The 57671-nt window shown below is 66.8% G+C and carries 23 protein-coding genes (1 of these 23 running past the window's edge); 12 read left to right on the top strand and 11 right to left on the bottom strand.

Translation table 11 applies throughout. The features are described 5' to 3' along the window. The 3 genes from H7X47_RS25270 to H7X47_RS25260 all read left to right on the top strand — a co-directional run. Positions 1–10169, top strand: partial view of a type I secretion C-terminal target domain-containing protein gene (locus H7X47_RS25270; RefSeq protein ID WP_193371565.1) — the 3' portion only. The gene continues 1618 nt to the left of window position 1, outside the view; the window shows 10169 of its 11787 coding nt (coding positions 1619–11787); its start codon lies off the left edge, out of view; the stop codon is at positions 10167–10169. 539 nt (positions 10170–10708) lie between these two features. Next, positions 10709–27253, top strand: a complete 16545-nt coding sequence (locus H7X47_RS25265) for a hypothetical protein (protein ID WP_193371564.1) — start codon at positions 10709–10711, stop codon at positions 27251–27253. Between the two features lie 495 nt (positions 27254–27748). Next, positions 27749–31537 carry a calcium-binding protein gene (locus H7X47_RS25260; protein ID WP_193371563.1) on the top strand — a complete coding sequence of 1263 codons (3789 nt, stop codon included), beginning with the start codon at positions 27749–27751 and terminating at the stop codon, positions 31535–31537. Positions 31538–31609: 72 nt separating this feature from the next. Here H7X47_RS25260 and H7X47_RS25255 read toward each other — a convergent pair whose 3' ends face one another. The 9 genes from H7X47_RS25255 to H7X47_RS25215 form a co-directional block, all read right to left on the bottom strand. After that, on the bottom strand, positions 31610–32821 hold the full coding sequence (locus H7X47_RS25255; RefSeq protein ID WP_193371562.1) for a glycosyltransferase: 1212 nt from the start codon (positions 32819–32821) through the stop codon (positions 31610–31612). Between the two features lie 31 nt (positions 32822–32852). Next, entirely contained in the window at positions 32853–34031 is a 1179-nt protein-coding gene (locus H7X47_RS25250) for a glycosyltransferase (RefSeq protein WP_193371561.1), read from the bottom strand. A gap of 189 nt (positions 34032–34220) precedes the next feature. Next, positions 34221–35630 (bottom strand): glycosyltransferase family 4 protein, encoded by a 1410-nt coding sequence (locus H7X47_RS25245; protein ID WP_193371560.1) that lies wholly within the window; start codon positions 35628–35630, stop codon positions 34221–34223. Positions 35631–35806: 176 nt separating this feature from the next. Further along, entirely contained in the window at positions 35807–36082 is a 276-nt protein-coding gene (locus H7X47_RS25240; protein ID WP_193371559.1) for a hypothetical protein, read from the bottom strand. 149 nt (positions 36083–36231) lie between these two features. Then, positions 36232–37305, bottom strand: coding sequence for a trypsin-like serine peptidase (locus H7X47_RS25235; protein WP_193371558.1), 1074 nt, complete (start codon positions 37303–37305; stop codon positions 36232–36234). Further along, positions 37292–39385: an HD-GYP domain-containing protein gene (locus tag H7X47_RS25230; RefSeq protein WP_193371557.1), complete on the bottom strand. Its 2094-nt coding sequence runs from the start codon at positions 39383–39385 to the stop codon at positions 37292–37294. Before H7X47_RS25230 ends, H7X47_RS25235 begins: the two co-directional genes overlap by 14 nt. Positions 39386–39420: 35 nt before the next feature. Further along, entirely contained in the window at positions 39421–40146 is a 726-nt protein-coding gene (locus tag H7X47_RS25225; protein ID WP_193371556.1) for a transglutaminase-like cysteine peptidase, read from the bottom strand. Positions 40147–40405: 259 nt separating this feature from the next. Continuing rightward, on the bottom strand, positions 40406–41740 hold the full coding sequence (locus H7X47_RS25220; RefSeq protein WP_193371555.1) for an HlyD family type I secretion periplasmic adaptor subunit: 1335 nt from the start codon (positions 41738–41740) through the stop codon (positions 40406–40408). Between the two features lie 65 nt (positions 41741–41805). Continuing rightward, the gene (locus H7X47_RS25215; protein WP_227010806.1) at positions 41806–44211 is read right to left on the bottom strand and encodes a type I secretion system permease/ATPase; all 2406 of its coding nucleotides are present in this window, start codon (positions 44209–44211) and stop codon (positions 41806–41808) included. Between the two features lie 1171 nt (positions 44212–45382). Here H7X47_RS25215 and H7X47_RS25210 point away from each other — a divergent pair. Both H7X47_RS25210 and H7X47_RS25205 read left to right on the top strand, forming a co-directional pair. Further along, positions 45383–46666 carry a TolC family outer membrane protein gene (locus H7X47_RS25210; RefSeq protein WP_193371554.1) on the top strand — a complete coding sequence of 428 codons (1284 nt, stop codon included), beginning with the start codon at positions 45383–45385 and terminating at the stop codon, positions 46664–46666. A 300-nt stretch (positions 46667–46966) separates the two neighbouring features. Next, entirely contained in the window at positions 46967–47371 is a 405-nt protein-coding gene (locus H7X47_RS25205) for a hypothetical protein (protein ID WP_193371553.1), read from the top strand. A gap of 66 nt (positions 47372–47437) precedes the next feature. On the opposite strand, the gene H7X47_RS25200 is transcribed toward H7X47_RS25205, so the two are convergent. Together H7X47_RS25200 and H7X47_RS25195 are read right to left on the bottom strand one after the other, a co-directional pair. After that, positions 47438–48100 carry a ribbon-helix-helix domain-containing protein gene (locus H7X47_RS25200; RefSeq protein ID WP_193371552.1) on the bottom strand — a complete coding sequence of 221 codons (663 nt, stop codon included), beginning with the start codon at positions 48098–48100 and terminating at the stop codon, positions 47438–47440. A 103-nt stretch (positions 48101–48203) separates the two neighbouring features. Next, positions 48204–48548 carry a hypothetical protein gene (locus tag H7X47_RS25195; protein WP_193371551.1) on the bottom strand — a complete coding sequence of 115 codons (345 nt, stop codon included), beginning with the start codon at positions 48546–48548 and terminating at the stop codon, positions 48204–48206. 199 nt (positions 48549–48747) lie between these two features. On the opposite strand from H7X47_RS25195, the gene H7X47_RS25190 reads away from it, so the two are divergent. The 7 genes from H7X47_RS25190 (at position 48748) to H7X47_RS25160 (ending at position 57299) form a co-directional block, all read left to right on the top strand. Further along, positions 48748–50355, top strand: a complete 1608-nt coding sequence (locus H7X47_RS25190) for a carboxyl transferase domain-containing protein (RefSeq protein WP_193371550.1) — start codon at positions 48748–48750, stop codon at positions 50353–50355. Positions 50356–50358: 3 nt separating this feature from the next. Continuing rightward, positions 50359–51150, top strand: coding sequence for an enoyl-CoA hydratase/isomerase family protein (locus H7X47_RS25185; RefSeq protein WP_193371549.1), 792 nt, complete (start codon positions 50359–50361; stop codon positions 51148–51150). A 6-nt stretch (positions 51151–51156) separates the two neighbouring features. Beyond that, on the top strand, positions 51157–52089 hold the full coding sequence (locus H7X47_RS25180) for a potassium channel family protein (protein ID WP_193371548.1): 933 nt from the start codon (positions 51157–51159) through the stop codon (positions 52087–52089). A gap of 12 nt (positions 52090–52101) precedes the next feature. Next, complete coding sequence (locus H7X47_RS25175) at positions 52102–53829, top strand: monovalent cation:proton antiporter-2 (CPA2) family protein (RefSeq protein WP_193371547.1); 1728 nt, start codon at positions 52102–52104, stop codon at positions 53827–53829. Positions 53830–53839: 10 nt separating this feature from the next. Then, positions 53840–55834, top strand: coding sequence for an acetyl/propionyl/methylcrotonyl-CoA carboxylase subunit alpha (locus H7X47_RS25170; RefSeq protein ID WP_193371546.1), 1995 nt, complete (start codon positions 53840–53842; stop codon positions 55832–55834). Positions 55835–55934: 100 nt separating this feature from the next. Continuing rightward, positions 55935–56840, top strand: coding sequence for a hydroxymethylglutaryl-CoA lyase (locus tag H7X47_RS25165; RefSeq protein WP_193371545.1), 906 nt, complete (start codon positions 55935–55937; stop codon positions 56838–56840). A gap of 39 nt (positions 56841–56879) precedes the next feature. Next, positions 56880–57299 carry a DUF1489 family protein gene (locus tag H7X47_RS25160; RefSeq protein WP_193371544.1) on the top strand — a complete coding sequence of 140 codons (420 nt, stop codon included), beginning with the start codon at positions 56880–56882 and terminating at the stop codon, positions 57297–57299. The last annotated feature ends 372 nt before the right edge of the window (positions 57300–57671 follow it).

Below are 57671 nucleotides of genomic sequence, written 5' to 3'. Positions count from 1 at the left end.
AAGACATGCCGGGCGCGCCGACCCAGGGTCTCCTGGTCGCCTCCGGTCCCTTCGATACTGCGGGCTGCGGCTGCGAGATCATCACGTCCTACCTTGCCTACAACGAAGACAACGCCGGGCAGCCGGGCGGTGAGGAACCCTACCCAGGTCCGGTGAGCCTGCAGCAAGTGGACGACAGCCAGGGCGGCGGCGACTATGGCGACGACTGCCCCGTAGACCAGGAGCCGATCTTCGGCGCCGGCTTCGTCGCCGCGGTGACCGACATCGACGGCTCGGAGAGCCTGACCAAGATCGTCATCTCGACCTATGCCGAGGCGGAGCCCGGCGGCGTCGATCCCTACGGCCTGGAGGCCCCGCTGTCGGACGTGGACGATCCGACGGCCACCAACTTCATGGTCGGCGACCAGGTGCTGGTCAACGGCGAGACCGTCGAGGTGGCAGCCACCTTTGCCGACGGCTCCACCGGTCTGGCCACGGCGACCATCGAAATCGTCGATGGCGTGATGACTCTGGTCTTCGACGCCGCCGACCGTGTGCAGTCGATTGACCTCTCCGGCAATTCCGACACGCCCTTCCAGGTGCGCCTGCCGCAGCACAGCGACGATGATTTCCAGCTGAACCTGGAGGTCACGGCCACCGAGTTCGACATCGACGGTGAACTGACCCTCGACAACAACGAAGCGACGCACCAGGCGGTGCTGAACGTCGAGGTCCAGGCCGTGGCCGACGGTGCCGGCCTGAACGTCGAGGGCGCTTCGGCTGACTTCGTCGAGGACGGTCAGATCGATCCGGCGCTGCACGGCGAGGGCTCCGGCGAGAGCAACCTGATTATTCCGCTCGACATGCTGCAAGCCGGTCTGATCGACCAGGACGGCTCCGAGGCCATCACCCAGCTGAAGATCGATCTGCAGGGCGCCGACGCCGGGGCCATGTTCGTCGACGCCGGGGGCGATCCCCTGGGCGACGAGCTGGAGGTTCCGGTCGAGGGCGGCACGGTGATCGCCCAGGTGCAGGTCTTCGGCGACTGCCTGATCCTGACCTTCGACGGTGAGGACACCGTCGGCCTGGATATCGACATCTCCGGCCTGATCGGCGTCAAGCTGCCGATCGACGACAGCAACGACTTCACGGTCGGTTTCAAGGCGACCACCACCGAAGTGCGTCCGGAAGGTGACGTCTCCTGTGAATCCAAGACTACGGAGACCAGCTACGACGTGCATGTCGGCGGCGTTGCCGGCCCGGCGGCGATTACCTTCGGCTCCTACGACAATTTCCCCGGCTGCGATGAGCCGCAGGTCGACGGCAACACCCTGACCCTGTCCCTTTTCGAGGACGGCGAGTCCGCGGTTGAAGATCAGGGCGGCGAGGGCGGCGATGCCGGTCCGCAGATCGTGCCGATTTTCTTTTCCGCGGCGACCCAGGATTCCGACGGTTCCGAGAAGATCACGCGCGTTGAAATCAATCTCGATGGCGCGCCGGAAGGCACGATCTTCGTTTCCGGCGGCCTGCTGCTGGAAGCCAACGACGAGGTTGCCGGCGGTACGGTTTCCTTCGACGGCGACACCTTGGTGCTGACCTTCGTCGAGCCCGGCCTGGACTCCGTCGATCTTTCGGCCATCGGCGTCGAGGTGCCGCAGCACTCCGACGACGATTTCTCGATCCAGATCAAGACCACAACCACTGAGTACGACGACGACGGCGTCGATCCGGCGGTCGCGACCTACGAAACCGATGCCACCATCAACGTGAAGATCGACGCGGTCGCCGACCCGGTGACGGTCTCGATCGATGCGGTGAGCAGCAACGGCGGCGACGAGGCCTTCGCGCCGGGCGAAGCCGGCACGGTGACGGTCGATGCGACCTTCAGCGACTTCGAGGACGGTTCCGAGGTCCACACGGTGACCGTGGAAATCCCCGAGGGCTTCACGGTGACCGATCTGGCCGGTGGTACGCAAGACGGTGACACGGTCTCCTGGACCGTGACCGGCGGCAGCTTTCAGGCTGTGCTCGGCGTTCAGGCCAACGAAGGCCTGACTGAAGACGAGACGGTGATCTGGGAGGCCGAGGCCAAGGCCGTCGAGCAGAACGAAAACACCGGCGGCGGTGAAGGCGACGCGGAGTGCACCACCGAGAACAACGTGGCCACGGCGACCGCCGAGGATGACGTGACGCTTGATCCGGCGCTGCCGCCCGAGGTTTCGGTGAGCCTGCAGGGCGAGCCGCTGTGCATCAAGGAGGACGGCGAGGGCGAGTTCACCGTGACGGTGACGGCCCAGGGCGACGACTTCGTGAGCGAGATCCTGGTTGAGAACCTGCCGGGCGCGGCTGACGGCTGGACGACTTCGGTTGTCGGCAACGACGGCGGCTCGTTCAACCCGGTGACGGGGATCTACACGACCTCCGGGCAGCCGGGCGCGGTGATCCTGACGGTTTCGCTGACGCCGCCGGCGGACAGCGACCTGGACGTCGAGACGGAGATGGGCGCCGACATCAGCTTCACGGCGACGGCGGAGGACCCGGACAGCGGCGACACGGCGGATGCCGCGCCGGTGACGGCGGACGTCGACGTCGACGCGGTGGCCGATGTGGTGACGGTGGACATCGACGCGGTGAGCACCAGCGGCGACGAGGCCTTCGCGCCGGGCGAGACGGGCACGGTGACGGTGGATGCGACCTTCGGGGACTCCACGGACGGCTCCGAGGTTCACACGGTGACGGTGACGGTGCCGGCGGGCTTCACGGTGACGGACCTGGACGGCGGCACGCTGAACGGTGCGGAGATCAGCTGGACGACGACGGACCCGAACTTCCAGGCGGTGCTGCAGGTCGAGGCGGACGATCCGCTGCCGGGCGAGCAGCCGGCGGACTGGCAGGCCGAGGCCAAGGCGGTTGAGCAGAACACCAACACCGACCCGGCGCAGGGCGATGTGGAGTGCACGACCGACGACAACGAGGAGAGCGACCAGGCCTCCGACCGGGTGACGCTTGACCCGGCGCTGCCGCCCGAGGTTTCGGTGAGCCTGCAGGGCGAGCCGCTGTGCATCAAGGAGGACGGCGAGGGCGAGTTCACGGTTACGGTGACGGCCCAGGGCGACGACTTCGTGAGCGAGATCCTGGTTGAGAACCTGCCGGGCGCGGCTGACGGCTGGACGACTTCGGTTGTCGGCAACGACGGCGGCTCGTTCAACCCGGTGACGGGGATCTACACGACCTCCGGGCAGCCGGGCGCGGTGATCCTGACGGTTTCGCTGACGCCGCCGGCGGACAGCGACCTGGACGTCGAGACGGAGATGGGCGCCGACATCAGCTTCACGGCGACGGCGGAGGACCCGGACAGCGGCGACACGGCGGATGCCGCGCCGGTGACGGCGGACGTCGACGTCGACGCGGTGGCCGATGTGGTGACGGTGGACATCGACGCGGTGAGCACCAGCGGCGACGAGGCCTTCGCGCCGGGCGAGACGGGCACGGTGACGGTGGATGCGACCTTCGGGGACTCCACGGACGGCTCCGAGGTTCACACGGTGACGGTGACGGTGCCGGCGGGCTTCACGGTGACGGACCTGGACGGCGGCACGCTGAACGGTGCGGAGATCAGCTGGACGACGACGGACCCGAACTTCCAGGCGGTGCTGCAGGTCGAGGCGGACGATCCGCTGCCGGGCGAGCAGCCGGCGGACTGGCAGGCCGAGGCCAAGGCGGTTGAGCAGAACACCAACACCGACCCGGCGCAGGGCGATGTGGAGTGCACGACCGACGACAACGAGGAGAGCGACCAGGCCTCCGACCGGGTGACGCTTGACCCGGCGCTGCCGCCGTCGATCGACGTCGACCTGGAGGGCAACGAGGCCTGCATTAAGGAAGACGGCTCGCTCGAGTTCGACATCACGGTGTCCGCCGAGGCGGGCAGCGACGACGTGCTGGATGAGGTGACCTTTGGCCAGTTCCAGGCCCTGGAGTCCGCAGGCTGGACCGTGGACGTGGACGACAACGGTGCCGGCGGCAGCTTTGCCCCCGACTTCACTTACACCCCGGACGGCACCGATCAGTCGGTCGTCTTCACGGTGACCCTGACGCCGCCGGCCGACAGTGACGCCGACGTGTTCAACGAGCTGGCCGCGGACCTCTCGGTTTCCGCGACGGTTGCCGACCCGGACAGCGGCGATACCGCCTCCAGCGGTCCGGTGACTATCGACGTGAATGTCGACGCGGTGGTGGACGGCTCCGAGGTGACGCAGACGGCGGCGGCCTCGGGCAACGAGGACACGGAGATCGACCTGAACCTGGCGATCGCGCTGGGCGGCGACAGTACGACGGGCCCGGGCGAGTCGCAGGGCGGCACGGACACGGACGGCTCGGAGTCGGTCACCGAGGTTGTGGTGACGCTGTCGACGGGCGAGTTGGGCTGGACCCTGGCGGGAACCATCGGCGCGCCGGTTGAGAACCCGGCGGGGACCTGGACCTTCGACACGGCGGGCGAGAGCCTGGCGGACGTGCAGTCCCTGGTGGACAGCCTGACGGTGACGCCGCCGGCCGGTTTCGACGGCACGGTCGATGTGACGGTGGTGACGACGACGGCGGAGGCGGCGACCGAGGCGGGCCCGAACGGGGGCTCCGGGGTCGAGTGCGACGACGACGACAACGTCGACGTCGACACCTACACCTTCGAGGTGACGGTGGACCCGACGGTGACGCCGCCGACGGTTGACGTTGACCTGGAGGGCAACGAGGCCTGCATCAAGGAGGACGGCTCGGTCGAGTTCGACGTGACGGTGACCTCGCAGGACGACGACGTCATCGACGAGGTGACCTTCAGCCAGTTCAAGGCGCTGGCCGACGCGGGCTGGACGGTGAACATCGTCGACAACTCGGCGGGCGGCAGCTTCGATGCCAACTTCACCTACACGGCGGACGGCGCCGACCAGTCGGTGATCTTCACGGTGACCCTGACGCCGCCGGCCGACAGCGACGTGGACGTCCTGGGCACGCTGGTGAGTGACCTCTCGGTCTCGGCGACCGCGAAGGACGGCGTCCTGGTGTCGACGCCGAGCACGCCGGTCGTCATCGATGTGAACGTCGATGCGGTGGTGGACGGTTCCGAGATGACGCAGACGGCGGCGGCCACGGGCGACGAGGACACGGAGATCGACCTGAACCTGGCGATTGCGCTGGGCGGCGACAGCACCACGGGTGTTGGCGACCTTGACCAGCCGGCCAACCAGGGCGGCACGGACACGGACGGCTCGGAGTCGGTCACCGAGGTTGTGGTGACGCTGTCGACGGGCGAGTTGGGCTGGACCCTGGCGGGAACCATCGGCGCGCCGGTTGAGAACCCGGCGGGGACCTGGACCTTCGACACGGCGGGCGAGAGCCTGGCGGACGTGCAGTCCCTGGTGGACAGCCTGACGGTGACGCCGCCGGCCGGTTTCGACGGCACGGTCGATGTGACGGTGGTGACGACGACGGCGGAGGCGGCGACCGAGGCGGGCCCGAACGGGGGCTCCGGGGTCGAGTGCGACGACGACGACAACGTCGACGTCGACACCTACACCTTCGAGGTGACGGTGGACCCGACGGTGACGCCGCCGACGGTTGACGTTGACCTGGAGGGCAACGAGGCCTGCATCAAGGAGGACGGCTCGGTCGAGTTCGACGTGACGGTGACCTCGCAGGACGACGACGTCATCGACGAGGTGACCTTCAGCCAGTTCAAGGCGCTGGCCGACGCGGGCTGGACGGTGAACATCGTCGACAACTCGGCGGGCGGCAGCTTCGATGCCAACTTCACCTACACGGCGGATGGCGTCGACCAGGCGGTGACCTTCACGGTGACCCTGACGCCGCCGGCTGACAGTGACGAAGACGTCTTCACTGAACTGGGTAGCGACCTCTCAGTCTCGGCGACCGCGAAGGACGGCGTCCTGGTGTCGGCGCCGAGCACGCCGGTCGTCATCGACATCGACGTCGACGCGGTTGCCGACGGGGAAAGCGATGGCCTGTCGGTGTCGATCGAGGTCAACGACGGCGCCGACGCAGATACCGAGTTCAACGCCGGTGAAACCGGCACCGTGAAGGTTTCCGCGACCTTCGGCGACTACACCGACGGCTCGGAGACCCACACGGTCTTGGTGGACATCCCCGACGACTTCTCGGTGGTCCTGCCGCTGCCGGCGACGCCGCCGGGCGTTTCGGCCTCGGTGAACCTGGACGGCGACGTCGAGTTCACGGTGGCTGACGGGACCTCGGGCTTCACCGACTACATCTTCGAGGTGACGGCCTCCGGCGCCATTACGGACCCGGATACCTACATTTTCTCGGCGACAGCCAAGGCGGTCGAGGAGAACACCAACACCGATCCCAACGCGGGTGACGTGGAGTGCGACGACGGCGACAACGAGGCGATTTCGGTTGCCTTCGACGACGCCGACGTCCAGCCGATCGAATCCCTGCTGGGCAAGATCGTCATCAACGAGGTGGGCCTGGGTGTCAGCAAAGAGCAGACCGTGGACTTCTCGGGTCCCAACGACTTCCACGTCGATGCCGGCCTGAACTACATCGAGATCCGCAACATCGCCAACAACGCTGCCGGCGTGAACGGCCAGGCGATCGAGCAGCTCGACATCGAGATCGTCGGTCCCGACGGCACGGTGGTGACGATCGACCTTTCGACCCTCTCAGGGTCGGTCGGCAGCCACGGCCTGGCCGCAAAGGAGTACCTGGTGCTCTACGAGGACGGCACCTGGGCCATCTATGACGCCGGTGGCGACGTGAAGAACTCCAGCAGCTTTGGCACCTACACGGCCAATTCGCCCTGGGGCTTCGGCGACAACACCAGCGACGAGCTGGCGGTGAACCTGATGCAGGAGGTCACGACCGGGACTTTCGTCCATGTCGACGGCCTGCTCGCCAACGGCGCCGAGACCGGTGGCCTGTCCCACACGGCCAACGACATCTGGGACAGCGCCTTCGACGGTTCCACCGCGGCCGCCGCTCTGCTGGGCGACGTGGTCAACAACCAGCAGTTCAACGGCCTGATCGGCGACCAGTGGGCGCTCCTCAACGCCATCTTGGACTCGGGTCAGTCGGTGCTGCTGGACGCCGAGGCGCTGAACGAGGCCGTCAACGACGGCGTCGACGACGCGACCAAGGTCTTCTCCCGTGTCTACTCCGACAATGTGCCGGGGCAGGCGCACATCCCGGGTGATACCGTCAACGGCGGCGACCCGGACATCGACACCAACCAGGAGCTGGACTGGACAACCAGCAATCAGTCGACCCAGGGCGCCATCAACCAGGCGGCCGACGACTTCAACCCGCAGGACAACTCCGGCGACATGGATCCGGCCCAGGGTGTCGGCACCAACGACGAGGTCGCGGGCCAGACTGTCATCGACGTCAGCGAAGGCGGTGAGGCCGACACGGTGAACGAGGCCGACGACAACCTGCTCGAAGGCGGGCGTGGTCAGGACTTCCTGTTCGGCGACAACGACGCCAACACCCTGCTGGGCGGCGACCACAACGACTTCCTCTTCGGCGACCAGGGCGACGACCGCCTGGAAGGCGAGAAGGGGGCGGACCTGCTGGTCGACGTGGACGGCGAAGACGTCCTGATCGGCGGCGCCGGCGACGACGTGCTGATCGGCGGCGAGGAGCGGCTGGACGGCGACGTAGCTGTTTCCGACGCCTCCGGCGACCTGCTGGTCGGCGACAACATCATCGAGGGCGAGGTCCCGACCTTCAACGTGGTCTACGTGATGGATGTCTCCGGCTCCATGGGCTGGGACTTCGCCGGCAACGAGCCCGGCGATCCGGGCTTTACTCCGCCGACCCGTCTGGATCTGGCCAAGGACGCCTTCCTGACGCTGAACCAGCAGATCATCGATGCCGGCTTCGCCGGGGTCGTGAACATCAAGGTTGTGCCCTTCAGCAGCTCGGGCACGGATCTCAACACCCTGGAGTTCACCCGTGCCGACGACCCCAACCTGGCGTCGCAGATCAACGCCCTGACGGCAGGCGGCGGCACCCAGTACGAGAGCCCGCTGCAGATCGCGGCCGACTGGCTGACCGAGGACATCGGCGGTGGAACCGAGCGTCACGAGGGTTCGGAGAACTTCATTTTCTTCCTCAGTGACGGCGGCGACAACGACGGCTACAGTCCCTCCGCCGGTCTGCAGGCGGACCTCTACGCCGGCGGCATCACCAACCTGACCATCGAGGCCTTCGGTTTCGGTGCCCCGGGCGGCACGGACTTCGTGCCGGACGAGCTCGACATGGTCGAGACCGGCACCACGGGGCCGACCACGGGCGCCGACTATGCGACGATTGTCGATAATGTCGACGACATCCAGACGATCTTCTCCGGCATCTCGCTGACCGACGAGAACTTCGGCGAGGACGTGATCCTGGGCGGCAGCGGCAATGACATGATCTTCGGCGACACCCTGGTGGTGGATCCGGACTTCGTGGGCAGCGATGCGGCCTATGCCCAGATGGTCTTCAACGACGTCGAGGGACCGGCCCTGCGCCTGCCGCTCGACACCATCGGCCTGTCCGACTGGATCGAAGGCGGCGCCGGCAATGACAGCGTCATGGGCCAGGCCGGCGACGACACCATCACCGGTCAGGAAGGTGACGACGTCATCTACGGCGGCGACGGCGACGACCTGGTGGTCCACACGCTCTCCGAGGAGACGACGGGGGCGGCCGGCAACCACTACGACGGCGGCCACGGCACCGACAAGCTGGTGCTGAACCTCACGGCGGCCGAGGCGGCCAACGCCACCATCGCCCAGGCGGTGCAGGACCTGGCGGCCTTCATCGGGGCCAACAGCGATCCTTCCTCGATCAGCGGCAGCGGCGCCCTGGGCGCTTTCACCACCCTCGGCCTCGAGGTGCGCAACTTCGAGGACCTGGAGGTTCTGGTCGACGGCGTGCCGATTTCGCCGAACGCGGATGCCTTCACGCTGGTGACCAACCAGTCGACGCCCTTCGACGTAGACGAGAGCTACATCGCCCACTTCGGCGACGACGGCATCGGCGGCCCGGTGAGCCTGAACAGCGTGTCCGGCTCGGCCAGCTACAGCGCGCCGGACGTGACCGTGAACGGCAACTTCAGCTACGTGGTCGAGAACGACAACGCAGACCTGAGCGCGCCGGGTGCGGTGACCCTGGTCGACGACAGCGACGACAACACCCTGACGGGCACGGCCGGCCGCGACCTGATCATCGGCGAGGCCAACACTCCGGCAGACAACGTCACCATCACCGGTGCGGTGACCGCGGGTTCGACCCTGAACACCGGTGACGACCAGTTCAGCTTCACGCTGTCAACCGCAGTGGCGGGGCTCTCCATCACCCAAATCGTCATCGACCTGGGCGACGCTGGAAACTTCGATATTTCTGGTTCCTTCAGCAACGACTTTACGGTCGGTGGCGGCAGCACGGTTGGTGGGGTGAGTTCCGCTGTGACGGATGGGGACTCGACCCTGACGATCACTATCCCGGCGGGTAATTTCGCCGACGGTGATACCCTGACCTTCGGCATCGACACCGACGACGGTACGGCCGAGTTCGACAACGGAGGCAACTTCGGCGACGAGGGCATTCCGGTCACCATCACCCTCAGCGATGGAACCGTCCTCAACGGCAACTATGCCGACGATGGTTCTGCTTCCTCGCTGACCATCACCGGCGTTGCGGACTCGACGACGGGCCTTCTCCTTGAAGGCCTGGGCGGCGACGACGTGCTGCTCGGCAGCGATGAGGCGGACACCCTGGACGGCGGGGCCGGCGACGACCTGCTGAACGGCGGGGCCGGGGACGATGTCCTGACCGGCGGGGCCGATGCCGACACCTTCGCCTTCTCCTACGGCGGCAGCTTCGAGGAGGATACCGTCACCGACTTCAGCCTGGGCGAGGACGACGTCCTGGATCTCTCCGACCTGCTGGGCGGCGGGCTGTCCAGCGATCCGGATGGGGCGGAGCTGGATGCCTACCTGAACATCAGCACCTCCGGCGGCGATACCATCATCGACGTCGAGACGGATGGGTTCGGCTCCTTCGACGACTTCCGGATCGTCCTGGAGGGCGTGAGCCTGGATGCCAACAACTCCATCAGCGACGAGGATGTCATCAACGCGCTGCTCAACAGCGGCAACCTGGTGGTCTGAAGCTGACCCAGACCCGGCGGTTCCGGCCGCCGGGAAGTAACAACGGAAAACGGGCCTCTCTCTTCGAGGGAGGCCCTTTTTTCGTGCCGATTCAGAGGCTTGCGTGGGGGTGGCGCCGTTCCGAGGGGCGCCCGCCGGTCAGGCTAGCGTAATCCGCAAGATCAAGCTCCAGAAAGTGCGGACGCATTACCTGGATCGCGTCATTGGTTCAAGTAACCACAGTTAACCAAGGTTCTTATTCCCGTCTTAACTGTGATCTTTAACAAACGTAAACAAAATCAGCGGCAATTTTTACTAAGAGTAGATCAACCTCCGGATGGAACGTTAACCTTTGGAGGTATATTCCTTAACCCTTTTTGTGATTTTTGCCTGAATGTTTCAGGAAACTCATACAAGGCACTATAGTTTTTAACGGAAGTTTCCTTGCTATTACCACAGGCTTTGCACAAACTGCGACCAATTGGATTAAGCGGGACCGGGGTGCCGGCCTAGCGCATTGCGCGTTTTGGCACCCAGCCTGGTCATAACGGAGGAAGAAAATGACGGACGATCTCACCCGCGGTTACGAGGGTCAGGACGACAACGTAACCGAGTCCGCCGAGGCGACTACTTCTGAGACTGGTACCGAGAGCAGCGTGGCCGTGGTCGGCCAGGCTGGCGAAGCCGTTGTCGTAAGCCGACCGGCTCCGGGCCAGACCGTTGAGATTCAGGCTGCCGCGGGGCAGACCTACGTGCTGGACTTCGCCCCGGGCGAGGCGCAGGTCCAGGTCCAGGGTGACAACTTCATCCTGGCCTTCGATGACGATGGCGACGGCACGCCGGACAGTCAGGTCGTCTTCAACGGCCTGGTGAACGTGGTCGATGCGGGTGAGGCACCGACCTTCCAGGTTGCGGGCGTTAACATCGATTCCTCGATCCTCCTGAACCAGGCTCTGGCGCTTGCGGGCGAAGAGGTCGACCTGACCGATGTCGCTGCCGGTCCGGGTGCGACCGGCGGTGGCGGTTCCACCTACGACGATAATCTGGGCGACCTTCTCGACCTCCTGGCGGCACAGGGTGTGATCCCGCCGGTTGAGCTCCAGTTTGGCCTGATCAATCTCGAGCCGGATCCGATCCTGCTGGCTCCGGACTTCCCGCCGCCGCCGCTTCTCATCAACGAGATCGGCGTGCGCGTGCCTCTGGAAATCCCGACTCTGCCGGGCGCCGCGCCGACCAATGGCGACTACGGCGAGCAGGCCGAGGCACAGGCGGCTCTGTATTACGACGACTGCGAGGAAGAGCTCGACGAGTACAACTTCATCGAGCTGCTGAACAATTTCGGCGGCGTCACCACGACCGAAGATCTGGTTGTGGAGATTCTCGATCAGGACGGCAATGTCGTGACCTTCGCGGTGCCGAACGGCATCGACATTCCTGCCAACGGTTTTGTGGTCTTCTACCAGTTGGCCGACGATGCCGGCGACGACGGCTCCGAGGACATCGTCTTCCGCGTTTTCGATTCCGCAGGCAACGTCGTCGGCGGCGATACCCTGACGGCTGAGGGCTTCTGGAACTTCGGCGACGACACCACCGATCCCATCGCGGTGAACATCGTTTACCGTCCGGGCGAAGACATCGACGGCGACCAGTCCGTCGACACCTTCGCGGCCAACATCACGCAGGACCAGCTCGACGCGCTGACCAACCCGGACTTCAACGGTACGCCGAACCTGAACGGCGTTCCCGCGGGCTTCGGCTCGCCGCTGCTGGACCTGAACTTCGAGACCTTCAACGGCCAGTTCACCGGCAACCACCACATCTTCTCGCGGGTCAACACCACCGACACCGACAGCCAGAACGACTGGACCACCAACAACACGCCGACCGACGGCGCACTGAACGATGTCGACCTGACGCAGACCATCGGCTACGTCGCTGGCGACGGCGAACTGTACAAGGTCAATCTCGAAACCGGCGACTACGAGTATGTCGGCGAGATCAACGGCGAGATCGACGGCGACTTCGAGACTCACCTCGACGTCGAGGGTCTGACCTTCGGTCAGGGTCCCGTGAATTCCTACTTCCTCTTCGGCTATGTCGATTCCGAGAATCTGGTCGTCAAGATCGATCCGGCGACCGGTAATGTCGTCGACTACTGGATGGCCGATGGCGGCCTCAACAATCCGGGCCTGACTTTCGCCGCCGACGGTACGCTCTACGTCATCGGCGACGACAACGAGGTCTATGAGGCCACGCTCGGCGCTGGCAACGCCCTGAGTCTGACTCTGGTTGCGACCGGTGCGGAAGACTTCCGTCTGACCGGCATGGCGGCGGATCCGACCAACCCGAACATCCTCTACGCGATCGGTCACGACGAGGAAGGCACCGTCAAGCTCTTCGTCGTTAATATCGCCGGCGGCACCATTACCGAACTGCCCGGCACGATCGGCGAAGATGTCGGCTCCTTCTACGGGGTCGACTTCGGTCTTTCCTTCGACGCTCAGGGCAACCTCTGGGCGGTCGACGAGGACAACACCCGCGCTTTCCAGGTCGATCCGGCGACCGGCGCCGAGATCGCGGGCACCTCGGTCCCGCTCTACATCTACGCGCTCGAGTCCCTGGCCATCGCGCCGCAGGTGGTGGACGCGAACCCCTGGGATCCGCTGAACGACGACCTCGATCCCAACCAGGACAATCCCGATCCGCTGGCCGGGCAGAACTTCCTGCAGGCCGCGGCCGGCGGCGACCTGGTCGAGGGCCGCGGCGGCCCGGACTTCCTGCTGGGCGCCGGCGGCAACGATTCGCTCTACGGCGGCTCCGAGGAGATGTATTTGCTGCAGCGCGAGAAGGTGCTGCAGCAGGCTGAGGAGCTGTTCGGCGGCGACGGCGCCGAGGGCGGCGCCATTACCGCGACTCAGAATCCGTTCTTCAGCGACCACAACGATTTCCTCTTCGGCGATGCCGGGGACGACGAGATCTACGGCGGCTCCGGCGGCGACTACATGATCGGCGGCGTGGGCGACGATTCCATGGACGGCGGCACCGGTGACGATCAGATCTACGGTGACGGCTCCGACGAGATCGGCGGCCTGCCGGACGGCGACCCCAACCATGCCGGCGACGACGTGATCGCCGGCGACGCGCTCAACAACGTCGAATTCTCCTACGGCGGCGACTACGGCGAGTACGGCGATATCCGTGAGGCGGCCGACACGCCGTACTACTACGGCGACGTGAACGGCGCCGTGGCCATCATGGGCGGCAACGACACCATCATGGCCGGCAATGGCGACGACAAGGTGGGCGGCGATGCCCTGGCCACCGGTGAGTACGGCGCGATCGCCTATTCCTACACGGACAACAGCTACCTGCGTCCGGAAGACGGCCTGGGCCGCGAGGATTCGGGCTTCGGCAACGACACCATCAACGGCGAGGAAGGCGACGACTCCATCGGTGGTGACGCCGCAGCGATCGTCGAGTCCGGCGGCGAGTCCTCCAACGAGTTTGCCGCGGCCGAAGGTTTCAACATGGCGATCTACGGCGACGAGTCCGAGGCGCCGGTCGGCAGTGACTCCATCGAGGGCGGCAAAGGCGACGATGTCATCGGCGGTGACGTGCTGGCCGCCGTGATCGACGGCAACTATTCCCATGCCCTGGCCTCCTCCCGCAATGCAGCCTTCGAAGACGGCTATATGGTCGAAGGCTGCGAAGGATATGCCGACAGCGCCCAGGCCTCCGCGGGCGGAGATTTCATCGTCGGCGACGTCATTCAGGAAGGCGACGTGGTCAGCAGCGATTACGGCCACGACGTAATCGGCGGCGATGCCGCGGCATCTGACAACGGCAACAACGGCGATGCCCAGGCCTACAGCGAAAACCTCGCAATCGTCTACAATGAGCGGTATGGCAGCACCGCCTCCACCTATGCCGGCGGCGACTCGATTATCGGTGACGTGGACGGCAGCGAAGGCTATGGCGCCGAGGGTAATGTCATCGGCGGCAACGACACCATCGGCGGCGACGCCGTGGCGAGGGCCGATGGCTATGAGGGCGAAGCCAATGCCGTCTCGCACAATCATGGCGAGAGCGACAACGCGTACTACACGTCCGGCAACAGCTCCTACAGCTATGCCGGTAACGACTACATTGTCGGTGACAGCAAGTTCTACGGCCTGCAGGGAGACATCGACGGCGGTGATGATCTCATCGGCGGCGACGCCGCGGCCTCGGCCCAGGGCACCCGCGGCGATGCCTACGGCGGCAGCGCGAACCATGCCTACGCCGGCAGCAGCTACGGCTCCAACCAGGTCTATGCGGGCAACGACTACATCATCGGCGACAACATTGTCGGCGGTGCCGAGGGCTACAGCGAAGCCGGCAACGACACCATCGGCGGCGATGCCGCGGCCGCGGCCGACGGCTATGAGGGCGTTGCCAGCGCTTATGGCGAAAACACGGCGTCTGCCGATACTTACGAAGGCTACGCCTATGCCGGCGCCGGCAACGACCGTATCTACGGCGACAATCAAGGTTACGCCTATAGCGGCCAGTCCAACGGCCACGACCTGATCGGTGGCGACGCTGCGGCCTCGGCCACGGGCGACTACGGCTTTGCCGATGCCAATGCCTACAACTATGCCGAAGGCAATGCCACAGCCGGCAACGACAGCATCTACGCCGACAACGGCAATCCGGGCGAGTATGGCGAGGCGGGCAACGACTCCGTCGGCGGCGACGCCGCGGCCAGGGGCTACGATGCCGAGGCCGACGCCTACAACAATGCCTGGGCCGGCGCCTCGGCCGGCGCCGACGACATCTTCACCTACGCGGGTGACGACGTGGTCGGCGGCGATGCCCTTTCGGTGAAGCTCGGCGACGATCTCGACGAAGGAACGGCGACGACCTACAACACCGATCATGGCAACGGTCTTGCCGGCACCGACTACATCGACTCCGGAATCGGCAACGACCTGGTCGGCGGCGATTCGACCGAGTTGGCGGAGATCGGCTACGCCGACGCGCAGACCTACAACACCTCCTACAGCTACAGCGACTACGGCAAGGCCGGCGACGACATCATCTACTCCGGCAGCGGCGACGACTCCGTCGGTGGCGGGTCGACGGCCAAGGGTGTCTTAGCGGACGCCCTTACCGTGAACGAAGCCCACTACGGCGGTTCGGCGGGCAACGACGAGATCGACACCGGTATCGGCGAGGACAAGTTCGCTGGCGATTCGCTGTCGATCGAGACTGGCGGCGAGAAGCCCAAGCTGCCCATCGACACCACGGCGGTCACCTACAACTCCGAGTACGGCGAAGGCGGCACGGCGGGCAGCGACCTGATCTACGGCGGTCAAGGCAACGACATCGGTGCCGGCGACTCGGCGGAGTTCGCGACCGGCGACTACGGCTTCGCGAATGCCTACACCTACAACTCTTCTGAGAGCGACGGCGGCCAGGCCGGCGATGACCTCATCTACGGCGGCGCCAGCAGTGACGTGGCTTCCGGCGACGACACCGTGGCCGGCGGTTCGCTGGCCAAGGGCTTCAGTGCCTTCGCCTACACCCAGAACGATGCCTCGGATTACGGCTCGGCGGGCAACGACACGATCTACCTCGACGCGCCTGGCGATTATGGCGCGGACGTCTTCTCGGGCGACTCCCTGTCGATCAAGACCGGCGACCTCGAGGAGCCGGCGACGGCGGCCACCGTGAACACGGACTACGGTACCGGTACGGCCGGCAGCGACCTGATCGATGCCGGCTACGGCAACGACATCGGCGCCGGCGACGCGGCGGAGTTCGCCGAGATCGGCACCGCCCGTGCCTTCAGCTACAACACTTCCTACGGTGAAGGCGGCTCGGCCGGCAACGACACCATCTCCGGCGACCTCGGCAACGACACCGTGGCCGGCGGTTCCCTGGCGAAGGGCCTCTACGCTCTCGCCGTGACGGACAACGAGGCGTACGACTACGGTTCGGCGGGCAACGACTTCATCGACACCGGCGACGGTGACGAAGGCGACGACGTGTTCTCCGGCGACTCCCTGGCGATCGAGTCCGGCAGCGCGCTGGTCAGCTCGGCCTATGCCTACAACACGGAGTACGGCGGCATTGCCGGCAGCGACAGCATCCTCACGGGCGACGGCAACGACCTTGGCGCCGGCGACGCGGCGGAGATCGCCACCGGCGACTACGGCTATGCTGATGCCTACACCGTGAACCACGCAAATACGGCTAGCGGCCAGGCCGGTGACGACGAGATCGATACCGGCGACGGCGACGACTCCGTCTCCGGCGGCTCGCTGACGAAGGGCTACTACTCCAAGGCCGATACCGAGAACCAGGCCTACGGCGGTGGTTCGGCCGGCAGCGACGACATGGATGCCGGCGACGGCGCCAATCTGGTGGCTGGCGAGTCTCTGGCCCTCGGCGAGTACGCCGGGGCCTACGGCGACAACGACGCCTACGGCTACGGCTCCGAGGCGGGCGACGACGACATCGTCTCCGGCAATGGCTCGGACAGCATTTCCGGCGGCGCCCTGGCGTCGGCGACTTATAGCGCCTACGCCTTGCAGACCAACGACGCCGAATACGGCGGCTCGGCCGGCAACGACGACATCGATGCCGAGACGTCGGGCGGCTTGGCCGACGACGTGGCGGGCGACGCCATGGCCATCTCCGCCTTCGGCGATGCCGATGCCAACGCCTACAACACCGCGACCGACTACGGCAGCGCGGCGGGCAACGACACCATCACGGCGGGTGACGGCGCCAACAACCTGGCGGGCGACGCCATGGCGGTCGGCGTCTACGGCGCCGCTACGGCGGATGCCTATGGCAACAACACGGCCACCAACTACGGTTCGGCCGGCGACGACTCGATCGTTGGCGGCGCCGATGGGGACGTGATCTCCGGCGGCTCGCAGGCGCGTTCGGGCGGCGAGGCAGAGGCTGATCAGGTCAACACGGCGGACGACAACAGCTCGGCGGGCAATGACTCCATCGCGGCCGGCGACGGCAACAACCGCGTGGCCGGCGATGTCCAGGCGGTCGGTGGCACGGCCTCGGCCTACGGCATCAACTATTCCGCCCAGACCGGCGCTTCCGGCGACGACGACATCACGACCGGCAGTGGTGACGACACCGTCTCCGGCGGTTCGTCGGCGATAGGCACATCTTCGGCCTATGCCCTTCAAAACAACATTTCTCTCAATGACTCCGGCAGTTCCGGCAACGACACCATCGCGGCCGGCGACGGCAGCAACGTGGTGGCCGGCGACGTCCAGGCGATCGCCAGCGCCGGCACGGCGACGGCTATCGGCATCAACGGCGGCTACGGCGACGGCGGCAGCCGGGCCGGCAACGACGAGATCACCGTCGGCATCGGCAGTGACGTCGTCTCCGGCGACGCCCAGGCAAGGGCTACCTCCGGCACGGCTTATGCCAACCAGCAGAACGCGGTCGGCAACGGCGGCACGGCGGGCAGCGACTCGATCGCGGCCGGTGCCGGCGAGAACCTGGTGGCGGGCGATGCCCAGGCCACCAGCGTCGGCAGCGATGCCACCGCCATCTCGTTGAACGTTGCCTTCGGTGCCGGCGGCTCCGCGGGCGATGACACCATCACCGCGGGCGACGATAACGACACCATCTCCGGCGGGGCCCAGGCCCAGGCGACCGGTCTGGCGACGGCGCACAACACCAATGTGGCCGGTGTCGGTGCCACCGCGGGCCTCGACGACATCACCGCCGACGGCTTCAACAGCGGCGACGACGTCGTCGCCGGCGACGCCCAGGCGCTGAGCACCAGCGGCCATGCCCTGGCGACGGCGATCAACGGTGATGCCACCGTCGGCGGTGGCGATTCCGGCAACGACACCATCTGGACCGGCGGCTACAGCGAGTACGGCGACCTGGTGGCCGGTGACTCCATGGCCACCAGCGGCAACTCCGCCACGGCCTACGGCGACAACATCGCTTACGGTTCTGCGACGTCGGGCAACGACGAGATCACCTCCGACGAGGGGCACGACACGATCTCCGGCGGCGCCCTGGCCTCGGCTTACGGCACTGCCAAGGCCGAGCAGACGAACGAGGCAGGCGAAGGCGGTGACGCCGGCAACGACGTGATCTCGGCCGACGACGGTGACCTGGCCTTCGACGACGTGGTGGCGGGCGATGCCCTGGCACAGTCGGTGGCCGGCCTGGCCGATGCCGATGCGCTCAACACGGCGCTCGACCAGGGCAGCACGGCGGGCAACGACCAGATCGACGCCGCCGAGGGTGAGAACACCCTGGCCGGTGATGCGCTGGCCTCCAGCGACTACGGCACGGCCGACGCCTACGGCAACAACGTTGCCTCGGAGGGCGGCAGCGCCGGCGACGACATCATCTACGGCGGCTCCGACAGCGACACCATCTCCGGTGGCGTCCTGGCGGCCAGCGCCGGGGCCATTGCGTCCATCTGGAACAAGGCCACCTCGACGCTGAGCCTGTTCACCACGGCCGGTGACGACGTCATCGACGCCGAAGAGGGCGACGACGACGTGGCCGGTGACGCCCTTGCCATCGGCGACGACGCCACGGCCGAGAGCTGGAACGACAGCACCGCGGACGGCGACGGATCCGTCGCCCAGGCCGGTGACGACCTGATCTACGGCGGCGACGGCAACGACGAGATCGCCGGTGACGCGCTTAGCTTCGGCGGCGACGCCACGGCGACCAACGACGCCTTTGCCGACGAGTTGGGCATCGCCAGCTCGGGCAGCGACAACATCTTCAGCGACGACAACACCCCCGGTGACGGCAACGACACCGTGGCCGGCGACGCCATGGTGGTCGGTGCCGACGACGCGGCCAAGGCGGCGAACACCGCCGAGGCCGAAGACGGCGGCGAAGCCTATGCCGGCGACGACGGCATCTACGTCTACAATGGTGCCGACAAGGTGGCCGGCGACGCCCTGGCCAACGGCACGGGCTCGACCGCCGCGGCGGTCAATTCCGCCGAGGCGACCATCGGCTCGAACAGCACGGCCTCGGCGGGCAGCGACGGCATCTTTGCCGACGGGGACAACGTCGGCGACGTGATCGCCGGTGACGCGGCCAGCATCACCAGCGACGGCGGCAATGCCACGGTGACCAACGACGCGACCGTGAACGGTTCGGGCAACTCCGCCACGGCGGGCGGGGACTTCATCCTCTCCGGCGACGGCGACGATCAGATCTCCGGCGGCTCGCTTGCCGCGGGTGCCGGGGCCACGGCCCAGACCGACAACACCGCCACCGATTACGGCAGCGGCACGGCTTCGGCCGGTGACGACGCGGTCAACTTCAACGGCGGCATCGTCAGCAGCGGCGGGCAGGACACCATCGCCGGTGACGCCCTGGCTACGGGTGCCGGCGGTGCGGCGGTCGTCAACAACGACGCGGCCTCCGCGGGCGGCACTTCGACCTCCGGTGACGACACCATCGCTTCGGCCGAGATCGGTATCGGCCTCAACGGCGACGTGGTCGCCGGTGACGGCGCGGCCCTGGACGGCAATGCCACGGTGATTAACACCGCCTACGGCACCGCCATCGGTTCCGCTTCGGCAGGTTCCGACAACATTATGGTGTTCGACGGCAACGACCAGATCTCCGGCGGCGCCCTGGCCGGCGGCACCGGTCACACGGCCTCGACCACCAACGACGCCACCGCCGAATACGGCGCCACGGCGGCCGCGGGCGACGACTCCATCTACGGCGGCTTCGGCGACGACACCGTGGCCGGCGACGCCCTGGCGACCGGCGAGGCCGGTGTGGCTACAGTCGACAACGACGCCACGGCGACGGAAGGCAGCAACGCCACCGCGTCGGCCGGCAGTGACAGGATCGGCCTGCTGGATACCGACTCCGACGGCGACGTGATCGCCGGCGATGCCGCCAGCAGCAGCACCAGCGGCGGCAACGCCACGGTGACCAACGATGCGGAAGCCGCCGGGATAGACAACTTTGCCGGTGCCGGCAACGACGACATCTTCACGGGTGAGGGCAACGACACCATTTCCGGCGGCGCTCTGGCGGCCGGTGTGGCCGCGGCCATGGCCGGTGCGGTGATGGCGGACACCGACAACACGGCGACGGCGAGCGGTAACGCCACGGCGGAGGCTTCCGCCGGCGACGACACCATCGAGGCCGGTGACGGCGCCAATGTGGTGGCCGGTGACGCCTTGACGACGGGCGACTACGGCATCGCCGACTCCGACAACGATGCGACGGCGACCGACGGGGCCACGGCCACTGCCGGCGACGACGTCATGTCGGCCAACGACGGTGACGACACCATGTCCGGTGACGCCCTGGCGACCGGTGACCACGGCTCGGTCGTGGTGTCAAACACCTCCTCGGCCAGCTCCTACGCTTCGGCGGGCAGCGACACCATCACGGCCGGTGAGGGCAACAACGTCCTGGCCGGTGACGCCGCGGCGACGGGCGTCGGCGGGACCATCTCGATCCTCAACGAGGCCACGGCGGTGGCCGGTGAGTCTCACTCGGGCGACGATGAGATCACCGCCGGCGACGGCAGCAACGTGATCGCGGGTGAAGGCGGAGCCCAGGGCAACGCCGAGGCGACCAACAGGGCCGCTTCCCATGGCCTGACCGGTACTGCCAATTCCGGCAACGACACCATCACGGCCGGTGACGGCGGGAACGTGGTGTCCGGCGGCGTGGGCAGCCTCTACGGCAACGCCACCCTGAACAACGAGGCCGAGGTCTCCAACTTCGGCAACGCGGCCAATGCCGGCAACGACGAGATCCGCACCGGCACGGGCAACGACGCCATCGCCGGCGAGGCGCTGGTCTTCGACACCAGCCTGGGCGGCGACGCGCAGGCCAACAACACGGCGACGGTGACCGAAGGCGGCGGCGAGTACGGCATCCGCCTGGCCATGGCCGGCAACGACCTTCTGGTGGCCGACAAGGGCGACGAGTTCGACGACTTCGGCGACGACACCGTCTCCGGTGACGCGGCGGCCGGCCCGGGCTCCCGGGGCAACGCCACGGCCAACAATGCGGCCGAGGCGACGCAGGGCTACAGCGGCGTCAGCCTGGCTCTGGCGGGCAACGACGACATCACGCTCGGCTACGGCGACGACCTGGCCGCGGGCGATGCCCTGACCCTGAGCGACTACGGCACCGCCTTGGGCGACAACGACGCCACCGTCGATGCCGACGGCATCGAGGGCGCGGCTGTGGCCCTGGCCGGCAACGACATCATCGATGCCGGTGAAGGCTCCGATCTCGTCGGCGGCGACGCCGTGGCGACCGGTGAGGCGGGCCACGCGCACGCCGACAGCGACGCCACGGTCGGCAACGAGTACGGCGGCGCCTTCGGGGCGGCCCTGGCCGGCAACGACGTCATCCTCGCGGAAGACGGCCGTGACGTCCTGGCCGGCGACGCGCTTGCCACCGGCGACTACGGGACGGCCCTGGCGGAGAACACGGCGGCTGTCGTGGGCACCGCGGTGGGTGACGCCAACATCCTGGGCGCCATCGGCGGTGAGTTCGGTGAGTTCGTCGCAGAGGTGCTGAACGAGATCCAGCCCTCCGCGGCGCTGGCCGGCAACGACATCATCTACGGCGGCTCCTTCGACGAAGGCGATGTGATCGTCGGTGACGCCCTGGCGCTGGGCCTGAACAGCGGCAGCGCGCAGGCCGACAACGAGGCCTCGGTCACCAATGGCGACTACGGCGTGGGCCTGGCCCTGGCCGGCAACGACGTCATCCTGGCCGGCGGGGGCGCCGACATCATCTCCGGTGATGCGGGCTCCGAGGCTTCCGACGCCACGGCAAACAACCTGGCCTCGGTGGTCGGCGGCGAGGGCGACTCCTACGCCTCCTTGGCCCTGGCGGGCAACGACCTGATCCTCAGCGGCGGCGTTGCCGGCGGCGAGGAAGGTGAGCTGGTTGCCGGCGACGCCCTGAGCGGCGGCGACGACATGACGGCCTATGCCAACAACGACGCCACGGTGACCGACAGCGGCGACACCTACGTCAACGCGGCCATCGCCGGCAGCGACCTGATCGTGACCGGCGAGTACGGCGACACCGTTTCCGGCGGCTCCCTGGCCACCGGCAACGGCGCTACGGCCGACACCGACAACGACGCCGGTGTCACCGTCGACGGTGGTCTGGGTCTCGACCTGGCCATGGCCGGCGACGACATCATCGACGCGGGTGAAGGCGACAACCTGGTGGCCGGCGACGCGCTGGCGACCGGCGACTACGGCTCGATCCCGACGGCCACGGCGGACAACACCGCGACCACGGTCTACCACTCCACGGAAGGTGCCGAAGGTGCGGCGATCTCCTCTGCCGGCGACGACGGCATCGGTTCGCCCTTCGCGGGCCTGCTGGGCTACCACACCACGGACCGCGGCTATACGCTGGCCGAGGTTGCGGCTGCCCTTGGGGCCGACTACTCCGACGCCATGAATGCGGTCGGCGGCATCTCCGCCATCGCGGATGCGCTGATCAACGGCGGCGACGGCAACGACACCATCTCCGGTGACGCCCTGGCCTCCGGCGAGTACGGCGTGGCCACGTCCACCAACACGGCGGACGTTCAGGCGACGATCACGGGTGGCGAGGACTCCGGTGGGGAAGTCGCGGTCGCTTCGGCCGGCAACGACGCCATCGATGCGGGTGACGGCAACAACCTGGTCGCCGGCGACGCCATGACGTCGAACGCCTACGGCGGCGATGCCACGTCCAACAACGCGGCGACCGCCTATGGCGACGGCTCCGGTGACACGCCCCTCGGCTACCCGCTGGCACTGGCGGAAGCCGGCAGCGACTACATCAGCACCGGTGAAGGTGACGACGCCATCTCCGGTGGTGCCCTGGCCGCCAGCGATTACGGCACGGCGACCGCCAACAACACGGCGGAGACCACCGGCATCCTGACCGGCTACGGCAGCCAGCTCGACATCATCTCGGGTGCCGGCAACGACACCATCTACGCCGACGGCGGCGAGGGCTTCGGAGACTACGATAGCAACGACACCGTTGCCGGCGACGCCCTGGCCATCGGCGACTACGGCACGTCGGAGGCCAACAACTCGGCGTCGGTCGATGTCACGGCCGAGTATGGTGGCGCCGGCTCGTACTTCCGCGCCTTTGCCGGCAACGACTACATCGACGGCGGCGAGGGCTTCAACATCCTCTCCGGCGACGCGGCCTCGACCGCCTACTACGGCGGCGACGCCACGGCCAACAACGATGCCGAGGTCGACGGCGCCGAGGGTTGGGCCGCTGCCGGCAACGACACCATCGTGGCCTACGGCGACTACCAGTCCTACGGTTCCGACACCGTGGCGGGCGATGCGTTCTCCCGCGGTCTGGGAACCACGGCTCAAGCCAACAACACGGCCGATGCCGACGGTTACGAGGGCTTTGCCGAGGCAGGCAACGACGACATCGGCCTCTTCGGCACGTCGTACGACAAGGTTGCCGGTGACGCCCTGGCCACGGGTGCCGGAAACCTGGCGGAGACCAACAACACGGCGACCGCTACGGGCACCTATGCCGAAGCCGCGGCCGGTGAGGACTACATCTACCTCAGCAACGCCTACGCCAGCACCGTGGCCGGTGACTCCGCCGTGGTCGGTGGCAGCAACAGCACCGCCGACGTGGAGAACACGGCGACGGCGACGGACCAGGGCGGTGCCCATGCCGGCGGCGACGACATCTACACCGGGGACGGGGCCGACACGGTTTCCGGCGGTGCGCTGGCCACGGGCGGCTCCAGCGAGGCGGTCATCGTCAACACGGCGACGGCTTCGGACGACAGCCATGCCCGTGCCGGTGACGACTACATCTCCACGGGCGGCGGCAACGACATCGTCGCGGGCGACGCGCTGGCTTCCGGCTCCAACAGCACGGCGACCTCGACCAACGATGCCACGGCCAACGGCAACGGCGATGCCAATGCCGGCGGCGATGACATCGGGGCGGGCTCCGGCAACGACCGGATCTCCGGCGACGCCATGACCTCCCACGTGGGTGGCTTGGACGCCACGGCCAACAACACGGCCACGGCGAACGACGCCGGAAGCTATTCCGAGGCCGGCAACGACCTGATCTACGGGGGCAACTTCGGCCAGACGGAGGGTCTTGCCGGTAATGACACCATCGCCGGTGACGCCCTGACCGTGGCGGCCGGGACCAATGCCGAGGCCCGCAACACCGCGGTGAACAACGATGTGGAAGGCACGGCCAATGCCGGTGACGACGACATCTTCGCGGCCGACGGCACCCACTGGGTCGGCGGCGACGCCGTCACCCTGGGTGAATACGGCGTCGCGGAGGCCATCAACCAGGCTTCCGGTGCCGGGGCTTCCGCGGGCAACGACTACATCCAGGTCGGTGACAACCCGCAGAACATCAACATCGGCGGCGACGGCGGCGAAGGCCTCTGCGAAACCGGTGCGCCGAACTCCTACATCGCCGGTGATGCGCTGGCGGTCGGGGACTACGGCGAGGCCTTTGCCACCAACACGGCGGTGCTGGTGGGCGGCAACGAGAACGGCGACCACGAGGCCGGCAACGACACGATCTCTGCCGGTGACGGCGGTCACGTCATCGCCGGTGACGCCCTCTCGACCGGTTATCGGGGCTTGGCTTCGGTCAACAACAACTCCGGCAACCTCAACGCCGCGGCTCTGGCCATCGTCGGCAGCGACCTGATCAACTCGGGCAGCGGCGACGACCTGATCTCCGGTGACGCCCTGGCGCTCGACGGCGGCACGGCGGCGCTGACCAGCGACGGTGACTCCGCGCCCTTCGGCTCCAGTGTCAGCAACGACACGATCAACGGCGGCGGCGGCGACGACAGCATCGCCGGTGACGCCCTGGCGGTCGGTGCCGGCGGCCTGGCCTTCATCAACGGGGCCGGCGACGATGTCATCGACGGCGGGGCCGGCAACGACCTCATCGCCGGTGACGCCCTGGGCCTCTGCGATGCGGATACCGAGGTCAACGACGACGAGGATGTCGGCGACGACACCCTCTACGGCGGCAGCGGCAACGACACCATCTTCGGTGACGTGAACGATGTGTCGGAGAGCCTGGGTGGCGACGACCTCATCTACGGCGGTGGCGACAACGACCTGGTCTACGGCGGTGGCGGCGACGACACGGTCTACGGCGAGGCCGGCGACGACCAGCTGTACGGCGGTGACGGCAACGACTACCTCGACGGCGGGGTCGGCAACGACACCCTGCGCGGCGAGGCCGGTAGCGACACCCTGGTCGGCGGCGAGGGTTCTGCTGACGTCCTCTACGGCGGCGGCGACGACGATGTCCTCTACGGCGACAACACGCCGGATACGGGCGTCGACAACGACACCCTCTACGGCGGCAGCGGCGACGACCTCATGTACGGCGGCGGCGGCAACGACGTCCTGTACGGCGACTCCGGTCTGGACACCATGTACGGCGGTGAAGGCGACGACAGCTTCTACGTCACCGACGCCGGGGACGTGGTCTACGGCGGTGCCGGCAACGACACGGTCTACGCCACCCTGGGTGCCGATCTCTCCAACTTCTACGGGGTGGAGAACATCATCCTCACGGGGGTCGGTCCGGGTAACATCGTCGGTGACGAGTTCAACAACCTCCTGGTCGGCAACGATGCGGCCAACCACATCCAGGGCCTGGGTGGCAACGATACCCTGATCGGTAACGACGACAACGACACCCTGGACGGCGGTACCGGTGCCGACTCCATGAACGGCGGTGGCGGCGACGACTACTACATCGTCGACGATGCCGGCGATGAGGTCGAAGAGAACCCGAACGACGGCAACGACACTGTGGAGTCCTCGGTCGACTACGACCTGCGGGTTGTCGGCCTGGGCGGCGACGTGGTCGGCGGCGACGTCGAGAACCTGATCCTGACCGGGGCCGCGATCAACGGCCACGGCAACGCCCTCGCCAACTACATCGTGGGCAACGATCAGAATAACGACATCGACGGCGATGCCGGCATGGACACCATCCTGGGCGGTGAAGGCAACGACACCCTCCGCGGCGGTGGCGGCAACGACTCGTTGGTCGGCGGCATGGGCCATGACGAACTTCGTGGCGGCGGCGGCGCCGACACCATGGAAGGCGGCAAGGGCAACGACACCTACCGTGTCGGTCATGCCGGTGACGTGGTGATCGAGGAACTCAGCAGCGGCCATGACCTCGTCTACAGCGCCATCAGCTACGTGCTGACGGACAACGTCGAGGATCTGGACCTGCTGGGCGGCGCCATGGTCGGGGCCGTGGACGGCACGGGCAACGCCTTGGCGAACACCCTCTACGGCAACGAGTTCGCCAACGCGCTCTCGGGCCTGGCCGGCAACGACACGCTGCTCGGCGGTGACGGCAACGACACCCTGGACGGCGGCAGCGGTGCCGACTCCATGGTCGGTGGTGCTGATGACGATACCTACATCGTCGACAACGCCGGTGACTTGGTCTCCGAATCCGGCGGCAACGGCACCGACACGGTGTTCAGCTCGGTCGACTTCGACCTGGGCGGTGGCCAGGTGCTCGGCGACGTCGAGAACCTGACCCTGACCGGGACGGCCACGACCGGTACCGGTAACGCTCTCGGCAACGAGATCACCGGCAACGGCTTCGACAACACCCTGTCGGGCCTGGCCGGCGAGGACACGATCCTCGGCGGTGGCGGCGATGACGTGATCACCGGCGGTACAGGCGACGATACGATGACCGGCGGGACGAGCAGCGACACCTTCGTCGTGCTGGGCGAGTCGGCTGGTGTCGGCGAGGTGGATCACATCACGGACTTCGAGGCCCAGGTGGGCAGCGAGGACGTCCTCGACATCTCGGCTCTGCTGGATGAGAACGGCGCCTTCAGCGGTGATCTGCTGGCGGCGGCCCTTGGCGGCTACGTCCGGGTCGACGATGATGGCACCAACACCATCATCGAGGTCGATACGGATGGCAGCAACATCTTGAATCCGGCGACCTTCGAAGTTCACTACACCATCGTTCTAGACAACACGGTGCTGAATGGCGCTGATCTGGCCAACAACATCGTGGTCGACTAAGGCGAAGAAGAACTTCCAAACTTACGGGGTCAAGCTGGGCCCGGCGGGAAACCGCCGGGCCCTTTTTCTTTGCGCCGCCGCCGGCCGGAAGGCGGCGTTGCCCTGCTTCGAGACGGGCCTGCGGCCCTCCTCAGGATGAGGCTTCGAGACGGGCCTGCGGCCCTCCTCGGGAAGGGCGCGCGGCGGCGCCGTCTCGACCCCTGAGCACGCCCGGCCGGGGGCTCCCCTGCCGGGGGCTCCCCTGCCGGAGGCCCCCAGCCGGGCCTCACGGCCGCTCGCGGGTGGGCGGTTGCATCTTGGTAAGGTTAATCCCCGCCAACCTTTTTTTCGCTTTCTTTTGAACCGCTTCGGCCTTTCTCCCGACAGATGAGCAGATCAATGGCTGTGGTCCCGCCGGCCCGAAAGGGACGGACGGGCAGGGAGCGGGTGCGCCCGCGGCCCGCCGCCACCGCCGCCTTCGACCCGACAGGGCACCATCTTTAGGGAGTACCGTTGATGTCTGTTTCCTTTGGCACTGCGTCGGCGCAGAACGTTTCCATCAAGGGCGCCGCGGAGACCGAGACCTCCTCCGAGACTGGCGGCGAGACCGCCGAGATCCTGACCGGCGCGGCGCAGGCCGCCGGGGAACCGACGGTGGTGACCCCGCCGGCGGCCGGCGAGACCCTGGTCATCGCCTCCCAGGCCGGCGCCACCTACCTGCTGGCGGTCGCCTCGGGCGACGTGACCCTGCAGAGCGACGGCCACGACCTGAAGCTGGTCATCCGTTCCGAGAGCGGCGGCGACGGCGAGGGGGCCGGCGACAGCCAGATCGTCTTCCAGGGCCTGGCCGAGCTGGCCGGGACGGGCACGGCGCCGGTCTTCCTGATCGGCAATGCCCAGGTCCCGGGGGACCTGCTGCTGGCCCAGGCGGAGCTGCTGGCCGGCGAGACCGAGACGCCCCTGGAGACCGCCGGTGATGCCTCGGCCCAGAGCGGCGGCGCCTCGGCCTACAGCGACAACCTGGGCGAGGCGCTGGAGCTGCTGACCGCCCAGGGCGTCATCGACCCGACCGAGCTGCAGTTCCGCCTCATCGAGCTGGAGGACCGGACCGACCTGCTGCGCGAGGGCGCGGCGGAAGAATCCGGCGGCCTGGTGATCAACGAGATCGGCCTGGGCGTGGAGACCAGCGTCATGACCACCACCGTCGACGGCGACGGGCTCATCGACGGCGTCATGAACTACGTGGAGCTGTTCAACGACAGCGCCAAGGCCTTCACCACCAACGGCCTGACCCTGGAGTTCCTCAACCCCGGCGGCGCGCTGGTCACCCTGGCGCTGCCGGACGGCCTGACCGTGCCGGCCGGCGGCTTCCTGACCGTCCACCAGGTCGCCGAGCTCATGGCCCCCACCGGCACCGTCTTCGTGCAGGTCTTCGACGCCGCGGGGGTGTTGGTCGACTTCCTTCCGCTGCCGGGCGAGACCAACTGGGAGCTGGGCGCCGACTGCAGCGAGGCCCTGGCGGTGAACCTGGTGCAGGGGGCGGAGAGCCTCGACACCTTCGCCGCCAACCTGGAGCAGGCGGACCTGGCGGTGCTGACCGATCCGCAGTGGGTTCCGGGTCCGGGCGCGCCGGCGCCCTTTGCCCTGCTGTTCGAGACCTTCAACGGCCAGTCCTCCAGCGCGCAGACCATCTTCTCGCGGGTCTTCGGCGGCGACGCCGACAGCGACGGCGCGGACGACTGGACCACCAACGGCTTCGCCACCGAGGGCGCGCTGAACGACGTGCCGGGCTTCGTGGCCCCGGGTCCCGAGGATCCCAACCCGCTGGACCCGCAGTTCGACGACCTGGACCCGCAGCAGGCCAACCCCGACCCCCTGGCGGGGCAGACGGTGGTGACCGCCGGCGGCGGCGATGACCTGCTGGAAGGCTTCGGCGGGCCGGACTTTCTCTTCGGCGGCGCCGGCAACGACTCCCTCTACGGCGGCAGCCAGGCCGACGTGGCGGCGCAGGCGGCCCTGATCGACCCGCAGCCGGGCGAGACCCCGGAGGAGGGCTTCAGCGACCACAACGACTGGCTGTTCGGCGAGGAAGGCGACGACGCCATCTACGGCGGCGCCGGCGCGGACCTGCTCTCCGGCGGCGACGGCGCGGACTCCGTCGACGGCGGCAGCGGCGGCGATCTCATCTTCGGCGACGACGAGGTGAACCTCAGCCCGAACCTTGCCGACGTGCTGGCCGGCGACGGCCTCAACAACCAGCAGGACGACCCCGCCGGCGCCTATGCCATAGTCAACCTGGGCGGCCACGACACGGTCTTTGGCGGCGACGGCGGCGATTTCATCGGCGGCGAGGCCGTGGCCTACAGCCCGGACGCCGAGGCCCAGGCCCTGGCCCGCAACGACGACGATGCCGGCGGGATCCTGGACCCCAACGGTAACGACATCCTGCTGGGCGGCTTGGGCACTGACCGCATCGCCGGCGAGGCGCTGGCCTACAGCACCACGCAGGACGTCAACGCCTCGGTGCTCAACGCGGCCAGCTTCGGCGGTGTGGTCGGTTCCGACTTCATCGTCGGCGGCGGCGACGAAGACATTGTCGCCGGCGAGGCCCTGGGCATGACCGAGGGGGGCGAAGGTTTCGCCGCGGTGTTGCTGAATGCGAGCAACGGCGCTGTCGGCGGCGACGGGATCGACGGCAATGCCGGCGAGGACGCCATCGCCGGCGAGGCTCTCGCTTTCGGCGAGACCCTGGCGTTCGCCCATGCGGAGCTCGAGGCCGAGGGTAACGCGGCCGTGGCCGGCACCGACACGCTGACCGGCGGCGGCAACGCCGACATAATCGCCGGCGAGGTCTTGGCCATGGCCAACGGCTATGCCGCCGCCTCGGTCGTCACCGAGGCCCTGGACGGCGCGGTCGCGGGCGGCGACTACATCGAAGGCAACAGCGGGGGCGACTGGCTGGCCGGCGAACTGCTGGGCTACAGCAGCGGCGACACGGCCGAGGCAGGTGTGCTGAACAGCGCCACCGACGCCCAGGCCGGCAACGACACCCTGCGCGGCGGCGGCGGCGGCGACATCATCGCCGGTGAAGCCCTGGTGGCCGGCGATTCGGACTCGACGCTGATGGTGGCGAACCAAGGCGACGGCGGCGCCGTCGTGGGCAGCGATTCCATCCGCGGCGGCGGCGGCGACGACGTCATCGCCGGCGAGGCCCTGGTGGCCGGTGGCGGCAGCGCCTCGGTCGAGAACGAATTCGCCGCGGGCCTGCCCACGGTGGGGCAGGACACGATTGAAGGCGGGGCCGGCAACGACACCATCTCCGGCGACGCCCTGGCCACCTCGGGCGGCAGCGCCACGGTGAACCACCTGGGCGTCTTCTTCACCCCGCCGGCCGGCGACAGCATCCTGGGCGGCGCGGGCGCGGATATCATTGCCGGTGACGCCCTGGCCATCGACGGCACCGCCACCGTCCTGACCGGCGGCAGCGACACCATCCTGGGCGGCGACGGCAACGACGTGATCTCCGGCGACGCCCTGGTGTTCGGTATCGGCCTGGCCGAGATCACCCAGCTCGGCGGCTTCGACAGCATCGACGGCGGGGCCGGCAACGACCTCATCTACGGCGACGCCAACACCGGCGGCGGCGAGGTCAACGGCGGCGACGATACCGTCCTCGGCGGTGCCGGCGAGGACACCATCTTCGGCAACGGCGGCAACGACCTGCTAGACGGCGGCGCCGACGACGACACCCTGGTCGGCGGCAGTGGCGATGACTCCCTGGTCGGTGACGTCGGCAACGACCTGCTCGACGGCGAGCTCGGCAACGACAACCTGCACGGCGGCCTCGGCGCTGACTCCCTGTTGGGCGGTCTCGGTGACGACTTCCTTTTCGGCGGCAGCGACGGCGACTTCCTCTTCGGCGGCAGCGGCAACGACACGCTGGTCGGCGGGGCCGGCGGCGACACGCTGTCCGGCGGCATGGATGCCGATACCTTCGGCTTCGGCGGGGCGCTGCCCGGCGATACCGATAACGTCACCGACTTCAGCCTGGGCGAGGGCGATGTGCTCGACTTCGGCGACCTGCTGCTGGGCGTCGGCGCGGACGACGGCGTCACCCTGGACGACTATCTGGAGGTCTCCTGGGACGGCGTGAACACCACGATCGGTATCGACGCGAACGGCGACGCCAGCGGCTTTACCGACCACTTCGTCGTCATCGAAGGGCAGGACCTGACCAGCCTGGGCGCGACCCAGGACCAGATCCTGCAGGCGATGATCGACGGCGGCAACCTGACCGGCATGTAACCCCTGTCCCTTTGCCGGCGGGCGTGAGGGAGCGGCGGCCTTCGGGTCGTCGCTCCTGTTTTTGTAGTTTATCTAACTATTTGAACTGGCAGAGGTTTTCGGCGCGCCTTCAAGCACTTCCAGGCAGGTCGCCAGGATTGTCTCCACCGTGTTCTGCGGTCCCCGCGCCTTGATCTCCTGGGAGCGGGCCACTGCGCGCTCGGCCATGGCGACGTCGGCCGCGGCCTCCTCCAGAATCTGAGGCAGGGTGTCCCTCTCCAGCTCCTTGGGGAGCAGCAGGCGCCCGAGCTGCAGCTCGGCCAGCGCGTTGGCGCTGAGGCGCGCCTCCATGTGGGTCGGCACCAGGACCTGCGGACGGCCGCCGCTCAAGGCGGCGCAGCAGGTGCCGTTGCCGCCGTGATGGATGATCAGGCTGGAGCGGGCGATAACCTCGTTCATCGGCTGCGGTTCGCGATGCACGGTGAGGCCGGGACGTTCCAGCGACTTGGCGACCTTGTCGTTCATGCCGCGCGCGAAGATCTCTCCGGCCAGGCCGCAGGCTCTCAGGCCCTTCAGGAAGGGCTTGGTCTTCTTGTGCTCCAGGCTGAGGTAGGCGAAGAAGCGCGGCCCGCCGTCGGGCAGGGGCTGGGGTTCCTGCAGGCCCTCGACCGGGCCGATCACCGGGTCGCGGCGCAGCGGGCCGTAGGGATCCAGCTCCGGCAGGGTGCAGACCAGGCGCCCGGCGGTACGGAAGGGCTCGGTGACCGTCTGGGGCTGGGGCTGGCGGTTGTGCTTCTGCACGTCCTGCATGACGCGCAGCACGTGCGCCGGGCTGACCATCGCCTTGCGCCCCTTGCGGTAGGAGGGGAACTCGTCGGCCTCGGCCGGCGGCAGGGTGAAGCCGTCGGCTACCTGGACCACCGGAATGCGCTTGAAGCAGGCGAGCAGCAGCGCCGGGCTGTGGTCGGCCACCACGAGATCCGGTTTGGCCTGTGCCAGCAGGGTGCGCCAGGCCATGATTCCGGCGTGCAGGACCTGCCGCCGGAAGAAGCCGGAGTGGCACATGATGTCGGAGTAGGTGGCGATGGGCGCCGGCGTGGGGACGCCGGGGATGCGCTCGACCAGGTCCGGCACCGGCAGGATGGCCCGCCGCTCGCGCGCCAGCAGGACGGCGTTTTCCTTGATGTTGCGCAGGAAGAAGGTGACCTCGTGGCCGCGTGCTTCCAAGGCGCGCACCACCGGCATGAGGCGGTGCACGTGGCCGTGTCCCGCCCCCAGTTCATAGCCGACGAGCACATGCGCCATGGTCTTTGCTTTCTCTTGTCGGGCTTCGTCTTCAGGCGTTACCGAGGGAGGACCGGCAGGCTTCCAGGATATGGTCCATGGGCCGGAAGGGGCCGGCGTTGAGGATTTCCTGGGCGATGATGGCGGCGCGCTCGCGCCGCCGCGCATCGGCTTGGAAATCGAACAGGACCTCGGGGCCGGCGCTCTCCAGCTCTTTGGCCGACATCGACCGCCCGACGCCGATGCGGCCCAGGGCCTGGCTGTTCAGCAGGGTCTCTTCGTGGATCGGCAGTGCGAGTTGCGGGCGCCCGGCGCTGCAGCAGGCCAGGCTCATACCGCTGCCGCCGTGGTGGATCGCCATGGTCGCGCGCGACAGCACCTGGTCGATGGGCTGGGGCGACCTGTAGAACTTGAGGCCGGGGCGGGCGTACTTCTTCGCCGTCGCCTGGGTCATGCCACGCACATAGGCTTCGACCGGCAACTTGGACTCCTTCAGCACCGTCAGCATCTTCGGCGTGATGCGGTGCTCGATGCCCAGATAGGCGAAGACTGCCGGCTTGTCGGGCAGGGGCATGGGCGACTGCAGGCCCTCGGTCGGACCGACCACTGGGTCTTGCCGCAGATCCTTGTAGGGGTCGAGGCCCTTCAAGGTGCAGACCAGGCGGCCGGTGGTGCGCAGCGGCGCGGTCACCTGGGGCACCCTGGGGCCGCCCAGGCGGGTCTGTACCTCGTTCATCACCGCGATGATCTCCTCCGGCGCGACCGTCGCCGTCTTGGAGGGCTGGAAGCCGGGAAAGATCTCGTCCTGGGCCGGGGGGATAGTGAAGCCCGAGCCGACCTGGATCACCGGAATGCGGCCATAGGCGGCGAAGCAGATCACCGGGCTGTGGTCGCAGACGATGAGGTCCGGGCGCACCTGGTCGAAGATGGTCCGCCAGGCCAGCGTCGCCGGGAACAGGGTTTCGACCTTGCCGAAACCGCAGTAGACCATGATGTCGCTGTAGGAGCCCATCTTCTTGGGCCCGCGCTCGGCCGGGTTCGGCGGCACCAGGTCCGGACTCTGGATGAACGGCATGGGGTTTTTGGTCAGCTGCGAGCGGCAGTCGTAGGGATTGCGCAGGAAGAAGGTGACCTGGTGCCCTTCGGCGGCCAGGGCCTCGGCCACCGGCGCCAGCCGGCGGTAGTGGCCGAAATTGTCGCCACGTTCGTACCCAACCAGAATTCTCGCCACGGTATCGTCCGCCTTCGGTCGGTTTAGCTCCAAGGCCGCGCCAGCAATGCCTGTGTTCAGACAGGATCAGCGGGCCAAAACTAATGCTTCGTTAACGTTGAAACAAACTCTTCCCATCACCCCCCGGGCCCCTTCGAAACCACACTGGCGCATTTCCTGCGGGAGGGGTGGAAGCTCCGTAGCGCGCGCCTACTTTGCCTTGGCGCGTGCCTTGGAGGCTTTCTTCCTGGCCGTGCCGCGCTTGCCGGTCTTCTTCGCCGCGGTCTTGTTCGCGGCGGTCTTCTTTGCCGCCGCCTTCTTGGCCGGGGCTTTGGCCGTCGCGCCCTTGGGCAGGCGGTAGCTCGGCACACCGGGTCTGCTGCCGGCGCTCGGGCGTTTGCCGCCGATCAGGTTGTCGATCAGCTTGAACTGCTCGGCCAGGCAATTCTCCAGCTCGTAATTCTGCTCGATCGTCTGGCGCGCCTTCTTGCGCATCGTCGCCATGCGGTCCTTGTGGTCGAGCACCTCGTCGACCCGGTCGGCGATGGAGGCATGGTCGAAGAAGTCGAACAGCAGGCCGTTGACGCCGTCCTTGACCACCTCGGTCACCGGCGGCGTGTCGGAGGCGACCAACGCGCCGCCCGCCGACATGACCTCCAGCATCGACCAGGAGAGGACGAAGGGGAATGTCAGGTAGACGTGGACGCCGGAAACCTTGATGACCTTGAGGTAGGTCGAATAGGGCACGCGGCCCAGGAAGAAGATGCGGCTCATATCCAGGTCGACTTCCGCCAGCATCTGCTTGCGGTAGGTCTGGCCCTCGGGTAGCGCCCGACCATAGCTGACGTCGTCGCCGCCGATAACGATGATCCTGGCGTTGGGGCGGCGCTTCTGGATGATCTCGGCGGCGCGCATGAACTGCGGGAAGCCGCGGTAGGGCTCCAGATTACGCACCACGAAAGTGATGATCTCCTCGCCCTGCTTCATGGCGGTGGTCGCGCCGTCTGCGGTTTTCACCTCGATGGAGGCGTCCGGGTCCGGCGCGCAGACGGAGGTGTCGATACCGTCGTGGATCACCGAGATCTTGTATTGATACTCCTCGGGATACTGCTGGAACTGCCAGTAGGTTGGCGACATGCCCGCATCGGCGGCCTCCAGGCCCATGAACTGCACGATGTTCTTGGTGCGGATGCGGCAATGCGTGTCGAGGGTGACCTGGCTTTCCGGGTCGAAGCCGACGTCGGCGCCGACGGCGTGATAGTAGAACTCGAAGAAGTTCAGCAGCGGCGTGTCCGGAAAGACGTCCTTCAGGTAGAGCGTTTCGCCCCAGCCCGGGTGGCCGATGATGATGTCCGGCACGAAGCCCTGGGCCTTCAGGGCCACGGCCTTGCGGGCCACTTCCTGGGCATGAAGGATGCCGCGCTCAGCCTCGCGGATGTAGCGATGGGTAGACTCCGCCGGGTCGCGGTGCGGCTTGTAGAGCACCTTCTTCACACCCGGCAGTTCGATCCCCTCGCGCTTGGTGATGAAGACGACGGTATTGGCCTTGTCGTCGGCGAGGCGCTGGCAGATGTGCTTGTACTGCCCCGGCATATTCTGGTGAACAAATAGATATTTCATGGGTCCTGGCCCGGAATGGTGCCCGATTACTTGGTGAAGCGGCGATCAGAAACTACAGGTTTATTGCCAGATTCGGCGAATTTACTCAATTTTCGGTAAAGCACGCAAAAGGGGCAGCCTGTCGGCCGCCGCAGGGCCCGCCGTGTCCCAACCCCTGGTGGGGTCTCGGTACGGCCTCAGAGGTTGGAGAGGGCCTCGTCGAGCTCGTCGCCCTTCTTGGTCTCGCTGTCGAGGCGGTCCTTCTCGGCGGTGCGCTCCTGGAGCTGCTCCAGCGCCTTGGCCAGCTGCAGCGTCAGGTTTTTCAGTGAACCCATCGGCATCATCAGGGTGCCGGCCTGTTGGGCGGAGAGCTCGGACTTGCCGTCCTTGCGGCGCAGCTGCATCAGCTCGATGCGCACCACGCCGTTGGATACGACGATAGAGCCGACCCCGTCTGCGAAGATCTCCGTCATGAAACGCGTTCCTTCCATCAATCTCTAAAATCAATCCTTGGCGGCCTCAGGTCCGCCGTTGTCAGCTTTCCGGTCGTGCGGCCGGTCTTGGATATCAGTCCTGTTGCCGATAATCCAGGACGACTAGGAGGAGGGGGCAAGGAGCCATGTTACGGCGCCGTGGCATGCAGCAGTTGCCCCATCATTTCGAGAGAGGGTTTGGCCGCCGAGGTCAGGCCGTTCTCCGACTTGAAGCGCCTCAGGGCCTCGGCCCGCGACTTGCCCGAGGCGTCTTCGTCGGCGACCTGCAGGTAGCCGAGCTTGATCAGCAGGTTGTCGATGGTCGCCAGCGGGACCCTGGCGGCTTCGCTGGCTTCGCCGGGCAGTTGGCCAGGCGCCCAGCGCGCCGAAGTGGCGGCCAGTGCCTGCACCGCTTCGCGCCGGCCCCCCTGTGGTTGGAAGATGCTGAGGGACAGCACGCCGGCAAGGTGTTCCTGATCCTCGCTCATCAGGTCGATGGAATGCAGCCCGGCCGCATAGAAGGTGCCGTCCGCGTAGAGCAGCAGGGGAGAGCCGGAGTCTCCCTGGATGACGTTGCAGTCATGAACCACCACGCGGCCTCTTTCCGCGATCCCCGCAATGTTGCAGGCCCAGCCCGCGGTCATCACATGAGCCAGGTCGCGGCGGTATCCGGCTTGCAGCAGCAGCGCGTCGCCGGCGGTGATTCGCGACATCATCAGGCTGTCGATGGCCCTCATGCCGAGCCAGCCGGCCTTGCGGCCCAGCGGTTCGGCCAGGGTCAGAATGGCCCAGTCGGTTGCCGCCACCTTCAGGTTCGGGCTGGGCACATAGGTGAAATTGTCGGCGCGCGTGTAGCTGGCGACCTTGGAATGCAGAATGAAGCGGTCGCGCTGGTAGCCCGCGATGAAGTGAAGCTCGATGGCGCCGCGCCAGCGCCCGGCGAGCGGGTCGTAGAGACAATGGGCGGCGGTGAGCACGTGGCGCTCGCTGATCAGGAAGCCGGTGCAGTGGCCGCGCCCGCCGGCATTGACGCGGCCAATCGCGCTCCAGGGGTATTCCATGGCGTCGACGGCGACGCGCCGCTCGGGGGCCTTCACCCGCAGCTCGACGGCCGCGGCTTCGCGCGGCGCCGAGGCGCCCAGGAGAAGGACGGATAGACTCAGGGCTGCTGCCAGGTGAAGGAATCTCCTGGCGCGGTCCATGACCGGATCAACCGGTCGCAATGCTGGCGATAAGCTTCTCACCGGGAATCGTCGCTACCACCTGTTTCAGGGCCTCGATCACCTTGGGATCATAGCGCGTCAGGTTCTCTTGGAGAATATCCAGGACGGCGCCGGGTGCAAGGCCCGCACGGTAGGAGCGGGGCTCCAGGCGCGCGCAGAATACGTCGCAGGCAGCGAGAATCCGCCCGGGGAGGGTGATCTCGTCGCCCTTCAATCCTTTGGGGTAGCCGCCACCGTCGAGGCGTTCGTGCATCTGCGCGATGGTCTCGACAACCGGCAACTCGAAGTCGATGCCATGCAGGAACTCGACGGCATGGTCGACGTGGGCTTCCATCTGCTTGATCTCGTCCGGGGTCAGGCGCGCCGGCTTCGTCAGCAGCTCCTTGGGCACCGAAAGCTTGCCGATTTGCGAGAGATTGGCCGCCAGCTCCAGGGTCGCGAGTTCCTCCTCGCTGCAGCCGACCTGCTTGCCGACGGCGGCGGCGAACTCGGCCACCCGGCGCGAATGGCCGGCCAGATAGGGGTCGCGCAGTTCGATGGCGCGCACCAGGGCGGCGACCATCTGCTGGATGGCGCGCTCCTTTTTGCGCTGCTGCTCGACCAGTTCCGTCACGTCTCGGGTGACCGAGACGACGCCGCTGGCCTCGCCCCTCGAGCCGAAGAAGGGGACCTTGGAAATTTGGAGGTAGCGCAGTGCGCCGTCGAGATAGACCTCCTCGTCGGCGGTCACGCTTTCGCCGCTGTTGAGGACACGGCGGTCGCTCAGGGCCAGGCGCTTGGCCGTGCCCTGGCCGAATATCGCCGCGTCGTCCAGACCGACCATGGATTCGGGCTTGCGCGAGACCGCTTTGGCGAAGGCCATGTTGGCATAGCGGTAGGTGCCGTCCGGCGCCTTCAGGCCGATGAACTCCGGGATCGCCCCGTTGATGCTGTCGAGCAGCTGCTTCTGCGCCTGGATACGGTCGGCCAGGCTGCGGTACTGCTCCGCCAGGGCGCGGTCGTGGACGCTGGACAGGCGCCACCAGAAGGCGCCGAAGGCGACCGCAACGGCGAGGACCACCAGGGTCGATACGATGATGGCGGCGGTCGTGTAGGTCGCCAGCGGCTGTTCGGCCGCGGCCACCGTGACCTCCTCCAGCACCCACCAAGTGGGCCCGGAGACCATGGCGCCGGCGGAATAGACCTCGCCCAGTCCGGCCAGGGAGGCCCGGCGGGCGAAGGGGATCTCGCCGGCGGCGAGATCGAAGTCGTCGATGCTGACCGGCGCGACGGGGGTTGCCGCGCCGGGCTGGATGCGGCTGAGCTGATCGCCGGCGAGTTGGACGAGCACCCGCTGCGTCCCCGGGCTGGCGAGGGGATCCTCCGAGAGGATCTCGGCCAGACCGCCGGCCAGCGGCGTGACCAGGATGAAAACGGCGACCGGCTTGCCTTGGCCCGGATTGACCTGCGCCGCGAAAATCGGCACGGCCATGTCCAGGACCAGGCCTGCGGTGGCGCTGCGAGCCGGCCCGAACACGGTCTGGGACCGCTCGAAGCTGTCCTCCGCCAGGTGGCGCTGTTCGACCGACAGGGGCGCGGCGCCGCTGGAGGTGACGAAGGCGACGCCGTTGCGCCCGACCAGGTAGCCGGCCAGGAAATCGGCATTGGCTGCAAAGTCTGTGATGATGCGTTCGATGAAGGGCACCTGTTCGACCAGCGGCACGCCCAGGCCGTTCTCGTCGGTCTGCGGCGCGACCATGCGGGACATGTCGCCGCCGGCCAGGTCCATCTCCGTGGAGAAGAGGCGCAGCAGCTCGCTCTCGACCACCGGGTCGGCGAGGCGGCGGTTGCCCTGCAGCCAGGTGGAGATCACCCCGGCCTGGCCGCTGGCGGTCAGCGTCAGGCGCTCGGCGATCTGCTCGGCCAGCTGGGCCTTCTTGGAGCCGATAGTGAGGCTCGGCACCAGCACCGCGGCCAGCGCGATCACGACCAGCACGGCGGCGCCCCAGGCGAGCAGGCGTCCGCGCTGGCGCTGCTCCGGCGCGTCGCTCAGCGTCGAGAAATCCAGCATTTCGCCGGCCTGGTCGCCTTGGTTGCTCATCGCGAACTTATCCCACAGAAGGAATTAACGATCATTTACAAAGATGCCGTGCGATTCTTACCGTAAAAATGCGCCCAGCGGGTAGTTTCATTCATCGAATACTGCGGCACATAGTGCTTGTACTTCTTGTGCGAGAAGACCAGGTCCGTGAGGCTGTCGAGGATCAGGATGTCGCCCAGGGCGTAGACCGCCAGGACCGCGTGGCCCAGGCGGCGGATCCGGTCCATGAGGATCACGACCCGCAGATCCTCGTTGGCCATGCCGAGGTCGCGCAGGGCGAAGAACTTGGCGATGGAATAGTCTTCGCAGTCGCCCGAGCGCTTCATGAACTCCGTCGGCGTGGCCCAGAACTCGCTGACGCCGTAGAGCTCGCGGTCGATCTTGTAGGGCCAGCGGTTGAAGTAGCGGTTGACGACTTTCAGCATCTCCAGCTGCGGCTTGCCCTTGGCCTCGGCGGCGACCTCCCGCCACGACCTGAGGCCGGCTGTGGTGCAGGCCGCCTGGTTGTCCAGGCAGGCGCGGAACAGCTTGCGCTCTGACTTCATCTTGGCCAGGACCCGCGCCCATTGGGGCAGGGCTTTCAGGTTGGCGGCCGAAACTTCGGTGGAGCCGAACAGCGCCGTACCGGCGTTCGGCGCAGTCTTCATCAGGTCCTGCAGGCTCTGCGCGCCGGCGTCATTGCGCCAGGCATCGACGAGCAGGCCGCTGGCAGCGGCGCCCGCGACGGCGGCGGAGTGACGGAGAAAGGCGCGGCGATCCAACAAAGCGGCTCCCGGGTGCACAACGGAAAACCCGGCTTTTGATGCTGATGCCGGGCTTCCTAGAGGATCGCCGTTTTGCCTTAATGGAGCTTTGTCAAAGGTGGTTTACGCCCTGCAGCCCAGGGACGCCGGAATCGCCCGGAAAACCGTCGATTCCGCGGTCGAAAGAGGTTAACGGGCAGGGACGGAACGGGCCCGCCGGCGGTGCTGCCGGCGGGCCCGGGATAGCCTTTCCGGAAGGGCCGGAACCGCGCCGCGATCAGCGCTCGCGCAGGGCCGAATCCTTGGCCTTGAGGATGGGCTTCAGCAGGTAGTCCAGCACCGATTTTTCACCGGTGAGGATCTCCGCCGTCACCGTCATGCCGGGGATGATCGGCAGGGTCTCGCCGCGGTGCTGCAGCGAGTTCTCTTCGGTGCGCAGGTAGACGTGATAGAAGCTCTCGCCCTGCTCATCCTTGATGGTGTCGGCCGAGATGCGCTCCAGTTTCGCGGTCAGGCCACCGTAGATGGAGAAGTCGTAGGCCGAGACCTTGATGACCGCCTTCTGGTTCGGGCGCAGGTAGGCGATGTCGGCCGGGCGAACGCGCGCCTCGACGATCAGGCTATCGTCCAGCGGCACGATTTCCATGATGTCCTGGCCGGGCTGGATAACGCCGCCGACGGTGTTGATCTTCATGTCCTTGACCGTGCCGCGCACCGGGGAGGCGACGGCGGTACGGGTTACCCGGTCCTGGCCGGCGAAGAGCGACTGCGAGATCGACTTCAACTCGGCGCGGGTCTTGTTGAGTTCGTCGGAAGCCTCGGTCTGCACCGTCAGCTGCATCTCCTCGATACGCTGGTTGGCTTCATTCTGTGCCGCTTGCAGGCGCGGGATCGAGGTGCGGATGGTGCGGATTTCACCTTCCAAATCGGCGACTTGGCGCTCGATGCGGATCAGCTCGATCCGCGGCATGACGCCCTTCTGGACCAGCGGCGCGGTGATCGCCAGTTCGTCACGGGCGAGGCTCAGGCTCTGTTCCAACTGGCGGCGCCGGCTGGCCATTTCGGCCACTTCCTGCTTGCGCTGCTGGGCCTGCGACTTCAGCACCGAGATCTGCGCGTCGAGCTGACGCTTGCGCGCGTTGAAGAGGCGCTGCTGGTCGGCGGCCAGAGTCGGGGCTTCGTTCTCGACGGCCGAGGGGAAGGCGATCGACTCCTTGGCCTCGATCTCCGCCACCAGGCGGGCTTCCGTCGCCAGCAGGCTCAGGTACTGCGAGCGGGCGTCCTCCAGATTGGCCTGGGCCAGGGTGTTCTCGATGCGCACCAGGACGTCGCCAGCCTCGACGATGTCGCCCTCGTGGACCAGGATCTCGGCCAGAATGCCGCCTTCCAGGTTCTGGATCACCTGGGTGCGGGAGGAGGGGATGATGGTGCCTTCGCCACGGGTCACCTCGTCCAGGATGGCATAGTGCGCCCAGACGCCCATGACGCCGAAGAAGCTGACCGAAAGAATGGTCAGGATATAGGCGAAACGTCTGCCGCGATGCCGGGTCGCGGCATGCACATCCGGCATGAAGTCCAGATCGTCGCGATCGTAAACGCCGTGTGCACTCATTTCTTTCTGATCCTCGTCAAACCTGGGTTCGCTGTGCCGGCCGGGGGCCTGGGCGGGTCTGGTTGCTATGCGTTGCTGGCACGGATCTGGCCCTGGCGCAGCGCCTTCAGCACTTCGTCCTTGGGACCGTCGGCCACGATCTTGCCGTTGTCGATGATGAGCAGGCGGTCGACCAGGGACAGCAGCGAGCTGCGGTGTGTCACCAGGAACAGCGTCTTGCCCTTCAAGGTGCCCTCGAGGCGCCGCTTGAAGGCCGCTTCCGACGAATTATCCATATGGCTGGTCGGCTCGTCCAGCAGGATAATCGGAGGGTCGAGCAGCATGGATCGGGCGATCGCCACCGACTGGCGCTGGCCGCCGGACAGGCCCATGCCGCGCTCGCCGACCTGCAGGTCGAAACCGTGCGGGTGGGTGCGCAGGAAATCGCTGACACCGGCTACCTCGGCGGCGCGCAGGATGCTCTCGTCGTCCACGTGGGGGGCGCCAAAGCAGATGTTGTCGCGCACCGATCCGAAGAAGAGATAGTTGTCCTGCGACACGTAGCCGACGTTGCGGCGCAGGTCGGCGGGATCGACCTGGCGGATGTCGGTGCCGTCCACCAGGACCGCGCCTTCCATAGGCTCGTAGAGGCCGACCATCATGCGGGCCACGGTGCTCTTGCCGGAGCCGATGCGCCCCAGCATGCCGACCCGCTCACCGGGATTGATCTTGAAGCTCAGACCGTCCAGCGCCTTGGTCTCCTGACCCGGGTAACTGAAGGTGACCTGCTTGAACTCCATCTGGCCGCTGAGCCGCGGGCGGTGCAGGAACTGCTTGTTCTGGGCCCGCTCGACCGGTGCCTTCATGAGGTTGTCGAGCGACTTCAGGGCGACGCGGGACTGCTGCAGGCGGGTCAGCATGGCCGCCACCGCGCCCAGCGGCGCCAGGGCGCGGCCGGTCAGGATGGTCGCGGCGATGAGCGCGCCCATGGTGATGTTGCCCTCGGCGATCTGGTAGACGCCGTAGACGATGACGATCACGGTCGACATCTGGATGGCGATCTGCGCGAAGGTGGTGGCCAGGCCGGCGATGAAGCGCGCGCGCCCCGAAGAGGCGGCGGACAGGCCGACGAACCGCTCCCACGACTTCTGCACCCGGCCCTCGGCGGCGGTCGCCTTGATGGTCTCCAGGCCGTCGATGGTCTCGACCAGCAGGGCGTGCTTCTGGCTGGCCTCGCGCTGGCTCTTCTCGACCAGCGCGCGCAGCGGGTACTGCAGGAAGAGGCCGGTGAGGATGACCAGCGGCACCATGGACAGGGGCACGACGGCGACCGGCCCGGCGACGATGTAGATGACGCCGATGAAAAGGAAGATGAACGGCAGGTCGACCAGTGCCACCAGGGTGCCGGAGGTGAAGAACTCACGCAGCGATTCGAACTCGCGCAGATTGTTCGCCATGGCGCCGGTGGAGGCCGGCTTGGAGTCCAGGCGCGTCGACATCAGCTGCTCCAGCAGGCGGCTGGCGATGATGACGTCGGCGTTCTTGCCGGCGACGTCGACGAAGTAGGTGCGCAGATTGCGCATCACGAACTCGAAGCCGAAGACCGTGATCACGCCCACGGCCAGCACCCAGAGCGTCTCGATCGCCTGGTTCGGCACCACGCGGTCATAGACGTTCATGATGAACAGCGGGCTGGCGATGGCGAAGCAGTTGATCAGGATCGAGGCCAGCATCACGTGGCTGTAGATCGGCCAGAACTGCCACAGCGTGCCCCAGAACCAGGCGCGCGGCTCGGCCAGCTTGTTTTCCGGCGCGCGCTCGTCGAAGCGCGCCTCGGTCCGGGCGAAAATGGCATAGCCGGTGTATTGCTCCTGCAGGCTCTGCAACTCGACGGTCTTGGGCGTGCCACCGGCCTCGGGCAGCAGCACGTCGGCGTGGCCGCGGCTGATGTTCTGCAGTACGCAGCAGCTGCCGCCCTTGAGCAGCAGGATGCAGGGCAGGGTGACCGGCAGGATCCGATTGAGGTGCGGACGGCGCACGACACGCGCGGAGAGGCCGGCGCGCTCGGCCGAGCGCACGGCGAGTTCCGGCGTGAAGGGCTCGTTGGCGTGCGGCAGGCCCGCCTTCAGGGCCTCGGAGGAGATCGGGCGTTGCAGCAGGCCGGCCAGCATCGACAGGCAGCGCACCAACGGATCCTCGAAATCGATAGTGGCGGGAGCGACGTCCCAGCTCTTCTCGGGCTCCGCCGCTTCCATCAGGTCTTTGGCTTTGAGAACCGCAGTGGGCCGCGGTGTGTCGGGCACGGTATCCGTCGTATCGTCGTCCGCGTTCTCGGCTTCCGCCAGATTTGCGGACATGGAACTCTCTTCCGCCGCGGCGCCGGGATCCTTCAGATCCGGATCGGACCAGGTCTCCGCCTTGCCGTCCTTGGCTTTGCTGTCGCCTGTGTCGGGCTTGTCCTTGAAGGCGGTGCTATCGTCGCGGGCAGCCATACTATCCCTTTGCCTTTACAAACGTGTTTGATGTGCCGGAAGCCCCTTGGGGGCCGCCGGGGCGGCAGCGAACGCTTGGGCGGCCATCCCGAAGGCAGGGAGTGGCCTTGCCTTTTTGACCAAAGAGTTCCCGTGCCCAAAGCTTCATGAGAATTGTTACGAATTCGCAAAAGGACGAGGCGTCAAATACTCTGATCGGCCTCAGAAAAAGTAGCAATGCATCATTCTAAAAGCGTTAATAACACACTTTCATCTTGCGGCCAGGGCTTTCCAAGTTGATGCGTGCGCCCTTGTGCGAAGCGACTCTCCGTCTGTCACCTAACTGAATCGAAAGGAGCCGGCCATCGCCGCGGCGCCGCGCTGTTTCCTTCGTCGCGGCCCTCGGGGGCGGGCCCCCGGGACCCCCTCCGGCCGCTGCCGGATCGCGGATCCCTTGGCTTCTGTCCCTCTGGCGACCCCCAAGGGATAAACCTCCAGAGTACGCCGCGGGCCAAGCCAAGCTAGGGGGCGTAAGCTCCTATGACTGTGTGATTTATCACATCTTCTAAGGGAGAGCATGGCCTGAATTGCGCCGAGGTCTGCGCGAAGCCCGAAAACCGATGCGACGGGGTTAAATTCCTTAGCATCGCCCCATGATTGTGTGTAGAATTAACTTAGTGAAACCCGCCCGCGCTACGTTACCGTTTAGGCCCGCTGTTCACAGCCGGTTGACAGAATCGGTCGGGGCGGCCTAGGCAGGCGGGGCGTGCGACGGTTTCTCCATCTGGCGCGTTTCAGGATGGGCTGCGGCCCTCCAGGAAATAGCGAAAGTAGTTGTGATGAGTTGAATTCAACTCAGGAGTGCGCTGAACAGGTGTGACTGTGGCTAATTTGGCACAGTGTGGCATGTCAGTTAACGTTACCCCAAATTAACTCTGTTTTGCCTTCGGGGGCCGCGTTGACAGCCAAACTAGAAACGGGTTACAAGTCGCGCATATTTCTAGATTTGTTTGCCTTATCGTCCGGTCATTAGGGACGCTACAGGTCCGACACGGGGGAGGGGTATTGGATGCAAGGTTTTATGTCGGGGGAAGCTAGCATGCGCTGGTCTCGCAGGACGAGTTTGAACAACTTTAAGGCGGCCCTTCTGGGTGGCGCCTTGGTATTTCCACTGGCGGTGTCGGCTAATGCGATGACGCTGCAAGAGGCGGTCCAACAGGCGATCGCCACCAACCCGGACATCGGTATCGTGGCCAGCAACCGTGAAGCGGTTGACCAGGAACTGCGTCAGGCTCGCGGCCTCTATCTGCCGCAGATCGACGTGGCGGCCGGTATCGGTATCGAGAACTTCAATGACTCGACGTCTCGCGCCAACAACAACGGCGGCACCGAGACGACCAACCGCCGCGAGTCTTCGATCACGCTGCAGCAGCGGCTGTTCGACGGCTTCGAGGCCGGCGCGACGGTCGAACGCGAAATGGCGCGCGTTGAATCGGCGGCCAACCGGGTTCTCGAGAACTCCGAAGTTCTGGCGCTCGATGCCATCGGCGCCTACGTCGAAGTTCTGCGTCAGCGCGACCTGGTTCGCCTGGCCGAAGACAACGTGGCCTACCACCAGCAGGTCCTGGATGCGCAGCGTGCGCGTCTGCAGGGCGGCGGCGGCAGCCAGGCTGACGTCGACCAGACCGAAGCCCGCTACTCGCGCGCCAAGAACACGCTGGTCACCACCTTGCAGGACTTGAGGGTCGCTGAGGCGGTCTACACCCGCATCGTCGGCTCCTTCCCGGGCAACGACCTGAGCTATCCGGAGTTCCCGGCGGCCTCGCTGCCGGCGGATCTGGATGAGGCCGTGCAGCTTGCGGTCCGCAACAATCCGACCACCAAGATCTTCGAGGCCGACGTCCGCACGGCGGAAGCCGAGATCGAACTGGCGGAGGTGCCGCTCTATCCGGCGGTCACCCTGGAAGCCCAGTCCGAATACAACGACGGCACCTCGGCGCTCGACACCTACGAGTTCAACAATCAGCTCATGGTGCGGGTGCGGTGGAACATCTTCCGTGGCGGCATCGACCGCGCGGCCCGTCAGGAAGCACTCTTCCGTTTGACGGAGAGCAAGAACCGGCGGTATCGCTCCGTGCTGGAATCGCAGCAGGAGATGCGCCGTTCCTGGTTCGAGCTTGAGGCGGCCCGCGACAGCATCGAGGCCCTGGAAGACGCCCGTGACTTCAACCGGTCGACCCTGGGTGCCTACGAGCAGCAGTTCGAGGTGGCGCAGCGGACCCTGCTGGACGTCCTCGACGCGGAGAACGAGCTCTTCACTTCGGAAGGCCAGCTCATCACCGCGCAGACCAACGAGCAGCTTGCCTCGTACCGTATTCTCGGGGTCGGCGGCGTGCTGCTGGAGACCCTGGGTGTCAGCGCACCGGAGCAGGCGGTCGTCGAGCACAAGTCCTGGATCGACGGCCTGGCCGACTAAGATCTAAGGGGCCGCCCCGGCGGTCCTGGAGAGTAAAGAGCGGCGCTTCCCGGAATGGGGAGCGCCGTTTTTCTTTGTCGTGGCCGGTTTTGTCTTGGGCGTGGTGGGCGCCAGGAATGGGAACCGAGTGACTGGGGCGCGAGTTAAGGTGCCTTACGGTGGAATTCGGCAGAAAAATAGGACAATGAACCTATTAATTCGGCCGCTCTCCCCCAGAATAGTTGTCCTTTGTTGAACGACGTTCTATGTTGATTCCAGGAATGAAACATTCGTGGCCATCTAGGGTGGCAGAATCTCGGCATGAACGACGATAAAGCAGCGATTGACTTGCCCCAGGCTCCGGTGAGCGCGGAAGCGCCCGCCGAGGAGGCCCTGAATCTGCATGTCGATACGGATAAGCTGCCGCTTATCATCGTCGAGCCCGGCGCCCCCTCGCCGGCGGACGACTTGGCCGCCGATTCCGTGGTACTGGAGCTGGGCGATCTCCTGCCGGATTCTTCCGGCGAGGTCGTGCTGTTCATGGGCGAGGATGTCTCGGTCAATATCATGACCCACGAGACAATCACCGGCTTCGGGATCGCCGACCCGCATGTCACAGCCTCCGGCGTCGACGTGACCGGTTTGCATTTCTACAGCTTTGAAGGCGGCCTCACCGTCTACAGCGCCAGCGATATCCTCATCATCAACGATCCCAACGCGGCCTGAACAAGGCCGTCTGGGCTGAAGACAGCCGCGGGCCGCAAGGGCGCGCGGTTCTTCGCGTGTCGTCTGTCAGTCGGACAAAGGAGGCGGCGGCGCATTGCTGCCGCTGGGGCCGACCCGGCGGGCCTGCGGCGACAGCCACATCACCGCATAGAACTCCTGGTAGGCCTGGGAGCGTAGGGCGAGGATGGTGGCCTGGGCGGCGTTGACGCGCCCGGGCGCCACGTAGAGCAGCTTGGCGTCGGCCTTGGGCTCGCGGCCGTCCACCAGGTCCTGCCAGACGTCGGTCAGGGAGCGCCGGGTGCGGACCTGGACCAGCGTCGTCAACTCGGCCCCGACCACCGCGACGTCGGCGGGGCCCAGCCACTCGCCGAAGGCGCTGTTGTAGGCGATGACCGTTCGGTAGCGCGACAGGATCAGGCCCGGATTGGGGCAGTTGGTGACCACGTCCAGCAAGCCGTGGTGTGTCGGCCCCAGGGTTTCGCGGGCCAGCGCCTGCTCACCTTCAAGCATGCAGAAGACGCGCAGGTAGGAGGAGAAGTTCGGCCCTTCGTAGTTCTCCGCCAGTTCCGCCACGAAGCGGCCGAGGCGTATGCGTTCGCGGTCGGCCAGGACCTCCAGGGTCTGCCAGTAGATCGGCTCCAGCCGCACCGAGTAGCGCTTGTTGCGATACTGGACGATCCGCGGCTTGGGCGCTTGGTTGAGCAGGCTGGGAGGCGCTGCGACTTGCATGGCGGCAGTTCTCTCGGCGCACGGGGCGAAAGAGCTACTCATACATAATTATTGGCTTTTCTGCAAGGGACCCTGCAGCGGCGGGGGAAGGTCGTCGCGCTGCTCAGGGCAGCATGATGTCCTCGTGCTCGCCGATGATGCTGCCCAGGTCGGATAGCTTGCTGCGCAGATTGTAGCGCCGGGCGAGCTTTTCCTGGGCCGGCGCCGGCAGGTCCGTCAGCATGAACACCCGCTTGTCGATCAGGACGGTGATCACGTCCTCGATAACGCGGATGAACTCAAGGTCCGAGGCTTCGAGTTCCGCCTGGATCTCCGCTTCCCCGAGGCCGTTGTTGAGATAGGACACCAACTCGGGATCGTCGAGCGCGACCTGCTCGTAGGCAGCTTCGGTCTCGCGTTCCTGGACATCAACAATGTGTCCTTGATCGTCTCTGGCCACATAGGGCATAGCTTCGCTCCTTCCTAGGGATTGGCCCTAGTGGGCCCAAGCTAGGTGTCAGTGGTTAAATTTGAGTAAGCAATTGGGCGGGGTGCGGCTTTTGAGGCTGCGCGGGTGCATTCCCCAGCTTCGCTGTGGATTTTGCTTGCTGCCTTGGCCTGCCTGTCCAAACTAGTTGCGTCCTCTCCGCTGCCGATTCGTCGAGTTCATGCCGCTGATTCTCAGCAAAGTCAGTCCCCGCGACCCGGAGTTTGCCGAGAACCGGCAGGCGAACGAGGTGCTGGTCGACGACCTGCGGGCCAAAGTCGCCAAGGTGAAGGAAGGCGGCGGCCCGGCGGCGCGCGACCGCCACCTCGGGCGCGGCAAGCTGCTGCCGCGCGAAAGGATCCGCCGCCTGCTCGACAGCGGCTCCCCCTTCCTGGAACTGTCCCAGTTGGCGGCCGACGGCCTCTACGGCGGCGAGGTGCCCTCGGCGGGCCTGATTACCGGCATCGGGCGGGTCTCCGGGCGGGAGTGCGTCATCGTCGTCAACGATGCGACCGTCAAGGGCGGGACCTACTATCCCATCACGGTGAAGAAGCATCTGCGTGCCCAGGAGATCGCCGAGCAGAATCATCTGCCCTGCATCTACCTGGTGGACTCCGGCGGCGCCAATCTGCCCAACCAGGACGAGGTCTTTCCCGACCGCGATCACTTCGGGCGCATCTTTTTCAACCAGGCCAACCTCTCCGCCAAGGGCATTCCGCAGATCGCCGCGGTGATGGGATCTTGCACCGCCGGCGGCGCCTACGTGCCGGCCATGGCCGACGAAAGCATCATCGTCAAGGAGCAGGGCACCATCTTCCTGGGCGGCCCGCCGCTGGTGAAGGCGGCGACCGGCGAGGTGGTCAGTGCCGAGGATCTTGGCGGTGCCGAGGTCCACACCCGCACGTCCGGCGTGGCCGACCACTATGCCGAGAACGACACCCACGCCCTGGCCATCGCCCGGCGCATCGTCGCCAACCTCAACTACCGCAAGCCGGCCGCTCTGGACGCCGCCGTGCCCGCCGAGCCGCATTACGATCCGGCGGAGCTTTATGGCCTGGTGCCGCGCGACCTGCGCAAACCCTATGACGTGCGCGAGGTGATCGCGCGTCTGGTCGACGGCAGCGAGATGGACGAGTTCAAGGCGCTCTACGGACAAACCCTGGTCTGCGGCTTTGCGCGGATCTGGGGCTACCCGGTCGGCATCCTCGCCAACAACGGCATCCTCTTCTCGGAATCCGCGCTGAAGGGCGCGCATTTCATCGAGCTTTGCGCCCAGCGCGGCATTCCCCTGGTCTTCCTGCAGAACATCACGGGCTTCATGGTCGGGCGCAAGTACGAGGCCGGCGGCATCGCAAAAGACGGCGCCAAGTTGGTCACCGCGGTGGCCTGCGCCAAGGTCCCGAAGTTCACGGTGATCCTGGGCGGCAGCTTCGGCGCCGGCAACTACGGCATGTGCGGGCGCGCCTACAGCCCGCGCTTCCTGTGGATGTGGCCCAACGCGCGCATCTCCGTTATGGGGGGCGAGCAGGCGGCCAACGTGCTGGCGACCGTCCGCCGCGACAGCCTGGCGGCCAAGGGCGAGGACTGGCCCGAAGAGGAAGAAGAGAGCTTCAAGGCGCCGATCCGCGCCCAGTACGAAGCGCAGGGGCATCCTTACTATGCGACGGCGCGGCTGTGGGACGATGGTATCATCGACCCACTGGATACGCGTATGACCCTCGGCCTGGGAATCTCGGCGGCCCTGAACGCGCCCCTGGAGCCGACCCGATTTGGCATTTTCCGGATGTAGCGTATGACCTATCCGTTGTTCGTGCAGGAGATCGACAAGCGCGGCGTCGCCCGGATCACCTTGACCCGCGCCGAGGTGCATAACGCCTTCAACGAGGTGTTGATCGCCGAACTGACCGCAGCCCTGGACGGCGTCGGCCAGGACCCGCGGGTGCGCATGCTGGTGCTGGCCGCCCAGGGGCGCAGCTTCTCCGCCGGCGCGGACCTCAACTGGATGAAGGCCATGGCCGGCTATTCGCGGGCCGAGAACCTGGAAGACGCGCGGCGGCTGGCCCGCCTGCTGCGGACCCTGAACGAGTTGCCGAAGCCGACGATCGCCCTGGTGCAGGGACCGGCCTACGGCGGCGGTGTCGGGCTGGTCGCCTGCTGCGATGTGGCGATCGCGGTGGAAGAGGCGAAGTTCTGTCTTTCGGAAGTCAAGCTGGGCCTCATTCCGGCGGTCATCAGCCCCTATGTCGTGGCGAAGCTCGGCGAGAGCGCGGCGCGGCGCTATTTCCTCACCGCGGAGACTTTCTCCGCCTGGGAGGCCGAGCGACTGGGACTGGTCCACGAAGTGGTCGACCGCAACGGGCTGGAGGCGAAGGGGCGGCAGGTGATCGACGCCCTGTTGAGCGGCGGACCGGCAGCACAGTTGGCCGCAAAGGATCTGATTTTCGCGGTTTCAGGCAAGAGGGTTGACGAAGCCTTGATCGAGGAGACCGCCACGCGCATCGCCGACCTGCGCGCTTCGGACGAAGGCCGTGAAGGCGTCGCCGCCTTCCTGGAAAAGCGTCGGCCGGACTGGCAGGGAGACTGATCCGCTATGGCGAGGCCCGACCGCTACTGGCTGCGCGGCCTCACGCTGACCTTGGGGCTCTATGTCCTGGTGTCGGTGGCGGTCACCGATACCTTCGGGCTCTTCTTCATTGTGATGCTGGCGGCTCTGGGGTTGAGCGTGACCCTGTTCTACTGGCTCTTCCCGGGCAGCCACTTCACCACCATCGCGCTGGCGAACTTTCTGTCGATCTATGCCTGCCTCTTCACCTTCTTCGTGGAATCCAACTTCGAGACGGCGAGCGACTGGGCGATTCGAATTTCCTTCGTATTGCCCATCGCGGCTTTCATTGCCGGTGTATCCCTGCGGCGCGAAGAGATAAACAACCTGGTGCGGCACGAAGCCGAAAGCCGGGTTCACTACGCGCCACGGCTTTTCCTCTGGCTGCTGCCTGTCTTCGCCGTGGGTCTGGCGACCTTCATTCTACCGCACAAGGACTATCGCCCGGAGACCATCAGCGCTTTCCTGCTTCTGAGCATGGGCCTCATCGCCGTGGTGGTGTTTGTCGTCAGCCGCGATGTGACCGCCTTCCTGCTGGAGACCGGATTGCTCTTCGAGGAGTTCTTCGACCAGGCTTATGCCCTGCTGGCGCCGACGCTGGCCTTCTTTACCTACTATTCCTTCGTGGTCGTGGTCTTCGGATGCATCTACCGGATCATTGACCGGGTGATTCCCGGGGCCCATTTCACGGTCTTGGGCGTTGATCGGGAAATAACCTTCCTGGAATCCCTCTATTTCTCGATCATCACCCTCAGTACCGTCGGCTACGGTGATCTGGTGCCGGCCAGCTTTCTGGTGCGGGCAATCGCCTCGCTACAGATCGTGATCGGTGTGTGGCTGATCATCTTCGGATTCTCAGAGGTCTTGCGCTACGCCCGCGAACGCGACTGGCGCGAACAGCGCCGGCATGGCCGCCACTAGGACGGCGCGGCGATGCACGGACCGGCAAACCTAGGAGAAGTCCTCGTATTTCTTATCGCGGCCGTCTGCATCGTGCCGCTGTTTCGCTGGTTCAAGTCCAGCTCGGTGCTGGGCTACCTGGCGGCCGGGGTGCTGGTGGGCCCGCATGCGCTGGGCCTGATCGAGGATCCCGACAGCGTTCTGTTGCTGGCCGACCTGGGCGTGATCTTCCTGCTCTTTACCATCGGTCTGGAGCTCTCCGTCGAGCGCCTGAAGCTGATGCGGCGCTACGTCTTTGGGCTGGGGGCGCTGCAGGTCGCGGTGACCGCCGTTCTGATCGGCGGGGTGGTTGTGAGCCTTGGCCAGCCGGTGGAGGTGGCGCTGGTCGTCGGCGGCGGCCTGGCACTGTCATCCACCGCTTTTGTAATCCAGATGCTAGTGGAGCGGGGCGAGATGATCACCCGCTACGGACGCGTTTCCTTCTCGGTGCTGCTGTTCCAGGATCTCGCCATCGTGCCGCTGTTGGCGCTCTTGCCGCTGCTGGGGGCGCCGGAGTCCTCGCTGATCGGCGCGGTGGCCATCGCCGCGGTGAAGGCGGTGGTTGTGGTGGCCGCGGCGGTCCTCATCGGCCGGCGCGTGTTGCGCCCGCTCTATCGCATCATTGCCGCGGCGCGGCTCCAGGAACTCTTCGTGGCGGTCACCCTGCTGGTGGTGCTGGGCGCCGGCTGGTTGATGTCCCAGGCCGATATCTCCATGGCGCTGGGGGCTTTTCTCGCCGGTCTGTTGCTCTCTGAGACGGAGTACCGCCATCAGGTCGAGGCCGACATCAGGCCCTTCAAGGGGCTGCTGCTGGGCCTGTTCTTCATGGCCATCGGCATGGTGATCGACCTGCCGCTGGTGGCGCGGGAAACGCTGGTACTGCTGGCCGCGCTGCTGGCGCTGCTGCTCGCCAAGAGCCTGCTCATTTCCGGCCTGTGCCTGCTGTTCCGCCTGCCCGGCGACGTGGCGCTCCGGGTCGGGCCACTGTTGTCACAGGGCGGGGAGTTCGGCTTCGTGCTGATCGGCGGCGCCATGTTGAGTGGCGTCCTGGACGCGGAATTGGGACAGCTCCTGCTGGCCCTGATCGCCCTCTCCATGGCCGCGACGCCGGCGATGGATTGGCTCGGCGGCCGGCTGTCACGCCTCGCGGCGCCGAAGCCGACTCACCGGGTCGAGGCCCTGCAGGACGAGGCAGGGGAGATCGAAGAGCATGTCATCATTGCGGGCTTCGGGCGGGTCGGCCAGACGGTGGCCCGTGTGCTCGCGGCCTGCGGCGTTCCCTACATCGCCCTCGACCTGGACCACGCCCGCGTTGCGCGCGGCCGCGCCGACGGCCTGCCGCTCTACTATGGCGATGCCAGCCGCGTCGACGTGCTGGAGGCCGCCGGGATCGACCGCGCCAAGGCCGCGGTCATCACCATCGACCGCGCCGGCGAGGCCAGCCAGGCGGTGGCGGCGCTGCGCCAGCACGCGCCGGAGCTGCCGATTTTCGTGCGCTCCCACGACATGAGCCACGCCCACCAGCTGGAGCGCGACGGGGCGACGGCCGTGGTGCCGGAGACCGTCGAGGCGAGCCTGCAGATCGGCGGAATTCTCTTGTCCGCGGTCGGGGTCAGTACCGATGATATCACCCGCGTCATGAACGAGTTCCGCGAGGACAACTACGCCCGCCTGGAGGCCCTGAGCGAAACCGCACCCGGCGCCGGCGAGAAGAAGCAGTAGGGGGAAGGTCTTGTTCGATACGGTCTTGATCGCCAACAGGGGAGAGATCGCCCGCCGTGTGATCCGCACGGCAAGGCGTCTCGGCCTGCGCTGCGTGGCGGTCTATTCGGAGGCCGACAGCGCCGCAGCCCACGTGGCCGAAGCCGATGTGGCTTTCTGCATCGGGCCGGCACCGGCCGCCGAAAGTTATCTCCGCGCCGAGGCGATTCTCGAGGCCGCGCGGGCCGCCGGGGCGACGGCCATCCATCCCGGCTACGGTTTCCTCTCCGAGAACGCGGCCTTCGCCGAGGCCTGTGCGGCCGCCGGCATCGCCTTCGTCGGCCCGCCGGCCGCGGCGATCCGGGCCATGGGCTCCAAGAGCGAGGCCAAGGCGCTGATGCAGGCGGCGGGAGTGCCGCTGGTGCCCGGCTATCACGGCGATGCCCAGGAGCCCGAGGCGCTGGCCGCGGAGGCCAATAAGGTCGGCTACCCTCTGATGATCAAGGCCTCTGCCGGGGGCGGCGGCAAGGGTATGCGCGTGGTCCAGCAGGCCGGCGACTTCGTCGAGGCGCTGCAGGCCGCCCGGCGCGAAGCCATGGCCTCCTTCGGTGACGATCACGTGCTGCTGGAACGCTACCTGGCCTCACCGCGCCACATCGAGCTGCAGATCTTCCGCGACGACCACGGCAACGCGGTGCACCTCTTCGAGCGCGACTGCTCCTCGCAGCGCCGCCACCAGAAGGTGGTGGAGGAAGCGCCGGCGCCGGGCCTCGGCGAAGCCCTGCGCCAGGCCATGGGTGAAGCGGCCCTGAAGGCGGCGGAGGCGATCGACTACCGGGGCGCCGGCACCGTCGAGTTCCTGGTCGACGGCGAAGACTTCTATTTCATGGAGATGAACACACGCCTCCAGGTCGAGCATCCGGTCACCGAAATGATCACCGGCTACGACCTGGTGGAGTGGCAGCTGCGCGTCGCCGCGGGCGAGGCCCTGCCGGCGGGGCAGGCGGACATTACCGCGAGCGGCCATGCCATCGAAACGCGGCTCTATGCCGAGGACCCGGCCAGCGGCTTCCTGCCGTCGACCGGGGAACTGCTGCACTTGGCCTTCCCCGAGGGGGAGGAGGGCATTCGCATCGACAGCGGCGTGCGCGCCGGCGACAAGGTGACGGTGCACTACGACCCCATGATCGCCAAAGTCATCGCCTGGGGTGAGGACCGGGCGGTGGCGCTGCGTCGCCTGCAGCGCGCCCTGGCGCGGACAGAAGTGGCCGGCGTCGTCACCAACGTCGACTTCCTGCAGGCCATTCTCGGCCACACCCGCTTCGCCGCGGGGGTGGTCGACACTGCCTTCATCGACCAGCAGCGCGAGGCCTTGGTGCCGGCCGACACCGTCTTGCCGGAGAGCGCGCTGGCGGCGGCGGCTCTGGCCGAGATGACCTGGCGCGGCCGCGCCGCCCGCGCCGCGGCAGCCGATTCCGGCGATCCTCATTCGCCCTGGCAGCTCACCAACGGCTGGCGGCTCAATTCCGAGACCCACCGCGACTTCACCTTCCATTACGGCGAGCAGAGCCTGGAAGTGCGCGTCGTCTTCGGCTGGGAGGGGCTGCGCCTCGGCCTGCCCGGCGGCGAGGTCTCGGCGGCGGTCGTCGAGACCGGGGACGGCGCCCTGGCCCTGCGCCTGGGCGACGGCAGTTTCACCGCGCGGGTGCTGCGCCGCGGCCTGCAGCGCTGGGTGCTCCTGGAGGGGCAAAGCTTCGTGCTGACGCTGCATGACGATATGTACGGCCTGGGCGGGGAAGCCGGGGCCAGTGGCCGCGTGGTGGCACCCATGCCGGGCAAGGTGACGGCGGTGCTGGTGAAGGCCGGCGACAGCGTCAGCGAGGGCGCGCCGCTGCTGCGCCTGGAGGCGATGAAGATGGAGCACACCCTGACCGCGCCCCACGACGGCCCGGTCGAGATGCTGAACTGTGCTGCCGGCGACCTGGTCGAGGAAGGCGTCGAACTGGCGGTGGTGGGAAAGATCTGAGGCGCGCCTCCGGGGCCGCCGCTCTTGAGGCGGGACGGTCCAGACCTTAGCCTGGGGCTGGATTATTCGAAACGATTGGGAGAAGGGGCGCGCGGGCACAATGGCGCTGCCGAAATCTGTCGAACTGGTGGAAGTGGGGCCGCGCGACGGCCTGCAGAACGAGCCGCAGAGCCTGCCGGCGACGGTGAAGGTCGAGCTCATCGAGCGGCTCGCCGAGGCCGGCTGCAAGGTGATCGAGGCCGGCGCCTTCGTCTCGCCGAAGTGGGTGCCGCAGATGGCCGACACCGCCGAGGTGCTGGCCGCGCTGAAGCGCAGGCCCGGCGTGCGCTATCCGGTGCTGGTGCCCAACCTGAAGGGCCTGGAACGGGCGCTGGCGGCCGGCGTGGAGGAGATCGCCGTCTTCGGTGCGGCTTCTGAGACCTTCACCCAGCGCAACATCAACTGCTCCATCGCCGAGAGTCTGGAGCGTTTCCGGCCGGTCTGCGCCGAGGCCACGGCGGCGGGCCTGCGCCTGCGCGGCTACGTCTCCTGCGTGCTCGGCTGCCCCTATGAGGGCGAGGTGCCCCTGGCCCGGGTGGCGGAGCTGGCCGCGGCGCTGGACGCCATGGGCTGCGCCGAGATCTCGCTGGGCGACACCATCGGCGTCGGCACGCCGCTGAAGGCCCGCGCCATGGTCGAGGCGGTGGCCGCCGCGGTGCCCCTGGAGCGTCTGGCGGTACACTTCCACGATACCTACGGCCAGGCCCTGGCCAACATCCTGGCCTGCCTGGAGGCGGGGGTGGCGACGGTGGACACTGCCGTCGCCGGGCTGGGGGGCTGCCCCTACGCCAAGGGCGCCTCGGGCAACGTGGCGAGCGAGGACGTGGTCTACCTGTTGAACGGGCTGGGCATCGAGACCGGCATCGACCTGGACCGCCTGGCGGCGGCCGGGGCCTTCATCTGCCGGGCGCTGGACCGGCCGCCGTCTTCCAAGGTGGCTCTTGCCCTGGCCGGGCGCGCGGCGTAGGTCTCGTCGCGAAACGATAGCGTACAGAAGAGGGAGGTCATGGCGCTGCATCTGCGCAAGCTTTGTGTCGGGGTTGAGAGCGTCGAGCAACTGGAGCAGTTCCAGGCGCGGCGCCTGAAGCGGGGCGAGACGCTGCGCCACGACACCCGTATGATGCCCAAGCGCAGCGACGAGATCCTGGACGGCGGCTCGCTCTACTGGGTCATCAAGGGCATGATCCTGGTGCGCCAGCCGATTTCCGACATTACCCCGGAGGTTGACGCGGAGGGGCGCGGCTTTGCCCGTTTGCACCTGGCCCCGGAACTGGTCCGGGTGGTGCCCAGGGGCCACCGGCCGTTCCAGGGCTGGCGCTATCTGGAGGCCGCCGACGCCCCCGCAGACCTGGATCAAAGCGGTGCCGAGGGAGAGGGTTTGCCCGCGGAAATGCAGGCCGAATTGAGGTCTCTGGGGATACTTTGAAAGTAAAGCCGAAAAAGGGCGAAAAATTTTGTGCGCTGCATGATTTTCGGTGTTTACAGTCCCGCGGGGACCGCCTATATACCCCTCGCTGTCGCCGGAACCGGGGGCTCCAAACCTCGGCCAAGCGGCGGCTCTCCAAGAGCCGGTTTTCCACAGCTTAAGGCGTTGAAAGCTCGGTTCCTAATCAGTATAGTGCTTGCCCTGATTTCTGCTTCTTCATGAGTGGTGAGGCGGGCAAAAATGCTCGGCGGATCGCCTGTGCGCGGTTCCAGCACGAGCCGGCTGTTTGACATTGTAGATTTGGAAGGGATACGCGGGCGGCGGATTGTGTCGTTTGGCATGATCCGGAGGTTCTCGGTATAGGCACTGGGG

The sequence above is a fragment of the Pelagibius marinus genome (assembly GCF_014925385.1).
In the GTDB taxonomy this organism is placed as follows: domain Bacteria; phylum Pseudomonadota; class Alphaproteobacteria; order Kiloniellales; family Kiloniellaceae; genus Pelagibius; species Pelagibius marinus.
This window is presented reverse-complemented; position numbering and strand designations above follow the sequence as displayed.

Coding starts and splice junctions, on each gene's coding strand:
- H7X47_RS25210 (WP_193371554.1), top strand. CDS start 45,383: ATGACGCTGCAAGAGGCGGTCCAACAGGCGATCGCCACCAACCCGGAC.
- H7X47_RS25175 (WP_193371547.1), top strand. CDS start 52,102: ATGCACGGACCGGCAAACCTAGGAGAAGTCCTCGTATTTCTTATCGCG.
- H7X47_RS25230 (WP_193371557.1), bottom strand. CDS start 39,385: ATGAGCAACCAAGGCGACCAGGCCGGCGAAATGCTGGATTTCTCGACG.
- H7X47_RS25215 (WP_227010806.1), bottom strand. CDS start 44,211: ATGGCTGCCCGCGACGATAGCACCGCCTTCAAGGACAAGCCCGACACA.
- H7X47_RS25195 (WP_193371551.1), bottom strand. CDS start 48,548: ATGCCCTATGTGGCCAGAGACGATCAAGGACACATTGTTGATGTCCAG.
- H7X47_RS25200 (WP_193371552.1), bottom strand. CDS start 48,100: ATGCAAGTCGCAGCGCCTCCCAGCCTGCTCAACCAAGCGCCCAAGCCG.
- H7X47_RS25220 (WP_193371555.1), bottom strand. CDS start 41,740: ATGAGTGCACACGGCGTTTACGATCGCGACGATCTGGACTTCATGCCG.
- H7X47_RS25240 (WP_193371559.1), bottom strand. CDS start 36,082: ATGACGGAGATCTTCGCAGACGGGGTCGGCTCTATCGTCGTATCCAAC.
- H7X47_RS25265 (WP_193371564.1), top strand. CDS start 10,709: ATGACGGACGATCTCACCCGCGGTTACGAGGGTCAGGACGACAACGTA.
- H7X47_RS25205 (WP_193371553.1), top strand. CDS start 46,967: ATGAACGACGATAAAGCAGCGATTGACTTGCCCCAGGCTCCGGTGAGC.
- H7X47_RS25165 (WP_193371545.1), top strand. CDS start 55,935: ATGGCGCTGCCGAAATCTGTCGAACTGGTGGAAGTGGGGCCGCGCGAC.
- H7X47_RS25185 (WP_193371549.1), top strand. CDS start 50,359: ATGACCTATCCGTTGTTCGTGCAGGAGATCGACAAGCGCGGCGTCGCC.
- H7X47_RS25260 (WP_193371563.1), top strand. CDS start 27,749: ATGTCTGTTTCCTTTGGCACTGCGTCGGCGCAGAACGTTTCCATCAAG.
- H7X47_RS25245 (WP_193371560.1), bottom strand. CDS start 35,630: ATGAAATATCTATTTGTTCACCAGAATATGCCGGGGCAGTACAAGCAC.
- H7X47_RS25180 (WP_193371548.1), top strand. CDS start 51,157: ATGGCGAGGCCCGACCGCTACTGGCTGCGCGGCCTCACGCTGACCTTG.
- H7X47_RS25160 (WP_193371544.1), top strand. CDS start 56,880: ATGGCGCTGCATCTGCGCAAGCTTTGTGTCGGGGTTGAGAGCGTCGAG.
- H7X47_RS25190 (WP_193371550.1), top strand. CDS start 48,748: ATGCCGCTGATTCTCAGCAAAGTCAGTCCCCGCGACCCGGAGTTTGCC.
- H7X47_RS25255 (WP_193371562.1), bottom strand. CDS start 32,821: ATGGCGCATGTGCTCGTCGGCTATGAACTGGGGGCGGGACACGGCCAC.